The sequence below is a fragment of the Geothermobacter ehrlichii genome, assembly GCF_008124615.1.
GTDB classification, from domain to species: domain Bacteria; phylum Desulfobacterota; class Desulfuromonadia; order Desulfuromonadales; family Geothermobacteraceae; genus Geothermobacter; species Geothermobacter ehrlichii.
This window is the reverse complement of sequence record NZ_VNIB01000004.1, coordinates 1-55,976: the sequence shown is the minus strand read 5'-3', so window position 1 is coordinate 55,976 and position 55,976 is coordinate 1. Positions and strand designations below refer to the sequence as shown.

General features: G+C 63.1%; 51 protein-coding genes, 1 tRNA gene and 1 pseudogene (1 of these 53 running past the window's edge). 26 read left to right on the top strand and 27 right to left on the bottom strand.

The window, feature by feature from the left end:
- Positions 1–2,231, top strand: the 3' portion of a protein-coding gene (locus EDC39_RS05585) for an AAA family ATPase (RefSeq protein WP_148895576.1). Its footprint begins 1,105 nt before the window's first position; the window shows 2,231 of its 3,336 coding nt (coding positions 1,106–3,336); its start codon lies off the left edge, out of view; its stop codon occupies positions 2,229–2,231.
- 85 nt (positions 2,232–2,316) lie between these two features.
- Positions 2,317–2,751: an Hsp20/alpha crystallin family protein gene (locus EDC39_RS05580; protein ID WP_187426657.1), complete on the top strand. Its 435-nt coding sequence runs from the start codon at positions 2,317–2,319 to the stop codon at positions 2,749–2,751.
- A gap of 60 nt (positions 2,752–2,811) precedes the next feature.
- On the opposite strand, the gene EDC39_RS05575 is transcribed toward EDC39_RS05580, so the two are convergent.
- Positions 2,812–3,936, bottom strand: a complete 1,125-nt coding sequence (locus tag EDC39_RS05575; protein ID WP_148895396.1) for a mechanosensitive ion channel family protein — start codon at positions 3,934–3,936, stop codon at positions 2,812–2,814.
- 155 nt (positions 3,937–4,091) lie between these two features.
- Here EDC39_RS05575 and acnA point away from each other — a divergent pair, with 155 nt between their 5' ends.
- The gene (gene acnA, locus EDC39_RS05570) at positions 4,092–6,752 is read left to right on the top strand and encodes an aconitate hydratase AcnA (RefSeq protein ID WP_148895395.1); all 2,661 of its coding nucleotides are present in this window, start codon (positions 4,092–4,094) and stop codon (positions 6,750–6,752) included.
- Between the two features lie 167 nt (positions 6,753–6,919).
- On the top strand, positions 6,920–7,672 hold the full coding sequence (locus EDC39_RS05565; protein ID WP_148895394.1) for an SDR family NAD(P)-dependent oxidoreductase: 753 nt from the start codon (positions 6,920–6,922) through the stop codon (positions 7,670–7,672).
- A 233-nt stretch (positions 7,673–7,905) separates the two neighbouring features.
- Here the strand turns inward: EDC39_RS05565 and EDC39_RS05560 are convergent, their stop codons facing one another.
- The 5 genes from EDC39_RS05560 to EDC39_RS05540 form a co-directional block, all read right to left on the bottom strand.
- Positions 7,906–8,391 carry a thermonuclease family protein gene (locus tag EDC39_RS05560; protein ID WP_148895393.1) on the bottom strand — a complete coding sequence of 162 codons (486 nt, stop codon included), beginning with the start codon at positions 8,389–8,391 and terminating at the stop codon, positions 7,906–7,908.
- Entirely contained in the window at positions 8,388–8,813 is a 426-nt protein-coding gene (locus tag EDC39_RS05555) for a hypothetical protein (RefSeq protein ID WP_148895392.1), read from the bottom strand. Before EDC39_RS05555 ends, EDC39_RS05560 begins: the two co-directional genes overlap by 4 nt.
- 229 nt (positions 8,814–9,042) lie before the next feature.
- On the bottom strand, positions 9,043–9,855 hold the full coding sequence (gene larE, locus EDC39_RS05550) for an ATP-dependent sacrificial sulfur transferase LarE (RefSeq protein ID WP_148895391.1): 813 nt from the start codon (positions 9,853–9,855) through the stop codon (positions 9,043–9,045).
- A gap of 22 nt (positions 9,856–9,877) precedes the next feature.
- A complete protein-coding gene (gene cysK, locus EDC39_RS05545) occupies positions 9,878–10,789 on the bottom strand; it encodes a cysteine synthase A (protein WP_148895390.1) in 912 nt (303 codons plus the stop codon).
- A 16-nt stretch (positions 10,790–10,805) separates the two neighbouring features.
- Positions 10,806–11,273, bottom strand: a complete 468-nt coding sequence (locus EDC39_RS05540; RefSeq protein WP_148895389.1) for an RrF2 family transcriptional regulator — start codon at positions 11,271–11,273, stop codon at positions 10,806–10,808.
- Between the two features lie 357 nt (positions 11,274–11,630).
- Between EDC39_RS05540 and EDC39_RS05535 the strand changes: the two genes are divergently transcribed.
- Complete coding sequence (locus tag EDC39_RS05535) at positions 11,631–11,954, top strand: hypothetical protein (protein WP_148895388.1); 324 nt, start codon at positions 11,631–11,633, stop codon at positions 11,952–11,954.
- Between the two features lie 39 nt (positions 11,955–11,993).
- On the opposite strand, the gene EDC39_RS05530 is transcribed toward EDC39_RS05535, so the two are convergent.
- The 3 genes from EDC39_RS05530 to EDC39_RS05520 form a co-directional block, all read right to left on the bottom strand.
- Positions 11,994–12,404: an NfeD family protein gene (locus EDC39_RS05530; RefSeq protein ID WP_148895387.1), complete on the bottom strand. Its 411-nt coding sequence runs from the start codon at positions 12,402–12,404 to the stop codon at positions 11,994–11,996.
- Between the two features lie 55 nt (positions 12,405–12,459).
- Positions 12,460–13,719 (bottom strand): diaminopimelate decarboxylase, encoded by a 1,260-nt coding sequence (gene lysA, locus EDC39_RS05525; protein ID WP_148895386.1) that lies wholly within the window; start codon positions 13,717–13,719, stop codon positions 12,460–12,462.
- Positions 13,720–13,824: 105 nt separating this feature from the next.
- Positions 13,825–14,292 carry an Lrp/AsnC family transcriptional regulator gene (locus EDC39_RS05520; protein ID WP_148895385.1) on the bottom strand — a complete coding sequence of 156 codons (468 nt, stop codon included), beginning with the start codon at positions 14,290–14,292 and terminating at the stop codon, positions 13,825–13,827.
- 121 nt (positions 14,293–14,413) lie between these two features.
- Here EDC39_RS05520 and EDC39_RS05515 point away from each other — a divergent pair, with 121 nt between their 5' ends.
- Positions 14,414–15,622, top strand: coding sequence for an MFS transporter (locus tag EDC39_RS05515; protein ID WP_222862841.1), 1,209 nt, complete (start codon positions 14,414–14,416; stop codon positions 15,620–15,622).
- An 11-nt stretch (positions 15,623–15,633) separates the two neighbouring features.
- Here the strand turns inward: EDC39_RS05515 and EDC39_RS05510 are convergent, their stop codons facing one another.
- The 6 genes and pseudogenes from EDC39_RS05510 to EDC39_RS05490 all read right to left on the bottom strand — a co-directional run bounded on the left by EDC39_RS05510 (position 15,634) and on the right by EDC39_RS05490 (position 20,765).
- Complete coding sequence (locus tag EDC39_RS05510; RefSeq protein ID WP_148895383.1) at positions 15,634–16,377, bottom strand: DUF1847 domain-containing protein; 744 nt, start codon at positions 16,375–16,377, stop codon at positions 15,634–15,636.
- 16 nt (positions 16,378–16,393) lie between these two features.
- Positions 16,394–17,983: a RuBisCO large subunit C-terminal-like domain-containing protein gene (locus tag EDC39_RS05505; protein WP_148895382.1), complete on the bottom strand. Its 1,590-nt coding sequence runs from the start codon at positions 17,981–17,983 to the stop codon at positions 16,394–16,396.
- Positions 17,984–18,676: 693 nt separating this feature from the next.
- Positions 18,677–19,069, bottom strand: a pseudogene (locus EDC39_RS15440) (redoxin domain-containing protein); the annotation flags it as partial.
- Positions 19,070–19,081: 12 nt separating this feature from the next.
- Positions 19,082–19,330 carry a thioredoxin domain-containing protein gene (locus EDC39_RS15435; RefSeq protein WP_222862840.1) on the bottom strand — a complete coding sequence of 83 codons (249 nt, stop codon included), beginning with the start codon at positions 19,328–19,330 and terminating at the stop codon, positions 19,082–19,084.
- Between the two features lie 103 nt (positions 19,331–19,433).
- Complete coding sequence (gene thiI / locus EDC39_RS05495; RefSeq protein WP_148895380.1) at positions 19,434–20,621, bottom strand: tRNA uracil 4-sulfurtransferase ThiI; 1,188 nt, start codon at positions 20,619–20,621, stop codon at positions 19,434–19,436.
- 67 nt (positions 20,622–20,688) lie between these two features.
- A tRNA-Trp gene (locus EDC39_RS05490) sits at positions 20,689–20,765 on the bottom strand.
- A gap of 152 nt (positions 20,766–20,917) precedes the next feature.
- Between EDC39_RS05490 and EDC39_RS05485 the strand changes: the two genes are divergently transcribed.
- The 10 genes from EDC39_RS05485 to EDC39_RS05440 all read left to right on the top strand — a co-directional run bounded on the left by EDC39_RS05485 (position 20,918) and on the right by EDC39_RS05440 (position 33,969).
- Positions 20,918–21,232, top strand: coding sequence for a YbjQ family protein (locus EDC39_RS05485; RefSeq protein ID WP_148895379.1), 315 nt, complete (start codon positions 20,918–20,920; stop codon positions 21,230–21,232).
- Positions 21,233–21,241: 9 nt separating this feature from the next.
- Positions 21,242–21,718 (top strand): YbjQ family protein, encoded by a 477-nt coding sequence (locus EDC39_RS05480; protein WP_246140186.1) that lies wholly within the window; start codon positions 21,242–21,244, stop codon positions 21,716–21,718.
- A 212-nt stretch (positions 21,719–21,930) separates the two neighbouring features.
- Positions 21,931–22,809, top strand: a complete 879-nt coding sequence (locus tag EDC39_RS05475; RefSeq protein ID WP_148895378.1) for a M48 family metallopeptidase — start codon at positions 21,931–21,933, stop codon at positions 22,807–22,809.
- Between the two features lie 336 nt (positions 22,810–23,145).
- Complete coding sequence (locus EDC39_RS05470) at positions 23,146–25,620, top strand: bacteriohemerythrin (protein WP_148895377.1); 2,475 nt, start codon at positions 23,146–23,148, stop codon at positions 25,618–25,620.
- A gap of 540 nt (positions 25,621–26,160) precedes the next feature.
- Complete coding sequence (locus EDC39_RS05465) at positions 26,161–27,321, top strand: methionine aminotransferase (protein ID WP_148895376.1); 1,161 nt, start codon at positions 26,161–26,163, stop codon at positions 27,319–27,321.
- A gap of 140 nt (positions 27,322–27,461) precedes the next feature.
- Positions 27,462–28,523 carry a carboxysome shell carbonic anhydrase domain-containg protein gene (locus tag EDC39_RS05460; protein ID WP_148895375.1) on the top strand — a complete coding sequence of 354 codons (1,062 nt, stop codon included), beginning with the start codon at positions 27,462–27,464 and terminating at the stop codon, positions 28,521–28,523.
- 234 nt (positions 28,524–28,757) lie between these two features.
- Positions 28,758–29,561, top strand: coding sequence for a substrate-binding domain-containing protein (locus tag EDC39_RS05455; RefSeq protein ID WP_148895374.1), 804 nt, complete (start codon positions 28,758–28,760; stop codon positions 29,559–29,561).
- Positions 29,562–29,570: 9 nt separating this feature from the next.
- The gene (locus tag EDC39_RS05450) at positions 29,571–31,736 is read left to right on the top strand and encodes an ATP-binding protein (RefSeq protein WP_148895373.1); all 2,166 of its coding nucleotides are present in this window, start codon (positions 29,571–29,573) and stop codon (positions 31,734–31,736) included.
- Positions 31,723–32,184: a response regulator gene (locus EDC39_RS05445; RefSeq protein ID WP_148895372.1), complete on the top strand. Its 462-nt coding sequence runs from the start codon at positions 31,723–31,725 to the stop codon at positions 32,182–32,184. Before EDC39_RS05450 ends, EDC39_RS05445 begins: the two co-directional genes overlap by 14 nt.
- The gene (locus EDC39_RS05440) at positions 32,185–33,969 is read left to right on the top strand and encodes a putative bifunctional diguanylate cyclase/phosphodiesterase (RefSeq protein WP_148895371.1); all 1,785 of its coding nucleotides are present in this window, start codon (positions 32,185–32,187) and stop codon (positions 33,967–33,969) included.
- Between the two features lie 122 nt (positions 33,970–34,091).
- On the opposite strand, the gene selD is transcribed toward EDC39_RS05440, so the two are convergent.
- The 3 genes from selD to djlA form a co-directional block, all read right to left on the bottom strand.
- Entirely contained in the window at positions 34,092–35,078 is a 987-nt protein-coding gene (gene selD / locus EDC39_RS05435; RefSeq protein WP_222862843.1) for a selenide, water dikinase SelD, read from the bottom strand.
- A 222-nt stretch (positions 35,079–35,300) separates the two neighbouring features.
- Positions 35,301–36,398 carry an aspartate-semialdehyde dehydrogenase gene (gene asd / locus EDC39_RS05430; RefSeq protein WP_148895369.1) on the bottom strand — a complete coding sequence of 366 codons (1,098 nt, stop codon included), beginning with the start codon at positions 36,396–36,398 and terminating at the stop codon, positions 35,301–35,303.
- A gap of 259 nt (positions 36,399–36,657) precedes the next feature.
- Positions 36,658–37,434, bottom strand: a complete 777-nt coding sequence (djlA, locus tag EDC39_RS05425; protein ID WP_148895368.1) for a co-chaperone DjlA — start codon at positions 37,432–37,434, stop codon at positions 36,658–36,660.
- Positions 37,435–37,541: 107 nt separating this feature from the next.
- On the opposite strand from djlA, the gene EDC39_RS05420 reads away from it, so the two are divergent.
- Positions 37,542–38,774 carry an MFS transporter gene (locus EDC39_RS05420; RefSeq protein WP_148895367.1) on the top strand — a complete coding sequence of 411 codons (1,233 nt, stop codon included), beginning with the start codon at positions 37,542–37,544 and terminating at the stop codon, positions 38,772–38,774.
- 76 nt (positions 38,775–38,850) lie between these two features.
- Here EDC39_RS05420 and EDC39_RS15300 read toward each other — a convergent pair whose 3' ends face one another.
- The 3 genes from EDC39_RS15300 to EDC39_RS05410 form a co-directional block, all read right to left on the bottom strand.
- Positions 38,851–39,003 (bottom strand): hypothetical protein, encoded by a 153-nt coding sequence (locus EDC39_RS15300; protein ID WP_187426656.1) that lies wholly within the window; start codon positions 39,001–39,003, stop codon positions 38,851–38,853.
- A 74-nt stretch (positions 39,004–39,077) separates the two neighbouring features.
- Positions 39,078–40,271: a recombination-associated protein RdgC gene (gene rdgC / locus EDC39_RS05415; RefSeq protein ID WP_148895366.1), complete on the bottom strand. Its 1,194-nt coding sequence runs from the start codon at positions 40,269–40,271 to the stop codon at positions 39,078–39,080.
- 67 nt (positions 40,272–40,338) lie between these two features.
- Positions 40,339–42,198, bottom strand: coding sequence for an ATP-binding cassette domain-containing protein (locus EDC39_RS05410; RefSeq protein ID WP_148895365.1), 1,860 nt, complete (start codon positions 42,196–42,198; stop codon positions 40,339–40,341).
- Between the two features lie 285 nt (positions 42,199–42,483).
- Between EDC39_RS05410 and EDC39_RS05405 the strand changes: the two genes are divergently transcribed.
- Positions 42,484–43,590 carry an AAA family ATPase gene (locus EDC39_RS05405; RefSeq protein WP_148895364.1) on the top strand — a complete coding sequence of 369 codons (1,107 nt, stop codon included), beginning with the start codon at positions 42,484–42,486 and terminating at the stop codon, positions 43,588–43,590.
- A gap of 105 nt (positions 43,591–43,695) precedes the next feature.
- Here EDC39_RS05405 and EDC39_RS05400 read toward each other — a convergent pair whose 3' ends face one another.
- Both EDC39_RS05400 and EDC39_RS05395 read right to left on the bottom strand, forming a co-directional pair.
- Positions 43,696–43,881, bottom strand: a complete 186-nt coding sequence (locus tag EDC39_RS05400) for a hypothetical protein (protein ID WP_148895363.1) — start codon at positions 43,879–43,881, stop codon at positions 43,696–43,698.
- Between the two features lie 116 nt (positions 43,882–43,997).
- The gene (locus EDC39_RS05395; RefSeq protein ID WP_148895362.1) at positions 43,998–45,899 is read right to left on the bottom strand and encodes an AMP-dependent synthetase/ligase; all 1,902 of its coding nucleotides are present in this window, start codon (positions 45,897–45,899) and stop codon (positions 43,998–44,000) included.
- Between the two features lie 545 nt (positions 45,900–46,444).
- Between EDC39_RS05395 and EDC39_RS05390 the strand changes: the two genes are divergently transcribed.
- Both EDC39_RS05390 and EDC39_RS05385 read left to right on the top strand, forming a co-directional pair.
- Positions 46,445–47,482 carry a GMP reductase gene (locus EDC39_RS05390; protein ID WP_148895361.1) on the top strand — a complete coding sequence of 346 codons (1,038 nt, stop codon included), beginning with the start codon at positions 46,445–46,447 and terminating at the stop codon, positions 47,480–47,482.
- Positions 47,483–47,542: 60 nt separating this feature from the next.
- The gene (locus EDC39_RS05385) at positions 47,543–47,932 is read left to right on the top strand and encodes a metallopeptidase family protein (protein WP_148895360.1); all 390 of its coding nucleotides are present in this window, start codon (positions 47,543–47,545) and stop codon (positions 47,930–47,932) included.
- A gap of 25 nt (positions 47,933–47,957) precedes the next feature.
- On the opposite strand, the gene EDC39_RS05380 is transcribed toward EDC39_RS05385, so the two are convergent.
- Both EDC39_RS05380 and EDC39_RS05375 read right to left on the bottom strand, forming a co-directional pair.
- Complete coding sequence (locus EDC39_RS05380) at positions 47,958–48,383, bottom strand: response regulator transcription factor (protein ID WP_148895359.1); 426 nt, start codon at positions 48,381–48,383, stop codon at positions 47,958–47,960.
- A 42-nt stretch (positions 48,384–48,425) separates the two neighbouring features.
- Entirely contained in the window at positions 48,426–48,932 is a 507-nt protein-coding gene (locus EDC39_RS05375; protein ID WP_148895358.1) for an Lrp/AsnC family transcriptional regulator, read from the bottom strand.
- Between the two features lie 131 nt (positions 48,933–49,063).
- Between EDC39_RS05375 and ald the strand changes: the two genes are divergently transcribed.
- Entirely contained in the window at positions 49,064–50,179 is a 1,116-nt protein-coding gene (gene ald, locus EDC39_RS05370) for an alanine dehydrogenase (RefSeq protein WP_148895357.1), read from the top strand.
- 44 nt (positions 50,180–50,223) lie between these two features.
- Here ald and EDC39_RS05365 read toward each other — a convergent pair whose 3' ends face one another.
- Complete coding sequence (locus EDC39_RS05365) at positions 50,224–51,150, bottom strand: tRNA dihydrouridine synthase (protein WP_148895356.1); 927 nt, start codon at positions 51,148–51,150, stop codon at positions 50,224–50,226.
- 339 nt (positions 51,151–51,489) lie between these two features.
- On the opposite strand from EDC39_RS05365, the gene EDC39_RS05360 reads away from it, so the two are divergent.
- Both EDC39_RS05360 and sodC read left to right on the top strand, forming a co-directional pair.
- Entirely contained in the window at positions 51,490–52,494 is a 1,005-nt protein-coding gene (locus EDC39_RS05360) for a 4Fe-4S binding protein (protein ID WP_148895355.1), read from the top strand.
- A 209-nt stretch (positions 52,495–52,703) separates the two neighbouring features.
- Complete coding sequence (sodC, locus tag EDC39_RS05355) at positions 52,704–53,228, top strand: superoxide dismutase family protein (protein ID WP_148895354.1); 525 nt, start codon at positions 52,704–52,706, stop codon at positions 53,226–53,228.
- Positions 53,229–53,390: 162 nt separating this feature from the next.
- Here sodC and EDC39_RS05350 read toward each other — a convergent pair whose 3' ends face one another.
- Positions 53,391–54,311 carry an MBL fold metallo-hydrolase gene (locus EDC39_RS05350; protein ID WP_148895353.1) on the bottom strand — a complete coding sequence of 307 codons (921 nt, stop codon included), beginning with the start codon at positions 54,309–54,311 and terminating at the stop codon, positions 53,391–53,393.
- Positions 54,312–54,531: 220 nt separating this feature from the next.
- Between EDC39_RS05350 and EDC39_RS05345 the strand changes: the two genes are divergently transcribed.
- Genes EDC39_RS05345 through EDC39_RS05335 form a run of 3 tightly spaced genes read left to right on the top strand, consistent with a single transcriptional unit; the run spans position 54,532 to position 55,803 of the window.
- Positions 54,532–54,750: a hypothetical protein gene (locus EDC39_RS05345; RefSeq protein ID WP_148895352.1), complete on the top strand. Its 219-nt coding sequence runs from the start codon at positions 54,532–54,534 to the stop codon at positions 54,748–54,750.
- A 34-nt stretch (positions 54,751–54,784) separates the two neighbouring features.
- Positions 54,785–55,243 (top strand): iron-sulfur cluster-binding oxidoreductase, encoded by a 459-nt coding sequence (locus tag EDC39_RS05340; protein WP_148895351.1) that lies wholly within the window; start codon positions 54,785–54,787, stop codon positions 55,241–55,243.
- A 2-nt stretch (positions 55,244–55,245) separates the two neighbouring features.
- Positions 55,246–55,803, top strand: a complete 558-nt coding sequence (locus EDC39_RS05335) for a hemerythrin domain-containing protein (protein ID WP_148895350.1) — start codon at positions 55,246–55,248, stop codon at positions 55,801–55,803.
- The last annotated feature ends 173 nt before the right edge of the window (positions 55,804–55,976 follow it).

The following is a 55,976-nucleotide window of genomic DNA, read 5'->3' as shown; positions in this document are numbered from 1 at the left end:
AATACTGGCAGACGCCGGAGAACCTGCGGGAAGTGGTGCGCATGGAGCTGCGACGCCACAATTTCACCTTCGGCGAGGAATCGGCGCCGGCCCGGCGTCTGCTGTCGGAGACGGATCTCGACCGGACGGTGGAGCTGCTGGCCCCCATCTTCCGCGGGCGCAGCCTGCGCATGACTCCGGCCTATGTCCGCAGGCTGATCGGTTCGGTGATCAGCCTCAACGGCGGTTTCGAGCCCGAGTACCTCGACGACCAGTTCCTGGTGCGCGACGCGCTGAAGGCGGTGGCGCGCAACGTCCACGGCGCCATCTACAACAAGGTCGTCGGCAAGATGGATCGCTCCGTCAAGTGGTCGGAATACATCGGCCAGATCAAGAACGAGTTCTCCGAGATGGCCAACAACGCCCTCTACTACAATGTCAGCGAGGAGAAGGGCGTGGTGCTGACCGGACCGCCCGGATCGGGCAAGACCTACATGGTGCAGGCCTGGCTCGGCGACAATCTCGAGGTGCAGGATCTGGCCGTGCAGCTGAACGACCTGGTCGATCCGATGACCCCCCTGGAGGGGATGGTCGCCAACCTCGAGCGGGTCTACGACATCGCCAAGATGCTGTCGCCGGCCATGGTCTTCTTCGACGAGGGGGACGCCGTGGCGCCGCGCCGTTCCCCGCAGGGAGGCAGTCCCTACGACAAGGTGACCAACAAGTTCCTCTCCATCATCGACGGCGAGACGCCGCTGAACCGGGTTTTCACCGTGCTGACCACCAACCGGCTCGACATCCTCGATCCGGCGCTGATCCGCTCAAAACGGCTGAAGGTGCTCAACGTCACCGGCCATCTGCGCGACGAGGACGCCCTGCGCATCATCCGCAAGGAGCTGGCCGGCATCCCGCTGGTGGAGGGGCTCGATCACGTCGATCTGGTGCGCACCGCCCGCGGCCTGTGCGAGACGCCGGCCGATTTTACCGCCTTTGCCGAAAAGGTGCGCAGCCTGCGGGCGACCGAGATCGAGGTGCTGCAGAAGCTGCGGCAGGCCGTCGACGGCAGCATGGAGGAGCGGGCGCGCTTCGTCCGCTTCAACTACAAGATTCTGCTTGGACTGCTCGAGGGGGCCGCCGGCGACAGCGCCCTGGCCCTCAAGGCGCGGCAGGGCGAGGAGGAGCTGCTGCGGCATCTCGACCGGATCGCGCAGCGTTTTCTGCACCTGCTCGAGGAGAAGGACTACCCGGTCAGCCTCTGGCACCTGCAGAGCGCCCGGCAGCAGCTGGCGGGAAGTCCGACCCGCAAGGGGAAGCAGGATCTCGACAAGTTTCTCGAAACCGAGCTGTCGGAGGTGCCGCAGGTCGGCTTCGTGGTCGGCGTCGGGGCCAACGACACCAGCGGCGTGCTGCTGCCGATCGCCACCTCCCTGGTCTACCGGGTCTTCGCCGAGAAGATCGTGGTTACCGGCGCCGTGTCGACCACCGCTCCCGGGGCGGCCGAACTCGATCTGGCGGTGCAGATGACCCGGCAGAGCGCCCAGGAGGCCCTGACCCTGGTGGAGAACTACCTGCAGCAGCTCTGCCCCGAGTTCAACGTGTCGCGGGTGCTGGGCGAATATCTCGACGGCTACACCATCCACCACCAGCTGCTGACCGCCTCCTACAGCGTCGGCGGGCCTTCGGCCGGCTTCGCCCTGGCCATCAACACCCTGTCGGTGCTGCTCAACCTGCCGGTGCTCAACGACTTCGGCATTACCGGCGCACCCTGGACCAAGGGGGCGCGGCCCGGCGAGGTCGGCGCGTCGGTCATCATCGGCGGCCACCACAAGAAGGCGGAAAAGGTGCTGCAGTACCTGCCGCGCATGTATGTGCCCCTGGCCAACTACCGCGATTTCGAGCCGGAACTGCTGGAGGCCTACCGGGTCGAGGGGCGCGACATCCAGGGGGTGGCCAGTTTTTCGGCCCTGGTGCCGGAGGTCTTCTTCTTCGGCGACGACAGCCGGCGCCGGCTGCAGGAGCTGGTCGGCGAACGGATCCGGCTCGAACTCGACCGGGCGCACGGCGTGCCCCATCCGCGCTGCGAGGAGCAGCTGCGGCAGGCATTGCGGCAGCTGCGCGACCAGACCGAGGCCGAGATCGCGCGGCGGATGCGGGCCATCCGCGACTACCTCGGCGAGCCGGGCGACAGGGACCTCAGTCTGCATGCCGTCTTCTCCGACATGCGGCAGGACGCCGCCGGCCAGCATCCATGACGTTTGCTGTCGGCTTGGCAAAGGGGGCGAATTGGGCGATAATCGGCCCCTGTCGATCGATTTTTCCGTTGCCGGGAGGATTGCCATGCCGATGGTCAAATGGAACCCGCTGCCCGAGCTGGAGGACATCCGGAGGCGTATGGATCGCCTGCTCGACGCCAGCCGGGAGCAGCTCGAAGACGAGCCGGCCGAGGAGCGTGTCTGGCAGCCGGTGGCTGACATCTGCGAGAACGAGCGGCAGATCGTCATCAACCTCGAGCTGCCGGGTGTCACCCAGGACGCCATCGACGTCAGGATAGAGGGCCACAACCTGGTCGTCTCCGGTGAGCGGCCTTTCGTGCAGACCGAGGGCTACCAGCGCATCGAGGGCAACTACGGCCCCTTCGAGCGCTCTTTCATCCTGCCGTCGGGTATCGACGAGTCGGGCATCTCCGCCCGCTGCGAACTGGGCGTGCTGCGGGTGGTTCTGCCCAAGCAGCCACCGGGGGAGGCGAAACAGATCACGGTCGAGGCGGATTGAGGACAAAGGGGCGAAGCCGGCAACGCGGTTTCGCCCCTTTCGCTTTTCCGGCGGGGAAGGTCAGCGACCCCTTTCCTCTGCCGTCGCCGGCTCCATGTCGCCCTCCTTGTGCTGCAGGTAGATTGTGCGGCTGGGGAAGGCGATCTCCAGCCCCATCTCCTCCAGCAGTTCCATGATCTTCAAGCAGAGGTCCTGGCGGGCGTCGAGGTATTCGCCCCAGACGGTGGTTCTGGTGAAGCAGTAGACCATGATGTCGAGGGACGACGGGCCGAAGTCGGTGAAGTTGACCAGCCAGAAATCCTGGTCGATGGCCGGATGGGTGCGCAGCAGCTCGCGGATGCCCTCGACCGCCTGCCGCATCCGCTCCGGGCCGGTGTCGTAGGTCAGGCCGACGGTCAGCTTGATCCGCCTTTTCGGCATGCGCGAGTAGTTGTTGATCGCCTGGTTGGCGATCACCGAGTTGGGAACCGAAATCAGGGTCTTGGCGAAGGTGCGGATCTTGGTCGAGCGGAAGCCGACCTCCTCCACCGTCCCCTCCAGGTCGCCGGTTTTGATCCAGTCGCCCAGGCGGAAGGGGCGGTCGAGCAGGATCATGATCGAGCCGAAGACGTTGGCCAGAGTGTCCCTGGCGGCCAGGGCGACGGCGAGGCCGCCGATGCCGAGGGAGGCGAGCAGGCCGGAGATGGAATAGCCGAGGTTCTGGATGACCATCAGCACCGCCATGGCGACGATGAACACCCGCAGCGCCTTGCGGATGAAGGGGGCGAGCTGGTCGTCGAGGTCGGTCTCGGTCTTGCCCGACCAGCTCCTGAGCAGCAGATCGATGACGTCGACCAGATTGAACAGCGCCCAGGCGATGCTGAAGGTAACCAGGATCCTGACCAGCGCCTCGCCGCCGAAGGCGAGGTTGACCGGCTCGGTCGGCAGACGCAGCAGCTCGAAGGCCAGAGCGAGGCCACCGATGAAGACGAGCAGTTCCGCCGGCTTGCGCAGGGCGGCCAGGGCCCGGTTGTCGTAATCTCCGCGGGTGCGTCCGGCCAGCGGGAAGAGGACGCGGATGAAGAACTGGCCGACCAGTTTCTTGGCCAGCAGGCCGACGAACAGCATGCCCATGGCCATGGCGAAGCGGCTTAAGGGGATGCCGAGAAAGGTTTCGGTGAAGATCTGCCGGATGGTTTCGAGCATCTGTTCCCTCCGCGTCTATGGCGTTGAAAACACTCCTGGCGCCTGTGCAATATCCTGCTAAGCTTGCAGGAAATTCCGCTGAAAGACAAGCGCTGGCTCCCGTCCACGTCTGGTAAAATGAAAAGAAAAACAGCCCACTGTCCAGGAGAGAAGCCATGAGCCGACAGACCTTCAATGCCTGCCGCACCCTTACGGTCGGCGGCGAGGATTACCGATACTACGCCCTGGCGGTGGTCGCCGAGGCCGGTCTTGCCAGCATCGACCGCCTCCCCTTCACTCTCAAGATCCTGCTGGAGAACCTGCTGCGCTTCGAGGATGGCGAAACGGTCACCCGTGCCGACATCGAGGCCCTGGTCGCCTGGCAGCGGCAGCGGCGCAGCGATCACGAAATCGCCTATCGGCCGGCGCGGGTGCTGATGCAGGACTTCACCGGGGTGCCGGCGGTGGTCGACCTGGCCGCCATGCGCGACGCGGTCAGGCGCGCCGGCGGCGATCCGAAGCGGATCAATCCGCGCATCCCCGTCGACCTGGTCATCGACCACTCGGTGATGGTCGACAAGTACGCCATACCCGAGGCCTTCGCCTACAACGTCGAGCGGGAGATGGAGCGCAACCACGAGCGTTACGCGTTTTTGCGCTGGGGACAGCTCGCCTTCGACAACTTCCGGGTGGTGCCGCCCGGCACCGGCATCTGCCACCAGGTCAACCTCGAGTATCTGGCCCGCACCGTCTGGAGCGAGCAGGACGGGAACAGCCGCCTGGCCTATCCCGACACCCTGGTCGGCACCGATTCGCACACCACCATGATCAACGGCCTGGCCGTTCTCGGTTGGGGCGTCGGCGGCATCGAGGCCGAGGCCGCCATGCTCGGCCAGCCGATCTCGATGCTGATTCCGGAAGTGGTCGGTTTCCGTTTCACCGGCGCTCTCGGGGAGGGCGTCACCGCCACCGACCTGGTGCTGACCGTCACCGAGCTGCTGCGAGATTTCGGTGTGGTCGGCAAGTTCGTCGAATTCTTCGGCGAGGGTCTGTCGCGCCTGTCGCTGGCCGACAGGGCCACCATCGCCAACATGGCGCCCGAGTATGGTGCCACCTGCGGCTTCTTCCCGGTTGACCAGGTGACCCTCGACTACCTGAAACTGACCGGCCGCCCGGAGGCGACAGTCGCTCTGGTCGAGGCCTACGCCAGGGCGCAGGGGATGTGGCGCGACGACGACGTGCCGGACCCGCTGTACACCGATGTGCTCGAACTCGACCTTTCCACCGTCCGGCCGAGTCTCGCCGGCCCCAGGCGGCCCCAGGACCGGGTCTGGCTCGGCGACCTGAAGACGGCGACGGACGATGCCATTCCCGGGGATGCGCGGGAAAAGACGGTGACGGTGGCCGGCAGCGATTACGAGCTGAAGCAGGGAGACGTGGTGATCGCCGCCATCACCTCCTGCACCAACACCTCCAATCCGGCGGTGATGATGGGGGCGGGACTGCTGGCGAAAAAGGCGGTGGAAAAGGGCCTGCGGCAAAAGCCCTGGGTGAAGACCTCGCTGGCGCCCGGTTCCAAAGTGGTGACCGACTATCTGGAGAAGGCCGGCCTGCAGCGCTATCTCGACCAGCTCGGCTTCAACGTCGTCGGCTACGGCTGCACCACCTGCATCGGCAATTCCGGACCGCTGGCCGACCCTGTCGCCGACGCCATCGCCGAAGGCGACCTGACCGTCTGTTCGGTGCTCTCCGGCAACCGCAACTTTGAAGGGCGGGTCCATGCCCAGACCCGCGCCAACTGGCTCGCCTCGCCGCCTCTGGTGGTCGCCTTCGCACTGGCCGGGACCACCCGCATCGACCTGACCCGCGAGCCTCTGGGCGAGGATGCCGATGGCAACCCGGTCTACCTGAAGGACATCTGGCCGAGCGATGCCGAGATCGCCGAGCTGGTCAGCCTGGTCTCCGCCGACATGTTCCGCGAGAAATATGCCGATGTCTTCACCGGCGAGCCGAGCTGGCGCCAGCTGCCAGTGCCGGAAGGGGAAACCTACGACTGGGCGCCCGATTCCACCTATGTCCGCGAGCCCTCTTTCTTCGAAATCCGGCAGGATTCGCCGCAGGGCCTGCCCGGCTTCGCCGGCGCGCGCATGCTCGCCATGCTGGGCGATTCGATCACCACCGACCACATCTCGCCCGCCGGGGCGATCCTCGCTTCCTCGCCGGCCGGCGTCTACCTGCGCGAGCACGGAGTGGAGCCGGCGGAATTCAACTCCTACGGCTCGCGGCGCGGCAATCACGAGGTGATGGTGCGTGGCACCTTCGCCAACATCCGGCTGCGCAACGAACTGGCTCCGGGGGTTGAAGGGGGCTACACCCGCGGACTCGACGGCAAGGTGACCACCATCTTCGAGGCGGCCATGGCCTACCGGAAGGCCGGCATCCCCCTCATCATCATCGCCGGCCGCGAGTACGGCACCGGGTCGAGCCGCGACTGGGCGGCCAAGGGGACCCTGCTGCTCGGCGTGAAGGCGGTCATCGCCGAAAGCTACGAACGCATTCACCGCTCCAATCTGATCGGCATGGGGATCCTGCCCCTGCAGTTTCCACCGGGCGTCGACCGCAAGACCCTGCAGCTCGACGGCAGCGAGACCTTCGACCTGGCCGCCTGCCCGGGGCCGGTCGAGTCGGGCCAGACGATCCCCCTGCGCATCAACCGCACCGACGGCGGCAGCGACGAGGTCGAGGTCATCTGCCGACTCGATACCCATAACGAGATCCGCTATTATCAGGCTGGCGGAATTCTCAACTACGTGCTGCGGCGGATCGTGAAGGAGTGATTCGCGAATACATCATATCTCGCACAGAGACACAGAGAAAACCCTGGTCGAGAATTTTTGGGAAGGGCAAGAGCCAAGCGCTTTCTGTGGCTCTGCGTCTTGAGTGAGCGGCAGCGAACGGGCGTGAGCCAGATTTTCTGAATGAAACCCATAAAGGAGGTCTCGTCATGCGAACCATCTTCATCACCGGCGCCTCGGCCGGTTTCGGCGCCGCCTGCGCCCGGCGTTTTGCGGCGGCCGGCGATCGCCTGGTTCTGGCGGCCAGGCGCCTGGAGAAGCTCGAGCGGCTGCGCGAAGAGCTGGGCGATGTGCCGGTGCACCTGGTTATGCTGGACGTGCGTGACAACGCGGCGGTCCGGGCGGCGATCGAAGGTCTGCCGGCCGAATTCGCCGGGGTCGACATCCTGGTCAACAACGCCGGCCTCGCCCTCGGGCTGGAGCCGGCCTGGCAGGTCGACCTGGAGGACTGGGAGCGGATGATCGACACCAACATCAAGGGGCTGGTCTACTGCACCCACGCCCTGCTGGGCGGCATGGTCGCGCGTCGCCGCGGGCATGTCATCAACATCGGCTCCATCGCCGGTTCCTGGCCCTACGCCGGCGGCAACGTCTACGGGGCGACCAAGGCCTTCGTCCTGCAGTTCACCCGCAATCTGCGCACCGACCTGCACGGCACCGGCGTGCGCGCCACCTGTATTGCGCCGGGGATGGCGGAGACCGAGTTTTCGCAGGTGCGCTTCAAGGGGGACGAGGCGCGGGCGGCGGCCGTCTACCGGGGCGCGCGGGCTTTGAGCGCCGAGGATATCGCCGAATGTGTCTTCTGGTGCGCCTCGCTTCCGGAGCATGTCAACATCAACCAGCTCGAGGTGATGCCGACCGACCAGAGCTGGGGCGCGACGATGGTGCACCGGGAGGAGTGAAAGGTTCCGCTGGCGGCCGCTTCTATTGCTGGTGCCGATGCTGTTGCCGGCGGGCTGCTCTGCCGACGGCTGGACGCGGCTGGGGTACGAAACGCCCAAGAGCTGGCGGCAGCGGCAATGCGCCGTGTATGCGCAGACCGGGCCGGAGTGGCCCGAATGCGTACGACGGCACAGTTGTGAGAACCATCAGCGGCAACGGTATGCACCGTGACAAGGTCAGGAGGGCGATATTTTCAGGGGCGGGCCCAGAGGCCGACGCCCCTTTGTCTTGCGTTCTGTTCCAGCCGCAGGAACTCCTGCTTGCGGGCGAACTCAAAGCGGCGAAAGACGCTGGCGTAGCCCTTTTGCAGCAGTACCCGGTTCAGCATGCGGCCGTCGGGCAGAAAGACATAGGCGAGGGTGCGGCCGTACCTGTCCCGCATTTCGCGGTCGAAACGCAGGGTAACGATTTTTCCCTTCACGGTCCGGATCTGGAAGCGCAGATTCTCGGTCGCGATCCGGCGCAGCCTTGCCGGGGCGATTCCCCAGCGACGGTAGAAGCGGTCACGGTCTGAATCCTCGTGTTCGGGGGCGTCGATGCCGAGCAGGCGGACCTTGCCGACGCCGGCCACCTTCAGGGTGTCGCCGTCGTAGATCCAGGTCACCTTGCCGTATGTTGCGGCCGCAGCCGGCGTGGCCAGCAGCAGAAGCGCCAGCCACAGGTGGAGCAGGGATCTCATCCCCGGCCCCAGAACGCGCGGGTGAAGATGCCGGTGAACAGGCCCCAGATGGCGTTGAGGATGATCACCACCAGCGGGGTGAGCGGTCCCAGCCCGAGGCCGAACATGCCGTGCGGGGTGTTGTTGGGAAAGATGATGAAGAGCTGGACGGCGCTCGGCAGCAGGCTGACCCAGATTCCCTTGCGCACCCAGTGCCGGCGGGTGCGGGGACGGCCGATGGTGAAGAAGTAGGCCAGGCCCCAGATGCCGCCCCAGACCAGCCGGGGATAGAGCCACTGGGCGGTCAGCGGGGGATGCAGGTTGACGCCGAGCATGGCGGTCAGCCCCCAGGCCCCGGCGTAATGGGCGGCGAGGCTGTTGATCAGCCCTCCGAGCAGCCCGGCGGTGAAGGTGGTCGCGAAAAGGGCGGCGCTCCGGTTCATGTTTCCTCCTGTGGCCTCGCGGATCCTTCTCCCCCCGCCCACCATGCGGTGACCTGCGCGGACCCGCCGCGGCTTTCTATTCGAATACTCGTGTCATCATGCAGCCCCTGTCCATTCAAGGCAGCGAACCAAACGGCTCGGACAGGCAAAAATCAAATCCTTGCAGCTTCCGATGAGGCAACCCGGCTGTTTGTGCCTTCGGCTTGCCGCTTCCGCCCGGTAAAAGGAATCAGACCTCGTTCATGCTGCCGGTGCGGTATCCTTGCAGGTCGAGGGCGACATAGGTGAATCCGGCGGCCCTGAATTCAGCGGTCACCGCCTGGCGCAGGGCCTCGTCGAAGAAGTGGCCGATTTCATCCGCAGCCACCTCGATGCGGGCGACGCTGTCGTGGTAGCGCACCCGGTAGTTGCGAAAGCCCTTTTCACGCAGAAAGGTTTCACAGCGGTCGACCTGCCGCAGCCGTTCGGCGGTGATTTCGGTGCCGTAGGGAAAGCGGGACGAAAGACAGGCGAAGGCCTGCTTGTCGGCGGTCGGCAATCCCAGCCGGCGGCTCAGGGTACGGATATCCTCCTTGCCGAGGCCGGCTTCGAGCAGCGGCGAGCGCACCTCAAGTTCGGCGGCGGCGTCCCGCCCGGGGCGGTGGTCGTTCAGGTCGTCCCGGTTGGAGCCGTCGAGGACGGCCCTGTAGCCGAGCTGCCGCGCCTTGTCGCGGCAGATGGAAAAGAGCTCGTGCTTGCAGTGGTAGCAGCGCCGGCGGTGATTCTGCGCGAAGCCGGGAATCTCCAGTTCGTTGCTTTCGACCACCAGCTGGCGGGCGCCGAAATCGGCGGCCAGCCGGCAGGCCTGTTCGAATTCGAACTGCGGATAGGTGGGCGAGGTGGCGGTCAGCGCCAGCACCCTGTCGGTTCCGAGGGTGTCGATGGCGACCTTGAGCAGAAAGGTCGAATCGACGCCGCCGGAAAAGGCGATGACCACCGATCCGAGTTCTTCGAGAATCGACTTCAGCCGGTCGAATTTGCTGTTGAGAGTTGTGTCGTTCACGTTGTACGTCCTTGGTCCGGCGTCAGTCGTAGATGCCGGTGGAAAGATAGCGTTCGCCGGTGTCGCAGAGAAAGGTGACCACGTTGTTGCCTGGGCCGAGCCGGCGGGCGACGGCTGCGGCGGCGACCAGGTTGGCGCCGGAGGAGATGCCGACAAACAGGCCGCACCGGCGGGCAAGCCGCCGGGTCATGGCGATCGCCTCGGCACCGTCGACGGTGATCACTTCGCTGTAGATGCCGGTGTCGAGAACCTCGGGCACGAAGCCGGCGCCGATGCCCTGGATCTTGTGCGGCCCCGGCAGGCCGCCGGAAAGGACCGGCGAATCGGCCGGCTCGACGGCGACGATCAGGGGATCGAGTCCGTGTTCCTTCAGCGCCCGGCCGACGCCGGTGATGGTGCCGCCGGTGCCGACGCCGGTCACCAGGGCGTCGATATGACCCTCCAGTGCCCGGATGATTTCGGGCCCGGTCGTCTGGCGATGGACTTCCGGGTTGGCCGGGTTGCTGAACTGCTGCGGCATGAAGGCCTTGTGTTCCCGTGCGATCTCCTCGGCCCGGTCGATGGCGCCGCGCATGCCCAGTTCGCCGGGTGTCAGCACCAGCTCGGCGCCGAAGGCGCCCAGCAGGCGCCGCCGTTCCAGGCTCATGGAGTCGGGCATGGTCAGGATCACGCGGTAGCCCCGGGCGGCTGCCACCAGCGACAGGCCGATGCCGGTGTTGCCGCTGGTCGGTTCGACGATGGTGGCGCCGGGGCGCAGACAACCGTCTTCCTCGGCCTTGCGGATCATGGCCAGGGCGATGCGGTCCTTGACACTGCCGCCGGGGTTGGCGGCCTCGAGTTTGCCCCAGATGGCGGCGTGGCTGTCGTCCACCAGACCGTCGATGCGAATCAGGGGGGTATTGCCGATCTGTTCGAGCAGGGTTCGGGTTGCCATGGGTCTTTTCGCCGTTTCAGATGAAATACATGTAGCGATGGTCGAGTTCCTTTTCGATGCCCATCTCGCGCGCCATGTCGCACATGTCCTTCAGCGAAACCGAGGAAAAATACGTGTTCAGCCTCTTGTTGGCCTCTTCCCAGATTTTCTGCGTGACGCAGTTTTGGTCGAATTCACAGTTGGCGGCACAACTCTTCTCCCGGGCGGTGCAGGCGACGAGAAAAACCTCGCCTTCGGCGGCCTCGATGACATCCTTGACGGTGATGTCGGCCGGGTCGCGGGCCAGGGTGTAGCCCCCCTGGGGGCCGCGGCGGCTCTTGAGCAGTCCCGCCCGTTTCAGGTCCTGGAAGATCTGCTCCAGGTAGCGGGGGGATATGTTCTGCCGCCGTGAGATGTCCTTGATCTGGGCGGGAAAGTTGCCCGAGTGGTAGGCCATGTCGAAGATCGCCCGCAAGCCGTAGCGGCTCTTGGTGGAAAGTTTCATCGGCTAATATCTCCTTAATTCGGATAAAGCGATTCTGCTAAAATACAGAAAAATTGTCAAGAATCTTCCCCGCCTCAGGCCCACCGCCTGTTTTGCGGGCCGAGGGGGCCGGTACAGGTCAAGCCGCGAAGCGCCCGGCCGATTCGGGTGCAAGCGTGGCAACAGCCATGTCGAGCACCAGATCGACGTTGGCAACGTGGCAGATGGAACTGCAACGGCTATCGAATCCGTTGATCTGGGTCGCTTGCCAAACAGCGGAAAAATGGTTCAATGAAGGACATGGATCTCGATCGTGTTCGACTGAAGCCGTCCCGGCCTGTCGGCAGTCTCCGATCCTCCCTCGCGGAGGGAGCGGGAATGTTCAGGGTAATCTGGTACGGGCTGGTCTGTGACGACAGGCCGGTGATGACCCTTGGCCTGAGGGAAGGGCCGGAAACGGTTCGGCGGCTCAGGCCGGGAGAACCCCTCATTTTTCGCCTGTCCGGGACCGGGGGGGAACCCTGTCCCGTCGTTGAGCTAGTCGGTGAAATGTCCGAGATGCGTGACTGGTTCGGTCGGACCCTGCTGCGGATGCGCCTGATGCACGCCCTGGTCGGCGGTCGCAGGCTGAATGATGGACAGTTGCATGAATTCTGCTGCCTGGGCGGCTGGCGGCGCTGGCTGGAAGCCGGTTCCGGCTGAGCATCGGACTGTCGACAACAAGCGGGGCCGACTACGTTTTCAGCGGCTTGAGTCTTCCTTCCGTTCCACCTGCAGCATCATCCCTTCCCGCGCCAGAATCCGCACCTGCTCTCCGGTACCGATCCGTCCGCCATCGCGGCAGCGGGCCTGCCACAGCTCGCCTCCGACCCTGACCGTGCCTTCCGGATCCAGGGGAACGATGACTTCGGCGGTGCGGCCGACAGGCGGTTCCGCCCCGGCTGTTTCCGATTGATAGGATCGCCAGGTCAGGGGGAAGAGAACAGCTTCCTTGGCCAGCCAGAGCAGCAGGATGCCCCAGAACCAGGATGACGGCAATGGTGTGAAGCGGTCGATGACCAGCAGGACCAGCACCAGCAGCAGGGTGCCGGGGATCTGCAGCAGCGCGTATTTGACAAAGGTCTGACGGCGGCAGCCGGCCAGTCGCTTCATGGTTCGGTTCGGGGCCGGCCCGGTGGTGCCGGGCCGGCCCCGCTCCTTTCGGATCTCAGAGAGCCAGGGTTCTGGGCTCGAAGGTCTGGGTGGCGAGATAGTCGTCGAGGGTTTCCGCCCGCCGAATCAGCTCGACCCGGCCGTCGGCGCGCAGCAGCAGCTCCTGCGGCCGCAGGCGGCCGTTGTACTGGAAACCCATGGCGTGGCCGTGGGCGCCGGTGTCGTGGATCACCAGCAGGTCGCCCTCCTCGATGCGTGGCAGTTCCCGCTGGACGGCGAACTTGTCGTTGTTCTCGCACAGCGAGCCGACCACGTCGACCACCTCGGTCGGCCGGCCTTCGGCGCCGGGAACGTCGATGTGATGATAGGCGCCGTAGATGGCCGGCCGCATCAGACTCGACATGCAGGCGTCGACGCCGATATAGCGGCGGTAGGTGTCCTTGTGGTTGATGGCCCGGGTCACCAGCACCCCGTGCGGACCGGTCATCCAGCGGCCCGACTCCATGACCATTCGTGGCGCCTGGCCGTGCCGGGCCCGGAAGTCGTCGAACAGGGCGGTGATCTCCCGGCTCATCCGCGCCAGGTCGAGGGGGCTGTCGTCGGGGCGGTAGGGGATGCCGAAGCCGCCGCCGATGTTGACGAACTCGAAGCGGATGCCGAGCTCGTTCATCACCAGTTCGGCCACCTCGAGAATCATGCGGGCCGTTTCGACCATGTAGGTGTAGTCGAGCTCGTTGGAGGCGACCATTGTGTGCAGGCCGAAGCGCTTCGCGCCCCGCTCGCGGGCCTGCCGGTAGGCGTCGACCACCTGGTTGTGGGTGACGCCGTACTTGGCCTCGACCGGGTTGCCGATGATCACGTTGCCGGTGCGGCGGGGGCCCGGATTGTAGCGGAAGCAGATCAGCTCCGGAAAGGGCTCGGGCACCTTGGCGATCAGGGAGATGTCGTCGAGGTTGAGAATGCAGCCGCCGTCCGCCGCCGCGGCGGTGAACTCGTGCGGCGCGGTGTTGTTGGAGGTGAACATGATCTCCATCGGTCCGGCGCCGACCCGTCGGGCCATGACCAGCTCGGGAATGGAGCTGCAGTCGAAGCCGAAGCCCATCCGCTTCATCAGTTCCAGGATCTTCAGGTTGGGCAGCGCCTTGACGGCGTAGTATTCCTGAAAGCCCTCGATGCCGGCGAAGGCCTCTTTCAGCCGGGCGCCGGTATCGAGGATGCCGGCCTCGTCATAGATGTGGAACGGCGTGCCGAAGTGCTCGGCGATCCGCTCCAGCTCGGGAAAGAGCCGCTGCTTGAAAGCGTCTGACATGGGCATGGGTGTAAATGTCTCCTTTGAAAGTCGTTTGGGAATTCAGGGGGCAGAATTCAGGAGAAATCTGTTGAAGCGATTCTGGCTCCTGACTTCTGGATTCCCGGTTTTTCATCCCAGGTCGATGCGCCGGGTTTCCTTCACCGTGTTCAGCACGATCTGGGTGCGGCTACTCCTGACGCCGGGGATGGTCAGCAGCCGGTCACGCAGCACCTGTCCCAGCTGGCGGGCGTTGGCCGCCCGGATCTTCAGCAGGTAGCCGTCGCCGCCGGCGACCTGGTGCAGCTCCTGGACGCCGGGCAATTCGGCCAGTCGGGTTTCCAGGTCGCCGTTGGCCGTCGCCGGGTCGATCTCGACCTGGACGAAGGCGGCCAGTCCCTGCCCGAAGGGCTCCGGGTTGAGGCGCACCTCGTAGCCTTCGATGATGCCCCGTTCTTCCAGCTTGCGGATGCGCTCCAGCACCGCCGAAGGGGCCATGCCGACCTGTCGGGCGACCTCGGCGTTCGGAATCCGGGCCTTTTTTTGAAGAATGTTTAGAATCTGAAAGTCGATGTCGTCGATTGTTCGCTTGATATCCATATGCTTCGAATGATATTCATTGGTGACTGGCGGTGTCAACAATAAATGTCCGTCGCCGGCGCAATGACGCGCCGGCCCCCTTTTGCCGCGTGGAAGGGGGAGGATGACGGCGGGGACGTGAATGATGTTCTACCTGCGACTCTTTCTGCCTTTCGGTTTCGGCTACTTTCTTTCCTATCTCTACCGGACGGTCAATGCCGTCATCGCCCCCGACCTGGCGCGCGACCTGGTGCTTTTGCCGGCGAGTCTCGGCTTTCTCACCTCGGCCTACTTTCTCACCTTCGCCCTGTCTCAGCTGCCGCTGGGGATTCTGCTCGACCGCTTCGGGCCGCGCCGGGTGGAAAGCCTGCTGCTGCTGGTCGCCGCCCTGGGTGCCCTGGTTTTCGCCCGCGCCCAGAGCCTGGAATGGCTGGTGGTTGGCCGCGGCCTGATCGGCATCGGCGTTTCGGCCTGCCTGATGGCCGCGTTCAAGGCTTTTGTCCTCTGGTTTCCCGCCGAGAGGCTGCCGCTGGCCAACGGGGTGCAGATGGTTTCCGGCGGTCTGGGGGCCTTGGCGGCGACGGTGCCGGTGGAGATGGCGCTGGGGATGACCGACTGGCGGGGGGTCTTTCTGCTGCTGGCCGGCCTGACCCTGCTGGCGGCGGTCATCCTCTGGCTGGTGATTCCCGAGGTGAAGCGGCCGGCCCGCTCCGACACTCTGGCCGGCCAGCTGCGGGGACTGGGACAGGTGTTTACCAGTGCCGCCTTCTGGCGGCTGACCCCCTGGACGGTCGCCGGCCAGGCGGCCTATCTCTCCCTCTACGGTCTCTGGTCCGGTCCCTGGCTGCGTGATGTCGGTCTGTTCGACCGGGCGGGTGTCGCCCGCGTTCTGCTGCTGGTGGCGGTGATGATGGTGCTCGGCTACTTCACGTTCGGCGTGCTTGCCGAGCGGCTGGCGCGGCGGGGAATCGGACCGCAGACGACAGCGGCTGCCGGGATGTCCGGCTTCGCCCTGGTGCAGTTCGGCCTGCTGTTCGCCGGTCCGGCGAGCGCCGTCTGGCTCTGGCTGCTGTTCGGCTTTTTCGGCACGACCTGCATCCTGCCCTACGCCGTTCTGGGGCAGAGCTTTCCGCCGTCTCTTTCCGGCCGGGCGACCACCGCCCTCAACCTGCTGGTCTTCGTCGGCGCCTTCGCCGCCCAGTGGGCGGTTGGCTGGATGGTCGGACTGTGGCCGGTGACGGCGACCGGCGGCTATCGGCCGGCCGGATACCGGCTGGGGTTCGGGGTGCTGCTCGGCCTGCAGCTGCTGGCCGCCCTCTGGTTTCTGGCGGCCGGCCGCCGACGGGGCTGAATCGGGCCGCTTCAGTCCTCCGTTTCCAGGTCTTCGTCGCGCAGAACCGGCTGCTTCTGCAGCCGCTTGTAGTAGAAGTTCTGGCCGTAGAGCACGCTGACCGGATTGTGGCCGGTGACCCGGTCCTTGACCACCAGGGTGGTGACGGGCGCCTCGGAGTACTTGCTGAACAACATGTCGTGGCCGACGCACAGCCCCATGATGATGTTCATGTCGGTCCCTTCACTGTTGAAGATCCGCGCCTGGGCGATGGGGTTGCAGGCCGGCTCGAAGGTGCCGGGACGGACCTTGTCCTCCTCCTTCAGATCCAGGTCGAGCTTGTCGATGCTGCCCGCCTTGCAGCAGGCCGAGCAGGGCTCCAGCCCCTGGGCGGTGAGGATGTCGGACAGGCGGCGGGTTTCTTCCAGCATGCCGATGCAGGTGGCGATGCCGATCTTTCTGAATCCCATCAGCTTGCACAGGGCGATGGTGTCCTCGACGCGGGTCCAGCGGGCGTTGACCGCGTCCGAGCCGGGAACCGGCTGGTAGCAGAGCCCCTCGACTATGGCCGCGACCCGTGCCAGGCGGGCGTCGAAATCGTCCCCCCGGTAACGGTCGAAGGCCTCGGCGATGGCCTCGGCATGGGGTTCGGAAGGGCAGTAGGCCGGTCTGGCCGGGCCCTGCCCCGGCTCGCTCCAGCAGTTGGTCGCGCCCTGTTTCTGAAAGATGGCGCTGCAGTTGGCACAGGATGGGGTGAGATTTTTCTTCTCGCTCATGGTCTGCTCCTTTGGGTCATGCCGGCTGGGGCCGGTCGCGCTTGTGATCGACGATGCAATAAAAACCGAAGGGTTCGTCACCAGGATTGCGCAGCTGATGTACCTCGAGGGGCGCGATATAGGCGACGTCGTTGATGCCGATGGGGATCTCCTTCGTTTGCTTGCAGAGCAGCCCTCGGCCACGGACGCCGATGATGACATGTTCGTGCACGTGTTTTTCCCGGCTTGACCAGCCGCCGGGCTCGATCTCGAAATAGCGCAGATCGAAGGCGGTTCGTTCACCGAACTTGCCGGTCAGTTCCTGCCGGCTGACTCCCTTGAAATCGGCTTCGTCTTCCGCCTTGTAGGCCTGGCGCCGGCGATCGCTCCAGGTATAGCCGGCAAAGCGCAGAATCTCCTCCACCCGACCGGCCGGACCGGCTCCGGACCGCCATTCGCAGGCTCCGGCCGGACCGGATTCCGGGGGAGACAGTTCCTCCTGCCCGCACTGGCGCAACCGGTCCATGAACCGGCCCACTGCGCCGGCAATATCCCGCTGGCGCAGAATGTCGCCGCCGATGAGCAGGATGACGTCCGGTCCGTAGAAATCGATCAGCTCCGGCACCCGGTCGAGGGTCATGCCGCCGGCAGGGCAGGGGAAGGCGGGCTGCAGCCGGCCTTCGGGCCGGCGCAGGGCATCGGCCAGCTCGCGGCATTCCTCCGCGGTCAGGTGAAAGCGGCCGCCGGCGTGGGGATAGATGGAAATGTCGGCACCGGCCAGGCGAAAGAGGGTGCCCAGAAGCACCGCCGGGGTTATGCCGTGGCTGCGGTCGTGGAAACAGGTTCCGGTCAGGGCCGGATGGGCCATGACCGCCAGACCGTATTCGCGGGCGATGTGGCGGACCGAATCGAGCCCGATCAGCATGGGGCCGACCATGACGCCGCGAACCCCCTCGCGGGCGGCGAAGGCCAGCTGTTTTTCGAGGCGGTCGTAGCCGCCGGACACCATGGGAAAGTAGAGACAGCGGCGACCGGTCTGGGCGTTGACCCTTTCGATGGCTTCCTGGCAGCGGGCGACCCTTTCTTCGAAGGGGTGAAAGGGCTGGTCGGCGAGGCCGTGGTCATCCTTGATCAGGTCGGCGCCGCCGCGGGCGAATTCGGTGGCGATGCGGACGAAGTCTCCGATCGGCAGCCCCATGGGTTTGATGGCCGTGCAGGCCAGGGCTCGGCCATGAACGCCCAGCAGCCGGCGCAATCCGGAGATGCCGAAACGGGGCCCGGGCAGATGTTCGAGCAGTCCCTCCGGATATTGCAGGCCGCTGACCAGGATGTTGTTTTTCAGCGAAATGTTGCCGAAGAGGACATTGAGCAGTTGCGGCAGGGAAAAGCCCGTCACGTCAAGCCGGTAACTGATCCGGACCTGCCAGACGTTGGCGCGGTCGACCACCGGTCGACAGGATTCGACCCTGCCGATCAGGCCCAGTTCACCATGGGTATCGGGGATGACCTCCGGCGGCACTTCCACCGTCTGTTCGATGCAGATGTCGCGGGCGTGATCCTCGATGGAGCGTCCGTCGCGGACGGTGATCCTGTAATCGACCCAAAAGCGGTCCGAAGCTGTGGTCATGGTCGGCTCTCTCCCTGATGTCGCCGCAGGAATGTAGCATCCATGGCCGCCTGGCGGCAAGTCGGACGAGGGAAGTCACGACCTGATGTGACCTTTTGACCCGCGAGCTGGAAAAAATGCCGCAAGGTTCTGTTTTGTCTGTCATAACAGGAGGTTGGGGTGAAAAGTTTGAAAAGCCGGAGAGGTCGTCAACGTCGGATGTCAAATGGGTTTTGGTCCGCAACATGCTGAAATGGCGGAAGAATTTTTTGACAGGATCTTGTTTTGCTGAAGTGAACGGAAGTTGGAAAAGGGCGTTTTGAAAATCCTTTTGAATCTCGATATGTTATGGCTCGATTTTGGCATGTGCGCCGGGCAGGACCAACACTGCGAAAGGAGGAAGGACCATGTTGGAAAGCTTCGCGCTGCATCTGACCGCCTACATTTCCATCTTCGTTGTGGCCCAGGCCGTTGGACTGATTTTGAAAAAGCGCTGATTCTGTTTCCGGATCAGTTCTTTTTCAATCAGTCCCAAGGGGCGGTCCGGCCTGAAGGACGAACCGTCCCTTGGACAAATCTCCACCTGTCTGGCGGCGTTCGCGCCGCCCATTTTTTCAGCCTGCTGACGCAGGTAGGGGCGGGGACAGCTCCTTTTGGAAGCTGTCCCCGCTTTTTAACCATCGATAATTCCATTTTTTTTGTATTGCCGGCGAGTCAGTCGGTCTTTCTTCGCCGTAGCTGCTGCAGCGTCTCTTCCGGCTCCGGGCGTTCGGTGTAGTCGGCATTGACCTGGGCGGCGAGAATGGTTCCATCCGTGTCGATGACGTAGCGCGCCGGCATCGCCAGGGTCCAGTCCGGGGTGCCGTTGAAGCGTTCCAGGTCGATGCCGAAGCCCCGGTAGACCTCGCGCAGCTCCTCCGGCAGGGTGAACACCAGGCCGAAGTCGGCGGCGACCCTGTTGCCGGCGTCGAGCAGCAGGGGAAAGGCGAGCTGCAGGTCGGAGACAGTCTTTCTGGCGTGATGGGCGACCATGGGCGAGATGGCGACCATGTTGGCGCCGGTCGCCCGAATGTCGGCGTAGACGGCTTGCAGAGCTTCCAGCTCCGCGACGCAGTAGGGTCACCAGCCGCCGCGGAAGAAGACCAGAACGACCGGCCCCCGGGTGAGCATGGCCTGCAGGTCGTGGACGTTGCCTGAGGTGTCGGGCAGCGAAAAGGCCGGTGCCCTGTCGCCGGCTTTTCTGGCCTTGCCGGCCAGACCGGATTCTTCGAGCCGTTGCCGGGCACGCTGGATGACCTGCAGGGCTTCGGGCGGCATTTTCTGCACCGCCGCGGTTTTCAGGGCGGCGAGTTTTTCCTTGAGAGACATGGGAACCTCCGCTCAGGCTGCTTCGGCCTGACTGTTGCTTGTAGCGGGTTGACGGGTCTTCTTCTACCCTACCACCGCGGAGGGTGCTGACAAGAGGGGTAAATTAATCTCCCCCGTCGCCGGCGTCGTCCTCGCGCGGACTGAACAGGCGCAGTTCGGCCTGCTCCAGGCACTGTCGCAGCAGTTCGTCAAGCTGCGGCATGTTGGCCTCGTAGCGTTCGATCTCCTCTAGGTTGGCCCGGGTTTCCGGGTGCGGAGCGATCATGAACGAGCAGCAGTCGGGATAGGGCTGGATCGAATCCTCGTAGGTGCCGACCTGCTCGGCGATGGCGATGATCTCGTCCTTGTTCAGGCCGACCAGGGGGGCGAGGACCGGCCGCTCGGAGGCCGCCTGGATGCAGCGCATGTTGTCCAGGGTCTGGGAGGCGACCTGGCCGAGGGAATCGCCGGTGACGATGGCGCCGGCGCCTTCCTGCTCGGCCAGCATGTTGAGCAGGCGCATCATGCAGCGGCGGTAGACGATCATCCGTTCCTTGGCGGGAACGAAGGCGATGATATGGCGCTGGATGTCGCCGAAGGGAAAGATGTAGAGCTTGGCCCGGCGCTGACTGCGGGCCAGGGTCGAGACCAGGTTCTCGATCTTGCTCACCGCCGCCCCGGCGAACTGGGTCTCGTTGCGGATGTGGCCGAAGATGATCTCGCAGCCGCGTTTCATCATCATCCAGGCCGCCACCGGGCTGTCGATGCCGCCCGACAGGGAGGCGACCACCTTGCCGCTGACGCCGACGGGCAGGCCGCCCGGACCGGGGATCTTTTCGCTGTAGAGCAGGGTTTCCCGGTGGGTCAGCTCGATGAAGAGCCAGAGGTCGGGCCTGGTCAGGTTGACCTTCTTGTCGAGGGTGGCGGCAAGGTACCCTCCCACCTGCCGGCTGATCTCGTTGGAGTTGACCGGAAAGGTCTTGTCCGATCGGTTGGTGCGCACGCCGAAGGTGGCGAATTCGGACTGCCGCAGCAGCTCCGCCGCCTTTTCCTTGATCGCCTCCACATCCTTCGGCGCGGCGACCCCCATGGAAAAGTGGGCGATGCCCGGCACCCGCTTCAGGTTGTCGCGCAGGCGCTGCGGATCGGCATGATCGTGGGGGACGCAGACGATGCGGCCGTAACGCTTGTAGACCTGGGCCTGACCGCCGACCGCCTGCCTGATCCGTTTGACCAGGGCGTTTTCGAAATAGGCCCGGTTCTTACCCTTGGTAGCGATTTCGCTGTAATGGATGATGATGCGCGCGTCCATCGGTCCTGCTCCCGTGTTGAGGGCGACAACGGAAAAGGGAGCGGGTTCCCGCTCCCTTTGTGATTATTGGCAGGCCAGGAGGGACTCGAACCCCCAACCCCCGGTTTTGGAGACCGGTGCACTAGCCAATTGTGCTACTGGCCTAGAGGCGGCCCATGGTAACCGAAACACGCCCGGCTGGCAAGGGGGAAGGGGGGCAAAGGGGGGCCTTTCCCGTTTTTTATGGCCGGGACAAAATGGACAATCTATAATGGCTGGCATCGTCCGATTCCATTCCCGTCACAGGAGGGCGTGACATGATTCTCACCAACGTCAACACCGTTCCCGGCAAGAAGATCGTGGAGCATTTCGGCCTGGTGCAGGGCAGCACCGTGCGCGCCAAGCATCTCGGCCGCGACCTGATGGCCGGGCTGAAGAATCTGGTCGGCGGCGAACTGAAGGGCTACACCGAGCTGCTGCAGGAAGCCAGGGAAGAGGCGACCAGGCGTATGGCGGAGCAGGCCCGGCTGCTCGGAGCCAACGCGGTGGTCAACATCCGTTTCGCCACTTCGAGCGTGGCCCAGGGCGCGGCGGAGCTTTTCGCCTACGGCACCGCGGTGCGGGTCGAATAGGAGCCGGTCGTGCTGGAGCTGTTCGTCCGCTATCCCGACCTGTTCTCCTTACTCCTGCTGCTGACTCTGGGCTATACCGCGGGAACCATCGCCGAAAAGCGCCACTACCGTTCCATCCGCAGGCGCGAAGCCGAGCTGGTGCGGATGTCGGTGGTGACCGCCGAAGGTTCCTTTCCGCCGGGCAAGGTGCGCCGTTCATTTCTGGTCAGCGGCAGCGCGGTGATTTCCATCGACTATTTCAAGCGCCTGCTGGCGATTCTGCGCAACATCTTCGGTGGCCGGGTCAAATCCTACGAATCGCTGGTCGACCGTGCCCGGCGCGAGGCGGTGCTGCGCATGAAAGAGGAAGCCCGCAAGAAGGGCGCCGGGATGATCATCAACATGCGTCTGGAAACCGCCGTCATCGGTCGCAACGCCAACCGCAAGAAAAGCATCGGCAGCGTCGAGGCCATCGCCTACGGTACGGCGATCGTCTTCAACCGGTGAAGCTCTGCTGCGGTCGAAAGACCTGGAAGATTCTTTTTAACGCAGAGGCGCAGAGAAGGAGAGGCCGCAGAGCCAAGCCGAAAAAGCGATTTTTAAAATCTGAAAAAATAGTGCTTTTTCTTTCTGCCTCTGCCCCTCAGGCGTCTCCGCGTTGAATACATTCTCTTTCCGGATGGCGTATCGTTCCTCTCTGATGATTGCTGACCAGGCGGATGAAATTCACCCCCAGACTCCCCGCTGAAAACGTCAACGTCTCGAAAACCCACCCGCTGGTCGAGTTCGCCTGGCTGGTCGGCGGGCTGGTGCTGCTCTGCCTGCTGGTTTTCGGCGGCCTCGGGCTGGCCGTCGACCTGGTGGTGGATCATGTCTCTCTGCCGGTGCAGAAACAGCTGGGGGATATGGTCCTGAAGAGGATGCCGACGAAGGACGAGGCGGCCCTGCAAAAGCGCCTCGACGCCTTGCTGGCGGCCCTGCCGGCCGATTCCCCCCTCCGGCGGCAGTCTTTCCGGGTGCTGCTGGCCGAGATTCCCGAAGTCAACGCCGTGGCTTTGCCGGGCAACACCATTGTCGTTTTTGCCGGTCTTTTGCGCGAGGTCACCTCGGAGAACGAGCTGGCCATGGTGCTGGCCCATGAACTGGGGCACTTCGCTCACCGGGATCACCTGCGGCGGCTGGGGCGCGGCCTGGCGGTAACCGTTCTGGCGGTGATGCTCTTCGGCGAGAATTCGGATATCACCGACCTGGTCTCCAGCCTCTTTCTTCCCTGGCAGGCCGGCTATTCGCGCCGGCAGGAGTCGGCGGCCGACCGGTTCGCCCTCGAGCTGCTGGTGGCGCGCTATGGCCACGCTGCCGGTGCCACTGACCTGTTCGCGCGGCTGGTGCGTCAGGGGGGCCGGCGACCGCCGCGCCTGCTGGCGTCGCACCCCTGGCCGGAACAACGGATCGGTCAGATCGAAGTCTGGATCGCCACTGAGCAGCTGCCGACCGGTTTCCGGCAGCCTCTGGGCGCCGACCTGCGGCGACTCGCCGCCGCCGTGAGCCTTGAACCTGAATCCGTGAGCTCATCACTGGCGGATGGCACACGTCATTGACCTGTCTGAGCTTTCCAAAAATCACCGGTGAACCTATGGGTGCACCTTGCGATTTTTGAAAAACTCTTGCAGGTCAGGCGCTTGCACCCTCCATCCTGCATAAACTCACGGATTCAGGTTGAAGGTTCGCAGCCCGGCGGCAAGCGGCCGGCCGCCGGAGGCTTTGGTTTCTGGCTTGCCGACGTTTTTGCGTGACGGCCGTCGATCGTCGCGTCTCGTACTGTTCAATTCCTCCTAAACTTCCCTGAAACTCCTCCCGATATGATCCCCTGAAGCCACAACCCGTGTACGCTACCTGCGAATTCCGGCCTTCAGCAACGCCCAGGGAGGAGAAACATGAAACTGTTTGGCAAGCTGCTCACTTCGTTCGCCGGTATTGCCCTGATCTGCGCCCTGGTCGGCGGCGTCGGCTGGTATGGGATTCACCATACCCGTGATCGATTGCGGGAGGTCAGCGACATCCGGCTTCCCGCCGCGCAGAACCTGGGCCTGCTGATGGAGGCGATGAATGCCCTGAAGGCCAGCGAGCGAACCATGGTCAACGCATCGCTGACTGCCGCCGAGCGCCGGTTCGAGCTGGAGAACCTGCAGAAGGTGAGGCGGAAAGTGCAACAGATTGTCGGCCGCGTTGACGCCCTGCCCAGAAGCCCCGAAGAAGAGAAGCTCTGGGGAGAGATCAAGACCGCACTTGCCACCTGGGACGGTGAACGGCGGAAGCTCGAGAACCTGATCGACAAGATCCAGCTCGACGATGTGAAGGGACTGGAGGCGCTGCTGGTCGCCCGGCAGCTCGATCATGTCAGCTGGGTCCGTACGCTGGAAGAGGCGGTCATGAGCGGCAGGCCCTTCACCGGCCAGCTCGATCCGCGCCTGTGTGGCCTCGGTCGCTGGCTTGGCAGCTACATGACCGATGATGCAGAGTTCGAGCGTCTTCTGTCCGCCTTCACCAAGCCGCACCGGATGCTGCACGGTTTTGGTGAAACCATCAATGACCTGATACGGCAGGGCAAGCGTGACGAGGCCAGGCAAGTGCTCGAAACCAAGGTCAAGCCGACCCTGGCCGGTATCGAAGACATTTTTTCCGGGGTTCTGACCTATGTGCGCAAGGACCTTGGCGAGATGAACCAGGCGATCAAGCTCGCTTTTGGCAGCGAGCGGGTGGCGTTCGAGGCCGTCATGAAACCGCTCGACGAGCTGCTGACCCTGAACCGGAAACTGACGGTCGCCAGCCGGGATGCCGCCGAGGCGGCGGCCCGCACCAGCCAGATGCTGGCGATCAGCGCCGTGATTGCCGGGATTCTGGGGGCGCTGCTGCTCGGCGCACTGATGGCCCGCAGTCTGGCCCGACCGATGAAAAGACTGGTGGAGATGATCCGCAATCTCGAGAATGGCCATCTCCATACCCGGCTCAACCTGACCCGGCATGACGAGATCGGCGAGGTCGGCCGGGCGATGGACGCCTTCGCCGACAGCCTGCAGAACGAGATTGTCGGCAACCTGGAGAAGCTGGCGCGGGGCAATCTCGATTTCGATATCCAGCCGCGCGACGGCCAGGACGTGGTGCGCGGCGCCCTGAAGCGGCTGAACGAGAGCCTCAACGCCATGCTGGTGCAGATCCAGGTCACCGGCGACCAGATTGCGGCGAGCGCAGAGCAGATCGCCGACACCAGCCAGTCCCTCTCCCAGGGGGCGACCGAGCAGGCGAGCAGCCTCGAGGAAATGGCCGTCTCGATGAACGAGATGGCTTCCCAGGTGAAGCAGAGTTCGGTCCGCATCAGTCGCGCCAACACCCTTTCCGACGAGGCGCAGAAGGTCGCCGAGAAGGGGAACGCGCAGATGCAGGAGATGATCGCCTCGATGCGCGAAATCAACGAGGCCGGCGAGAGCATCTCGAAGATCATCAAGGTGATCGACGAGATCGCCTTCCAGACCAACCTGCTGGCGCTCAATGCCGCAGTCGAGGCGGCCCGCGCCGGCCAGCACGGCAAAGGCTTCGCCGTGGTCGCCGAAGAGGTGCGCAACCTGGCGGCGCGCAGCGCCAAGGCGGCCCGGGAGACGGCGGAGCTGATCGAGGGGGCGGTGGAAAAGACGGAGCGCGGCACCCGGATCGCCAACCAGACCGCCGAGGCCCTGAACGAAATCGTCACCCGGATCACAGAGGTGTCGAACCTGCTCGACGAGGTGAGCTGCGCCAGCAACGAGCAGGCCGAGGGCATCGTCCAGGTCAACGAAGGGCTGAACCAGATCGACAAGGTGACCCAGATCAACACCGCCAGCGCCGAGCAGAGCGCGGCGACCAGCGAAGAACTCGCGAGTCAGGCCGCGCACCTGCGACAGATGCTCAGCCAGTTCACCCTCAAGTCTTTCGAGTCGTCAGCGACAGGTGATGACGGAAAGAGGAGGGAGCTGATCAAGTGGAGTGAGGATTACAGCACCGGCATCAGCATGGTCGACGAGCAGCACAAGCGTCTGCTCGATCTGATCAACCAGCTCTTCGTATCGATGAAAAACGGTGGCGACAAGGCGACGGTCAGAAACGCCATCGAAGGCCTTGCCGACTACACTCGCAGCCACTTCTCCGACGAAGAGGATCTGATGCGACGGTACGGCTATCCGGACCTGGATGCGCACATCAAGCTGCACCAGAAGTTCGTCGACGCCGTGCAGGACTACCAGCGTCGGCTCGCCAACGACGAACGCCTGGCGCCGGCCGAGGTCTTCAATTTCCTCAAGGGCTGGCTGATCTACCACATCCAGGAGAAGGACCGCGACGGGTATGCGCCTTACCTGCACGAGCGCGGCGTACACTGAGGGGGGAAGCAGGGGCGGTTCTTTACCGCCGGTTTTTGCTTTTTGCCCTTCGGCCGGGATTGCGCCCCCGGACGGCGCCTTACTCTTTGGCGCTCCAAAGAGTAAGCAGAAAGAGCTTCGCCCGCGGCGGGCATTGCTGTTGCACTGGTTTGGTGGGGCGTGGCAATGCCGTATCAACAAGAAACGGCGGCTCTTCGCCTCGGCAGAAAAGGCATCCCAACGAGCGGCAGGCCGCTCGATGGGCCAGGCCGCACCGCCGCAGCCCCAACGGAACAGTTCCCGTTACGAACAGCCGTCCCCGTCGAGGCCCCTCCGAACAATCTGGCCCGCGTGAGCGCAGCGAGCCCGGGATCAGGTCTTGAATCGTCAGATCTGGATGCAAAGTGGCCAGGTTTGCGAATGGGAAGATTGTTCATTTGCCAAGCCTGAGTCTTTTGTTTCTTCGACGGGCTGTTGCTCGTGCCGGTAGGCCTGACGTCCGAACGGTGCTAGAATGCAATGCCCTGCCCGGACTCAGCCCAGGTTGTACGGAGGAATGCCATGCGTTACGCGGCCCGGCGGGTGGCACAGATGCCGCCGACCATCTTCGCCGAAATGACGGCCCTGGCCCAGCGCCACCAGGCGATCAATCTCGGCCAGGGTTTTCCCGATTTTTCAGCGCCCGACGACATCAAGCAGGCGGCGATGCGGGCGATTGCCGCCGATTGCAACCAGTACGCGCCGGGAGCGGGGGTGTCGGCCCTGCGCCAGGCCCTGGCCGGGTACTACCGGCGGCATTACCGGCTCGATTTCGACCCGGAAAGCGAGATTCTGGCCTGCGTCGGCGCCACCGAGGCGATCTTCGCCGCCATGCTCGGCCTGCTCGATCCCGGCGACGAGGTCATTCTCTTCGATCCGGCCTATGATTCCTACCGGCCCGCCATTGCCTTTGCCGGTGGTATCGCCCGCAGCCTCGTTCTGCGTCCTCCCGACTGGCGTCTTGCTCCCGAACGGCTCGAAGCCCTGGTGACGCCTCGCACCCGGATGCTGCTGCTCAACAGCCCGCACAACCCGACCGGCAAGGTCTTCAGCCGCGAGGAACTGGAGCTGCTCGCCGCTTTCTGCCGCCGCTACGATCTGCTGGTGGTGACCGACGAGGTCTACGAGCACCTCTGCTACGACGGAGCCCGGCACCTCCCCCTCGCCAGCCTGCCGGGTATGGCAGAACGGGTGCTGACCGTTTCCAGTCTCGGCAAGAGCTTCAGCGTCACCGGCTGGAAGGTCGGCTGGGCTGTCGGCCCGGCGCCGCTGGTCGACGCCGTGCACAAGGCGAAGCAGTTCGCCACCTTCTGCGGTGCGACGCCGCTGCAGACGGCGGCGGCCGAGGCCCTCGCCGTCGAGGACGACTACTACCGGCAATTGGCCGAGGATTACCGGCGTCGGCGGGACTTTCTCTGCCAGGCGCTGGCGGCGGCCGGCCTGAAGCCGTTCGTTCCGGCCGGCACCTACTTCGTCATGGCGGATATCTCCGCCAGCGGTTTTATCGACGACCGGGATTTCTGCCGTGCCCTGCCGGAGAAGGCCGGAGTGGCCGCCATTCCGGCCAGCCCCTTCTATGCCGACCCCGAAGCGGGGCGGCGGCTGGTTCGTTTCACCTTCTGCAAATCCTGGCCCCTGCTCGAAGAGGCCGCGACGCGCCTGCGTAGGTATTTTGCCGCCTGAACGGACGGTTCCAGGTTCCCGCCCGTTCAGGAGCTCCGTGGCCGCGCGGGAGGGCGAGGCAGGTCTGTTTTGTCCTGGAAAATTATAGAACACTGGTCTACTCTATAGAACGGCCGTCCCTCTCGCAAAAGGAGGATGCCATGGCTGTTCATCACGGTCCCATCGAAGAGCGCATCAACTGGCTCCTGGATCTCGCCCACCGTCACACCGCGGAATTCCGCAGCCCCGACGCCTGTCTGGCCCGGGAACATTATCAGGCCAGGCATCCCACGGCGATCGTTGTCCTGAAGTGCATGGACGGTCGCATCGATGTCCCCGTGGTCACCCAGACACCGCCGGGCATCATCCAGCCCTTCCGCAATCTGGGGGGCATGTTCGATCTCGGATGGCCATATCTGGGGGAAGTGCTGGCCAATCATATCCACCGTCAGATCGCCGCCGGAAAAAGGGTGCTGCTCCTGATCACCTACCATTTTTCGCGGGGCAGTGAAAAAAGGGGCTGTGCCGGATTCGGCTACAACACGCAAGCGGCCATTGACTTTACCGGGCGGATCAAGGAACAGGCCGAGAGGATTTTCGGTGCCAGCCACGCGACGGTCTATCCGATCATCTGCGGCTTAGAGACCGACGAGGACGCCCTGCTGATCCACGGACGAGACGGCCGGGTTCTGGACCTGTCGAGGATCGATTCCGGAGCGGCAGGCCATTTGCGGAGTCGGGTCGAAGAGCTTTTTCCCGACATGAACGGGCAGATGCAGAAGGATCTGACCCGTCTGTTGCAGGGCAATCTGAACTGGATGGCCAAGGTGCGTCAGAGGGGGCGGACCCTCGAGATCGAACATCGGGAATGGATGATCTGTCTGGGGCGGGGCTTCGATTTTCTCCACACCCCGAACCTGGCATTGATCATCGGCCCTTACAGCCCGGATCTGGCGGATCCGATCCGAAAGGCGGCCGGAATCATCGAAAACAACATGAAGGCAGGCAGAATACCCGATGACGGCTTTCTGCTTTTTGCCTCGGTCCCTTATGAGGATATAGGTCCCGACCAGGCCCGGGCCGAGCTCAAGTCCCGTTTTCTGGCCGATTTCGCTTCGCAAGTGATTCGGACCCACCATCCCCACCTCGCCGAACGGATGCACCGGCTGACAGCCGTCCTCTCCTGGCGCTCCCGCGCCCTCAGTCTGCTTCCTGAGGCCTGAAAAACGGCAGCAAAAAGAGGGACGGTTACCTGCCGGAGCCGTGTTCTTCTCTTTTATTCGCTGCCTGCAGAAGCTCAGACCAATCTGAGGCCGGCCTATTTCACCTCAACGGCCCTCGCTGCAGATGCTTCACCGGTCATCTTCTTCCGGGTAAAGCCCAGCAAGCCTTTCGTCGATAAGATACCTACAAAAATGATTTTGTTTTTTACCAACTTTCACGAGGAGTGACTCATCATGCGATTTCTGTTCTTTTTGGTCTGTCTTGTTCTTGTTCTCGATCCGATGGCATCGATGGCGACGGAAACGGTTACCGTAGCCGGTACCGGGGACAGCCAGGAACTGCTGCGGCGGTTGGCCGCGGCCTATCAGCAGAAAATGCCCGGCGTAAGGGTCGAGGTGCCGGACAGTATCGGCAGCAGCGGCGGGGTCAAGGCCACGGCCAGGGGAGACTGCGACCTCGGTCGTGTCGCCCGGCCGCTCAAGGAGAAGGAGAAGGCCTATGGGCTCCATTACCGGGTTTTTGCCTACTCCCCCGTCGTTTTTGTCGTTCATCGCAGCGTGACTGGCATCGACAACCTGACGACCGAGCAGATTCTCGCCATCTACTCGGGGAAAATACAGAACTGGAAAGAGCTGGGCGGTCCGGACGCCAGGATTCTGGTCGCCAATCGGGAAAAAGGTGATTCTTCGCGTTCGGTTCTGGAAAAAAAGATTCCCGGGTTCAGAGACCTGACTTTCGTGGGAGAGACAGTCTACAGTACGCCGGAAGCCGTGGAGATCCTCTCCTCCCATGAAAACACCATCGGCTATCTGCCGCTGGCCATGGCCATTCATTCGAATCTGAAGGTGCTGAAATTCAACGGTATCGCTCCGGAAGCGGGTGCTGTTCTCAGTGGCCAGTACCCTTTGGCCAGCCCCTTCGGCATCATCTGGAAAGACGGCGTCAAACAGTCGGCCCTGGGTTTCATGAGCTATCTTTTCACCCCCGAGGCCCGCAGACTGATGCAGCATTTTGGAGTGATCGCGACGATCGACTGACCGGCTACGATGTTGCAGTCGATACGTTCCAGGCTGTTCGCCTCTCACGTCCTCGCTTTGCTGCTGCTGGCAGTGGTCCTGCTCGCGGTCTGGTACCTTCAGGTCAGTTCGTTCCTGCTCAGGCAGGAACAGGACGAGTTGGACATCGACACCCGTCAGATTGTCCGCACGATCTTTGAGAGTCTCAGGGAGCACGGACAGACGCTGTCCCAGATCGGCAGGGGACGGCCTGTTCTCGACTTTCACAAGACCTATCGTGAACTGGCGCTGATCGACTATCTGGACGACTTCAGCGTCACATTTCCGCAGCTTTCCTTCCTCGACGACCACGGCGTCGAGGTATTGCGGGTTGTTCATGGACAGAAGGACGAAGCAGCCGGCGGGTTCGGCGATACGGCCCTGTTCCGGGCGGCCCGGCAGCATCCGGGCAAGGTCCAGGTCGGCATCCACTTGCCCGATCAAGGTCGGGAAGACCCGCAGGTACTGATGATCCTGGGGATCTACCAGTACTTTACTGACCGCTTCAACGGCGCTCTTATGGCGGGATTTCCGATCCGCGAGCTGTTGCCCGGGATCGAAGAATATGCCGACGCGACCGGACGGTTTGTCGGGCTTTTCGACTACGGCGGCAGGCTGCTCCACCTGGAGCTCCCAGAGGGCTTCAAAAGTGCCGTCGACCGGAGCATGCAGCTCCCGGAACCAATGCGTCCGGATCGGAAACGGGCGAGCCGGTCGGGCAAGATCAGATTGTTCGGAGCGGAGGGATGCTTCGCCACGGTGTATCTTCAATCTCTGGATATTTCGCTGCTGGTCTTTGCGCCGCTCGACAAATACCGGGAGCAGCTTGCTGGTCTGGTGAAAAGCAGCCTGCAGGTCTGCGCCCTTGCTCTGGCCGTGATCGTGGTCATAGTAAGGTCTTTTGCCGGCAAGTTGGCCCAGCCGATTGACGAGCTCAGCAAGGCCGCAGCCAGGGTGGCCGGCGGCGATTTGACGGTGCGGGTGGAGTCTCGCGTAAGCGGGGAAGTCGGGCAATTGATTCACTCTTTCAACCAGATGGTAGAGAGTCTTGGAAAGACGACTGTATCGCGCCGTTTGATGAAGAACATTATCGATTCGATGCACGAGTCGTTGCTGGTGGTCGACCCGCGGGGGACCGTTCTGCGCGCCAACAGCGCAGCGGCGATGACTTTCGGCATGGATAGCGAAACCCTGAAGGGAGAGTCCGTGGAAAACCTGCTCGGTGAGGCGGGAGGGAAATTGTTGACCGAAACCTGTGGCGACACCCGACATGTAGCCCGTGAAATAGAGGTCACCACCCCGTCGGGCGAGTCGCTGCCCGTTCTCTTTTCCTGCGCCCCGCTGCCTGGTCAGGGGTTCGTTCTGGTCGGACAGGATATTTCGCAGCAGAAAAAGGTGGAAATGGAACTGCGCGAATTTGCCCACAGGCTGGAAGAGAGCAACCGGGAGCTGGAGGAGTTCGCCTATGTCGCCTCCCACGATTTGCAGGAACCCCTGCGCAAAATAAGCGCCTTTGGCGACCGGCTGGTTTCGAAATACGCCGACAGGCTTGACGAAACCGGGCGCGACTATCTGGCGCGCATGCAGAATGCCTCGGTGCGCATGCAGACGTTGATTTCCGACCTGCTCAGTTTCTCAAGGGTCACGACCAAGGCGCGTCCCTTCGAGGTGGTGGACCTGAATCGGGTTGTTGGCGAGGTTATCTCGGATATCGAGGTTCGGGCCACCGAGCTGAACGCGACCATCGAGGTAGGAGAGCTTCCAACCATCGATGCGGAACCCTTGCAGATGCGCCAGCTGTTCCAGAACCTGCTCGGCAACGCGCTGAAGTTTCACCGCCAGGGGGTTGCGCCGGAGATACGCGTCGCAGGTGAGGAATTCCTGCGCGGGTATGAACGCTGGTGCTGTTTGACCGTCAGCGATAACGGTATCGGTTTTGAGGAGAAGTATCTCGACCGGATTTTCGGTGTTTTTCAACGCCTGCACGGCCGCTCCGACTACGAGGGCTCGGGTATCGGTCTGGCCATCTGCCAGAAGATCGTCCGGCGACATGCCGGTACCATTACCGCTTCAAGCCGTGTCGGCATTGGTACCACCTTTATCGTCGAGTTGCCCGTTCGCCAGGACAAGGAGACCTTGCAGCATGACCAAGCATAAAGAATCCATCATCATTCTGGTGGCAGACGATGACCCGGATGATCGCCTGATGGCCAAGGAGGCCCTGGAAGAGGCGCGTCTGAAAAATGAGATCCGTTTCGTCGAAGATGGCGAGGAGCTTCTTGATTATCTCTACCGCCGCAATGCCTACCGGGAACCGGGGGCGGCGCCACGTCCCGGGCTCATTTTGCTCGACCTGAACATGCCGCGCAAAAGCGGGCGTGAGGCGCTGGCCGAAATCAAGGCCGATTCCGACCTGAGACGCATTCCCATTGTCGTACTGACCACCAGCAAGGCCGAGGAGGATATCCTGCGCAGCTACGATCTCGGTGTCAATTCGTTCATCTCCAAGCCGGTATCGTTCGATGGCCTTGTGGAAGTGATGCGCAGCCTCTCCCGTTACTGGTTCGAAATCGTTGCCCTGCCGACCGGTTCGCAAGGAGTATGAATGGGTGAACAGCTGCTCAGCATTTTGATCATCGATGACGACGAGGACGATGTTCTGATCGCTCGCGACCTGCTTGGCGACATCGTTGGGACATCCTATCGCGTCGACTGGTCGTATGACTATCAGGAGGCGCTCGGCAAGCTCTTGAGCAATGAAGCCGATGCCTGCCTGCTCGATTACCGTCTCGGCTCCCGGACGGGACTGGAACTGCTGCGCGAGGCCGTTGCCGGCGGCTGCGAGATTCCGATCATCTTTCTGACAGGCCAGAGTGACCGGGAAATCGACCTCGAAGCCATGGAGGCCGGTGCGTCCGACTACCTGGTCAAAAGCCAGCTCAATGCTCCGCTGCTTGAACGGTCGATCCGCTATGCCATCGAACGGGCCCGCTCCGAACGACGGTTGGCCCACCTCGCCCAGTACGACCACCTGACCGGACTGCCGAACCGAAGCCTGCTGCAGGACAGGCTTAGCCAGTCGCTGGCCCTGGCCATGCGGCAAAAACAGTCTCTTGCCGTGCTCTTTTTGGATCTCGACCGGTTCAAGATCATCAACGACACCCTTGGGCATTCGGCCGGAGACACGTTGCTCAAGTCGGTCGCGGAACGCCTCAGTTACTGTCTCGACATGAACGAAACCGGTCTTGCTCAGGGGGGAGGGTACCTCAGGGAGATTGCCGACCGGCTCAGCAACAATCTGCGGCGCAGCGATACGGTCGCGCGTCTCGGTGGTGACGAGTTCGTGGTCGTACTTTCCTCTATCGCCAGGGAGGAGGATGCCGCACTGGTGGCCAGGCGTATCCTCGGCGAGATTCGCAGACCGATTCGGCTTGGTGACCGGGAAATCTATATGACCGCGAGTATTGGCATCTCGTTGGCACCAACAGATGGCACCAGTGTTGAAGACCTCATCCGTCATGCCGATGTCGCCATGTATCAGGCCAAGGAACATGGCGGCAATACCTACCAGTTCTTTTCCAAGGAGATGAATGAACGGGCCCTCGATCGCCTGAATTTCGAAAGCAGATTGCTGCGCGGCCTTGAAAACCGGGAATTTCATCTCCATTACCAGCCCAAGTTTTCGGTCAGGACGGGCCAGATCAGCGGAATGGAAGCCTTGCTGCGCTGGACGCCTGAGGATGGACCGCCCGTTTCGCCGGCGAAGTTCATTCCCATCCTCGAAGAAATCGGGATGATTGAGACCGTTGGGACATGGGTTCTGAGCCAGGCCTGCCGTGACCTGCATGCCTGGATGGCGTCAGGTTGCCCGGCCATTCCCGTTGCAGTGAACATCTCCGGGGCCCAGATGAAAAAGAAGGATTTCGTCGATACGGTTGCCGGCGTGCTGAGGGAGACGCTCATCGAGCCGGAACTTCTCGAACTCGAACTGACCGAAAGTATCCTGATGCACAACGTCGACGAAACGGTCAGGACGCTGAAACAACTCACCAGGCTGGGGGTCAGCGTATCGATCGATGATTTTGGTACCGGATATTCGTCGCTCAGCTACCTGAAGAACTTTCCGGTGAAGAAACTCAAGATTGACAGTTCGTTCATACGCAACATCGGCAAGGACAAGGGGGATGAGGCCATCGCCAAATCGATTGTCGACCTCGCCAAGCATCTGGGTATGTCGGTTGTGGCGGAAGGGATCGAAACCCTTGAGCAACTCGACTTTGTTAGGCGCCTGCAATGCGAGGAGGCACAGGGATTCCACCTGGGCAAACCGGCGCCACTGGAGCAGCTTTTAAGCATTTGCCGGGAGGTGAAGGACAGCAGATCCGGCTGATTCGTGGGCGGGGACATGGGAGGACTTCCGGGCCCAGACTTCAAAAACTGTTCGATCCAGGAAAAGAGGGGGGCGGTTCCCTGCTGGAGCCGTCCCCCTCTTTGTCTGCTGTCTGCGGAATTTCAGACCACCCTGACGCCGGCGGTTTCCGCCTTGACGGCCTGGCCGATGATGCGGGAGGTGGTGACGCCTGCGGCACGCAGGTCGCCGACCAGGGCGTCGGCCTGGCCGGCCGGCAGGGCGAGAAGCAGGCCGCCGGAGGTTTGCGGATCGAAAAGAAGCTCCTGCTGGGGGCCGGTGAGCCGCGCCTCCAGCTCCAGCCAGCCGGCGGTCAGCTTGCGGTTGGGCTTGTTGCTGCCGGTGGTCTCGCCTTTGGCGTACATCTCCAGCACGTTGGGATGAATCGGCAGGGCGGCATATTCCAGTTCGATCAGCAGCCCGGAACCTCTGGCCATCTCGAGGCTGTGCCCGGCGAGTCCGAAACCGGTGACATCGGTGCAGGCATGGATGTCGTACTTCAGGGCGATCTCCATGGCCGGGCCGTTGAGGGCGGCGATCTGCGGCAGTATCGGATCGAGTTCCTGCCGGGGAAGTCTTCTCGACCGGCAGGCGTTGAAGAGTACACCTGTCCCCAGGGGCTTTGTCAGCACCAGCGCGTCCCCCGGTCTGGCACCGCAGTTGGTCAGAATCCGCTGCGGAGAGATCACACCGGTGACGGCCAGTCCGTAGACCGGCTCCTCGTTGTCCGTCGAATGACCTCCGGCCAAGACCGCTCCGGCCTCGGACACCTTTTCCAGACCGCCGCGGAGGATTTCGCGCAGAACCTCCGGGCCGAGTTTTTTCTCCGGAAACATGACCAGGTTCAGAGCGATGACCGGCCTGCCCCCCATGGCGAAGACGTCCGAAAGGGCGTTGGCGGCGGCGATGCGGCCGAACCAGACCGGGTCGTCCACCGGCGGGGTGATGTAGTCCACCGTGCTGACCAGGGCCAGTTCGTCGTTGAGCCGATAGACCGCCGCGTCGTCGCTCGATTCGAAGCCGACCAGGAGGTTGGGGTCATCGGGAAGCGGCAGACCGCCTAAGGCGTCCGACAGGACCGTCGGACCGATCTTGGCGGCTCAACCGCAGGTTCGGGCCAACCCGGTCAGGGTTTTCTTTCTGCCGAAAAAGCGCATGCAGTCTCCTGATTCGTGATTGCGGTTCCGGCCCCATGCCGGAACCGTTCTCCAATCTAGGCCAGGAGATGAAACAAGTCAAAGAAAAGGGGACGTGCCCCCGTGGAGCCTGTCCCCTTTGAGTACGCAGTCTCGTGCATTCGCTTCCGGCCGACGTTATTTTTCCACCAGAATCCTCACCATTCGCCGCAACGGTTCGGCGGCGCCCCACAACAGCTGGTCGCCGCAGGTGAAGGCGGAAAGGTACCGTGGGCCCATCTTCATCTTGCGCACCCGGCCGACGGGGGTCTTCAGGGTGCCGGAGACGGCGGCCGGAGTCAGTCGCGAAAGGGTCGCCTCCCTGGTGTTGGGTACCAGTTCGGCCCATTCGTTGTCGTTGGCGAGCAGATCTTCGATGTCGGCGATCGGCACATCCCTGGTCAGCTTGATGGTCAGGGCCTGGCTGTGGCAGCGCATGGCGCCGACCCGCACGCAGATGCCGTCAATGGGGATTGGTGTTTCGCTGCGCAGGATCTTGTTGGTCTCGGCGTAGCCCTTCCACTCCTCCCGGCTCTGGCCGTCCTCGACTTCACGGTCGATCCAGGGCAGCAGGCTGCCGGCCAGGGGAAAGCCGAAATGGTCGGTCGGGATGGCGTCTCCCTGCAGTTCGGCGGTCACCTTGCGGTCGATCTCCAGAATGGCCGAGGCCGGGTCTTTCAGCTCGTCGGCGACGCTGGCGTGCAGGTGACCCATCTGCGCCAGCAGTTCGCGCATGTTCGGCGCCCCGGCGCCGGAGGCGGCCTGGTAGGTCATGGAAGTGAGCCATTCGACCAGCCCGGCGCGGAACAGGCCGCCCAGGGCCATCAGCATCAGGCTGACGGTGCAGTTGCCGCCGATGAAATCCTTCTGCCCGGCGGAAAGGGCGGCGTCTATGACATCCCGGTTGACCGGGTCGAGAATGATGACGGCGTTTTCTTCCATGCGCAGGGCGCTGGCGGCGTCGATCCAGTAGCCGTTCCAGCCGGCAGCGCGCAATCGCGGGTGGATTTCCTTGGTGTAGTCGCCGCCCTGGCAGGTGACGATGACGTCGAGTTTTTTCAGCTCGTCGACATCTTTCGCGTCGAGCAGCTTGCCGGCATCGAAGGGAGCTTCCTGGCCGACCTGGGAGGTGGAGAAGAAGACCGGATTGATTCCGGCGAAATCGTTTTCTTCCTGCATGCGCTGCATGAGCACCGATCCGACCATGCCGCGCCAACCGATAAATCCGACGTTCATTGTCCGCTCCTTGAGATGGTTTCTTGGCGGTTCCTGTCCGGGCCGCCGGTCAACGTAAAACGGCCACGGATCGCGATGATCCGTGGCCGTCGGTTTGTTGCGCGTCGAATGTGCGTCTACGCAATCCCCTGGTCACAGACCATCGCCCGCCCCGGCCTGGTTTTCCGGGTAGTGGTCTTGGTCCGTTTGCTGGTCAGGGATTCGGTCAGCATGGGGCGAGTCTGCCGAAAAGAGAGCCCGTTTGTCAAGCCCTTATCGGTCAGATCCCCCGCGCCTTGCGGATGGCCTCGTAGGCGGTGTTGATCTCGGCCAGCCGGTCGTTGGCGAACTTGATGAATTCCGACGGCAATCCCTTGCCGGCGATGCGGTCGGGATGGTATTCGGCGACCTTCTGCCGGTAGATCTTTTTCAGTTCGCTGTCGCTGATGTCGGGGGAGACGCCCAGCACTTCGTAGTGGGCGGCCAGTCCGAGTTCACTGACCGCCTGGTGGCCGACATGGCGCTGGTAAAGGGATTGGTAGACGGCGTCGGACAGTCGGAAGGCGGCCTTGGCCTCGAGCAGCATGCGCTCCTCTTCCGGGTGCAGCCGGCCGTCGGCCATGGCGACCTCAAACAGAAACTGCATCATGAACCGGCACATCTCCGGCTGCTGCCAGAAGAGCTCGCCGAACTGGCGGGCATAGTCGCCGAAGCTTTGCGGGCTGTGCTTGCTCTGGTTCATCACCTCGATGGCGAAGCGGCGAGTGGCGTCGTCCAGTCCCATCACCTCGTTGGCTACCCGGCGGATGGCGGCGATCTCGTCTTCGCAGACCCGGCCGTCGGCCTTGGCCAGCTTGCCGACCATGGAGAAGGCGGCGGTGAAGAATAGCATCTGCTGCCGGGCTTGATCGTAGTCGCCGCGCTGACTGTCTTCAATCTGCGGCGTCTGGTTTCTGTTGCTCATGGAAGCGCCGATGGCGGCACCGATGATGGCGCCGAACGGCCCGGCGACTACGGCGCCGATGCCGCTGCCGATGATGGTTCCCAGCCAGCCCATGTTTCCTGTCCTCCCCGTTCGGAATTGACGAAAGGCCTTTTATAGCACGCTGGAGCCGCTGCGAAAAGCGTGCTAGGATGCCGGTGTGCCCAGCGAGGAGGTCTAGCATGTCACGCCGAACACCGCGTTTTTCAGCCCATTACGGCTGGACCATCGTTCTGGCCGGCTATCTCACGCTTTTCGCCTGTCTCGGTCTGGCCCGTTTCGCCTACGGCATGCTGCTGCCGGGCATGCGGGCCGATCTCGGTTTCGGCTATGACCGCATGGGGTTGATCAGTACCGGCAATTTTGTCGGTTACCTGGTGTCCGTCGCCCTGGTCCCCAGGCTTCTGCATCAGTTCCGTCCCCGGATCACCATTACCGCCGGCCTGGCGCTCATCGCCGCCTGCATGCTGGCCGTGGGCGCGAGTCGTGATTTCGCGGTGATTCTCTGCCTTTACGCCCTGGTCGGATTCGGCAGCGGACTGGCCAACATTCCGGCCATGGTGCTGGTTTCGCACTGGTTCCGCCGATCACACCGTGGTCGCGCGGCCGGGCTGATGATCGCCGGCAACGGTTCGGCCATCATCCTGACCGGGTTTCTGGTTCCTCTGCTCAACCGGGCCTTCGGCGCCGCCGGATGGCGGGTGGGGTGGCTGGTTCTCGGCGGGATCGCCGCCCTGATCGCGCTACTGGCCGCCTGGCTGTTGCGCAACACACCGTCAGAACTGGGACTGGAGCCGGTAGGGCGCCCCGAGCCCGCTGGTGCGGGCCGACCGGCGGCTGAAAAGGCCGGCGGTGGCCTGCTGCTGCTGAAGCTGGGAGGGCTCTACCTGGTCTTCGGTGCCACCTACATGGTCTACGGCACCTTCATCGTCAGCAGTATGGTGGAGGAATACGGACTGAGCGAAACGAAGGCGGGATTTTTCTGGTCGTGGGTCGGGCTGCTCAGCATCTTTTCCGGCATTCTGTTCGGCGTTCTTTCCGACCGGATCGGCCGGCGGGCAGGACTGGCGGCGGTCTTTCTCGTCCAGAGCTGCGCCTACCTGCTGGCAGGCAGCGGTCTCGGCACGCCGGCGCTCTTTCTTTCCGTTCTGCTCTATGGTCTGGCGGCCTTTGCCATTCCGACCATCATGGCGGCGGCGGTGGGGGACTATTTCGGACTGCAGCGGGCGGCGAAGGTCTTTTCGCTGGTGACCTTCTTCTTTGCCGCCGGGCAGACGGTCGGTCCCGGCAGCGCAGGCGTCCTGGCCGACCATCTGGGATCTTTTGCGCCGGCCTACCTCGCTTCGGCCGGTCTGACCGGGCTGGCGATGGTTCTCTGCCGGCTTTTGCCGGCGGCCAGGAAGACAGTCGGCTGACCTGTCGCTGCGAGCTTCGGCCGGTGCGTGCCGGCTGCCGGATGAAGAAGAGGCCCAGCCGGCGGCAGCGGTTCTGTCACCACTGGCCGCCGACCTGGTGGATGGGATGGCGGTATTTGGTGCGGTTGGCGGTCTCCTGGCTTTTCACCACCCTGTAGATACCGAAGAAGATGGCCGCCAGCACCGCCAGGATGACCAGCAGTTTGCAGATGTCCTTCAGGTGGCTCATGCGCCCTCCCTGTCAGGGTCCTGCTTTTCTTTTCGACGCTGGCGGCAGGCCGCTTTAGCCGGAAGTTGAAAAAACTAGTGCGGTTGGCGCGATGCCGGCTCGTTCGCCTGCTGCAGCCGCTGCATGATCGCCTTCTGGCTCTCCGGCCATTCGGGGGCGAGGCGCTGCTCGAGAAAATGCGCCAGCAGGCTGTCAAAGAGCTGCAGGCCGCTCTGCAGCAGGTGCATGCGCTCAAAGAAGAGGGCCTCGCGCTCGAGGTCGGGGTCGGTCAGGTCGTCCTTTTCCAGCTGCACCCCTGGAGCGCGCAGACCGGCGAAATGGAAGGCGGGCGCCTTGAGGCTGAGCTTCCAGACGTCTTCGCCTTTCTCCAGGTAGATGACCGCCTCCTGCAGGGTCTTTCCCGCCAGCAGGGCGGTACAGGCTTCGCTGAACCGGTCCTGCGGTCCGGAAAGAACCAGCTTCTGCACGCCGCTTTCCGAGGCGCCGCTGATCACAAGCCGGTCGTTGAGGTAGGCGACGAACCCTTCTCCTTCGACCGCCGGGCCGGGCCGGCTGACGGCGAACTCGCCGCTGGCGTGCAGGGTCTGGTCGAGCAGCCAGAGCAGAAAATCCTCGCCCAGCCAGGCGTTCTTTTCCATCAGGTCGGAGACGGTATCGGTTTCCGCCCGGTTGGCCGTCTCCAGGGCCGGCCGAAGTTGGTCGGGAATCACGGCGCCGGCGCGGGCGTAGGGATGAAAGGCGACCAGTCGCAGCCCTTCGAAGGTTTGCTTGAACAGGTCGCAGAAGAGTTCGATCTGTTTGCTTCCCAGGCTGGTGAAGCTGACCAGTCCGCTTTCGGTGTCCCAGACGGCATCGTAGACCGCCGGTGTCGGCAGGGTGCGGGCGAGCAGGGAGGCCTTCACCGCCTCGCGCAGTTCTTCTTTTTTCTGCTTCGGCACCCGCTTCAGGCCCGGATTGTTCTGCAGGAATTCGGCTTCGGCCCGCTCGTAGTGTTCCTTGAGCAGGCGGGCGGGAACCTTGCGCTGGTCGCGGCGCAGCGAAAAGCAGAGCCAGTGGTCGCGGCGATAGCTGTTCGGACGTTCAAAACCGGCCTGCTGCGGGTCGTCCAGCTGCACCCAGCCGACGGAGAGCTCTTCGCTTCCCCGGTCGATCGACTGAAAGCGGTTGGCGGCCAGCCGTTCGCCGGCCCAGTCGAACAGGTCGCCGGACGGCTTTTCGCCGACGACGCGAAACTGGCAGAGACTGACGGTATTGGCGAGAATGCCCATGGGGTATGACTCCTGTGGATTAAAAGGTTCAAGGGCTCTTTCCGTGTTCATCCACGGCTGAAAATTCTCAGCCGCCGATCGCCTCCAGCTCCTGCCAGCGTTCGTAGGCCTTTTCCAGCTCTTCTTCCAGCTCTTTCAGTCGCTGCTGGCAGGTGCCGACCTCGGGACCGGCGCTGCGATAGAAATCGGGGTCGGCGAGTTTTTCGTGCAGTCCGGCCTGTTCGGCTTCGAGCTGTTCGATGCGTGCCGGCAGCTCTTCGAGCTCCTTTTTCTCCCGGAAGCTGAGCCGGCGGGGGCGCTCCTTTTTCGGCCGTTTCTTCGGCTCTTTCCTTTTCTCCGGTTCTTCCACCACCGGCCGCTGCCGCAGCCAGTCGCTGTAGCCGCCGACGTACTCGACGACGCGTCCTTCCCCCTCGAAGACGATGCAGCTGGTCACGGTACGGTCGAGAAATTCGCGGTCGTGGCTGACCAGAAAGAGTGTGCCCTGGTAGGCGGCCAGCAGTTCTTCCAGCAGATCGAGGGTTTCCAGATCGAGGTCGTTGGTCGGTTCGTCGAGCACCAGCAGGTTGGCCGGCCGGGTGAAGAGGCGGGCGAGCAGCAGCCGGCAGCGTTCGCCTCCCGACAGGTAGCGGACCGGGGTGCGGGCGCGGTCGGGCGTGAAGAGAAAATCCTTCAGGTAGCCGTAGACGTGCCGCGGCCGGTCGCCGACCAGCACCGTGTCCTGGTTACCGCAGAGGTTCTGTTGCACGGTCAGGTCGGGATCGAGCTGATCGCGCTGCTGGTCGAAATAGACCACGTTCAGCCGGGTGCCGTGGCGGACGCTTCCGGCCTGCGGCTGGATCTTGCCGAGCAGCAGCTTCAGCAGGGTGGTCTTGCCGGCGCCGTTGGGGCCGATGAATCCGACGCGGTCGCCGCGCAGGATGGTGGTGGAAAAACCGTCGATCAGAGGCCGGTTGCCGTAGCCGAAGGTCAGGTTTTCGGCCTCGATGACCAGCTTGCCGCTTTGCCCGGCTTCTTGCAGCTGCAGCCGGACCTGTCCCGTGCGCTGCCGCCGCTGCCGCCGCTGCCGCCGCATCTCTTCCAGCGCCCGTACCCGGCCCTCGTTGCGGGTACGGCGGGCCTTGATCCCCTTGCGGATCCAGATCTCTTCCTCGCTCAGCTTGCGGTCGAACCGCCGCCATTCTTCGTCCTCGGCGTGCAGGCGTTCTTCGCGGCGGCGCAGGTAGTTGGCGTAGTCGCCGGGATAGTCGTACAGCCGGCCGCGGTCGAGTTCGACGATGCGGTTGGCGACCCGGCGCAGAAAGGCGCGGTCGTGGGTGACGAAGACCAGGGTGAGGCCGGAGGCGAGCAGATGGTCTTCCAGCCAGGCGATGGTGGCGATGTCGAGGTGGTTGGTCGGCTCGTCGAGCAGCAGAATGTCCGGATCGCCGGCCAGGGCTCTGGCCAGCAGCGCCCGCCGGCGCTGGCCGCCGGAGAGTTCGGCCAGTTTGCGTCCGGGGATCAGGCCGAGGCGTTCGATGAACTGTTCGATGCGCTGCAGCTTTTCCCAGCCCTGCTCCGCCTCGATCGCCTGCTGCAGCTCGATCAGCTCCTGTTCGTGCCCCGGCGTGCCTTCCAGCTGCTGGTAGCGGATCAGCCGCTCTCCCGTGGCTCCGGCGCCGCGGGCGACGGTGGCGAAAACGGTGGCGTCTCGGGCTTCGGGCACATCCTGCGGCAGTTCGGTGATGACGATCCCCTGCCTCCGGTCGATGTCGCCGGCGTCGGGGCGGATCCGTCCCTGAATCAGGCCGAGCAGGGTCGATTTGCCGGCGCCGTTGCGGCCGAGAAGGCCGATGCGGTCGCCCTTGGCGATCTGCAGCCCGGCTTGGTCGAGCAGGGGCGCCTGGCCGTAGGCGTGGCTGATCTGTCGCAGCGAAACCAGAATCATGGCTGGCGGATTATGCCAGAGAAGAGGCCGTCTGCAAAGGGGCGCGGCCCTTCTTGTCTGAAGCGGCCGGCGAACTGTGGTATTCTGCACCTGAATCAGTGAGCTCATTGCCGGCAGATGGCACACATCAACTGGCCTGCCTGCGTTCTCCAAAAATCGCCGGCGAACCTATGGGTGCGCCTCAGATTTTTGGAAAACCCATTCAGGCCAGGCACGTGCACTCTCTATCCTGCATGAACTCACTGATTCAGGTTGCAACTCCCCCACCCCAGGAGAGGTTGGCTCATGGCCCGCAGGATTTTCGTCGCCGCCACCGGCCAGAACATCGGCAAGACCACGGTCTGCCTGTCGCTGTTGCATCTGGCGCGCAAAAAATACGCCCGGGTCGGTTTTATCAAGCCGCTCGGGCCCAAGCCCACTGATGTCGGCGGGATTGTCGTCGACAAGGATGCCGCCCTGATGGCCGGGGTCTTCGGTATGGAGGCGCATTTGCGCTACCTGTCGCCGGTGGTGGTGCCGCCGGGCATGACGCGGGATGTCATCGACGGTCGGGTTTCCACCGCCATGCTGCGCGAGCGGCTGCTGCAGGCTTTCGAGGTGCTTGACCGGGACTGTGATTTTCTGGTGATCGAGGGCTCGGGGCATCCCGGCGTCGGTTCGGTGCTCGGCCTGTCCAACGCCCGCATCGCTGCAATGCTCGGCGCTTCGGTGCTGATGGTGACCGGCGGCGGTGTCGGCAACGTGGTCGACGGGGTGGCGGCCCAGAGTGCCCTGTTCGAAAAGGAAGGGGTCGCGGTGCGGGCGATTCTGGTCAACAAGCTGGTGGCGGAAAAGCGGGAGCGCACCCTCGACTACCTGCGCCGCGCCTTCAGCGACGTCCCGCTGCAGGTGCTGGGCGGCTTCAACTACCAACCGATTCTGGCCAACCCGACCTTGCGGCGCATCGCCAAGGTGCTCGACCTGCCGCTGCACGGCTGCCACGACGATCTGGGGCGCATCATTCACCACGTGCAGATCGGCGCCGCCTCGACCCACCGGGTGGCCGAGCTGCTCAGGAAGGATTCCCTGCTCATCGTCACCAGCAGCCGCGACGAACTGCTGGTGACCATCGCCAATCTCTACACCATTCCCGAATACCGGGAAAAGATCGTCGGGTTGGTCATCCCCGGCCGGCAGCCGGTCGACCGCATCACCCAGCTCATCCTCGACCGCAGCGGCATCCCCTACTTTCGCACCACCCGAACCACCACCGCCGAGCTCTACCAGCTGATCACCGACGACGTCTCCAAGCTGACGCCCGAGGATACGGAAAAACTCGACCTGCTGCGCGAACTGGCCGAGATGCGGCTCGATTTCGACCAGATCGACCAGCTGGTGGCGTCGTCCCGCTGATACCTGAATCTGTGCGCTCTCCATCCAGCATGAGCTCACGGATTCAGGTGAAAAAACCCCGCATCGGTTCGATGCGGGGGCTGGATGAAGCAGGATTCGGGACTGTCAGTCCTCGAGCTGCTTGCAGTCATGGCTCGGCCAGACTTCTGAGCCGTCGCCGACGTGCACGTTGAAGTAGCCGTGGCCGCAGAGGTAGACCTCGCCCTTGTCCCCAGTCTCGGTGTTCATCACCATCGGACGCTTGCCCGACTTCAGGCTTTCGCAAATGTGCTCATAGGTGTAGACATCCATGGATGTCCTCCTTTCCGTCCGGTAAATACAGGCCGGACCAGTGTCTACTCCTATTATAACAGGGAGCGCAGTCCTGTTGCACGGCCGGACAGGTCTTTTCCGGCCCCGCCCCGGATTCATTTCAGCAGGCGTTTGACCAGGTCCTGGTACTTGCGCTCGATGACGTGGCGTTTCTTTTTCAGGGTGTTGGTCAGCTCTTCGCCGACCTTGAATTCATCCTCGAGAAAACTGATGTTGCGCAGCTTTTCGTAGGGCTTGAAGCCTCTTTTCGGCTGCAGCAGGCGGTTGATCTCCTGCCGGATGCGCTCGACCACCCGCTTGTCGTGCAGAAAATCCTCGGTTTCGCTCAGTACTTTGGAAATCTTGCTGGCGACGAACTCCTTCAGTTTTTCCCGGTCGGGAACGATCAAGGCGCCCAGCCCCTTCTGATCCTGTCCGACCAGCACCGCGTCACTGACGAAGGGGAGCATGGTGATGGTCGCCTCGATGTTGGTCGGGTCGATGTTCTCGCCGCTGGCCAGAACGATGATCTCCTTGGAGCGGCCGGTCAGCACCAGCTCGCCGCCCAGGGTCAGCTTGCCCAGGTCGCCGGTGTTGAAGAAGCCGTCCTCGGTGAAGGACTTGCGGTTTTCCTCGTCGTTGTTGTAGTAGCCCGGCATCACCTGCGGCCCGCGCACCTGCACCTCGCCTTCCCGGCCGGGCGGAACTTCGTTTCCATCCTCGTCGACGATGCGGATTTCGGTGCCCGGGAAGGGCGGCCCCAGGGTACCGAAGATTTCGCAATGCAGGCCGCGGCCGGCGATCCCCGGTGCGCATTCGGTCATGCCGTAGGCGTTGGCGATGCGGATGCCGATGGCGTCGAGCCATTGGTCGAGATACGGAGGGAGGGCACCGCCGCCACTGATGGCGATGCGCAGCCGGCCGCCGAATTTTTCCTGCACCAGGCTCAGCTTGCGCTGGGCCAGGCGGTAGAGGGGCCAGAGCAGTGCGCAGTTGCCGAGGGCCGCCAGCTTGCGCCAGATGCGCACCGGAAGGGGCACCGGCGCAAAGCGCGGCAGGTGGCCGCGTAATTCACGGGCGCAGCGGCGGTAGCGGGCCGATACGGCGACCAGTCCCAGGAACAGGCGCGCTTTGCTCGGGCTCTGTTTTTCCAGGGCGTTGTTGACCTTGGTGTAGAGGGATTCCCACAGCCGCGGCACCGAGGCGACCAGAGTTGGCCGGTAGCGGGTCAAATCGTCGGAGAAGGTCTTCAGCGACGAGTAGACGGTACAGCTGCCGGCGGCAATGGCGATGTACTCGACCGCCCGTTCAAAGATGTGCCAGGTGGGTAGAATCGACAGCCAGCGGTCCTCGTGGGTGAGATTGATCAGCTTCGGCAACTCCTCGACCTGGTAGAGCAGGTTGCGGTGCAGCAGCTGCACTCCCTTGGGGGTGCCGGTAGTGCCCGAGGTGTAGACCAGGGTCACCAGGTCGTCACGGCCAAGCTGGTCGGCCAGCCCTTTGAACCAGGCGACATCCTCGTCGGTGATGGTGCGGTCCTCGAGCAGGTCCTGGTAGGCGTAGACCGGCCGCAGAAACTTGTGGCGCTTTTCCGAGGCGATGATGAAGCGGATCTTCAGATCCGGGAGCTGGTCGATGACTTCCTGATGCTTCTTGAGCAGTTCGTCGGTTTCGCAGATCAAAAATTCGCAGCCGGAATGGCGCATGATGAAATCGAGTTCCTGACTGGGGACTTCGCTGCCGCGCGGCACGCTGACCGCTCCCAGGGCCATCAGTGCCATGTCGGTTACGATCCAGCCGTAGCGGTTGTCCGATAGCAGCAGCACCCGTGTGCCTTTACGGATATGTTTTTCGGCGAAAGCCCGGGTCAGCAGCAGGACGTCCTCGAAGAACTTGCGGTAGCTGACCTGAAATTCCTGGCCGTCGGCCCGGTAGATGAAGGCGGCGCGGTCGGCGTGTTTCTCGCAGGTGTTGAGAAAGACGTGGAAGAGGGTTTCGTAGCGAAAGGTCTGCGGCATGGTTCGGCTCCGACAGGTTGTTCTTTTGACCTGAATCCACAAGTATCATGCCGAATGGAGAGTGCAAGTGCCTGGCCTGAATGGGTATTCAAAAATCCTGGGCGTGCCCGAAGGTTCGCCGGTGATTTTTGAGAAGCTCAGGCAGGTTGATGGCTTGTCCTGTCCGTCGGTGATGAGCTCACGGATTCGGATCCAATTCAACTTCTACCGGCAGAAAGCCCAAGATACAAGCGGAAAATGCCCGGCCGGCGGATAAGGCAATTCTTGGTGCGCACATCCGCCATTTGCTGCGAAAACTGGTAAAATTCAGACTGTAACCTGAATCAGTGAATTCATACCGGCTGGAGAGTGCATGTGCCTGGCCTGAATGTGTTTTTCAAAAATCTTAGGCGCACCCCATAGGTTCGCCGGTGATTTTTGGGAAACGCAGACAGGTCAATTGAGGTGAGCTGTCCACTGGTAATGAGCTGACCGATTCAGGTGCAATGGATGTCCGGCCGTCCCTCCCGCGGTAGGCCGGCAACGAAAAAGAGGGAGAGGCTGCCATGCGCGTCGAAACCGATGTCAAGCTGGGATTCAAGGATGTTCTCATCCGCCCCAAGCGTTCGACCCTGAAAAGCCGGTCCGAGGTGGTCCTGGAGCGGGAATTCACCTTTCTGCACAGCCGGCGGCGCTGGAAGGGCGTCCCCATCATCGCCTCCAACATGGACACCGTCGGCACCTTCGAGGCGGCGACGGTGCTGGCCCGGCACGGGCTGCTGACCGCCATCCACAAGCACTACGGCCTGGACGCCTGGCGGGCCTTTCTGCAAGACCGCGACGAGGCGATCGGCGAGCGGGTGATGGTCAGCACCGGCACCCGGGACGAGGACTACACCCAGCTGCGTTCCATTCTGCAGGAATTTCCGCAGCTACATTTCATCTGCATCGATGTTGCCAACGGCTACGCCGAGGCTTTTGTCGAATTTGTCGCCCGCGTGCGGCAGGAGTATCCCGACAGGACCATCGTCGCCGGCAACGTGGTGACCGGCGAGATGGTCGAGGAGCTGCTGCTGACCGGCGCTGACATCGTCAAGGTGGGCATCGGTCCCGGTTCGGTCTGCACCACCCGGGTGAAGACCGGGGTCGGCTATCCGCAACTTTCGGCGGTGATCGAATGCGCCGACGCCGCCCATGGCCTGGGAGGACGCATCATCTCCGACGGCGGCTGCACCTGCGCCGGCGATGTCGCCAAGGCCTTTGGCGGCGGCGCCGATTTCGTCATGCTTGGCGGCATGCTGGCCGGTCACGACGAGAGCGGCGGCGAGCTGGTGCAGCGCAGCGGCCGGCAGTACAAGCTCTTTTACGGCATGAGTTCGGCGACGGCGATGGAAAAATACGCCGGCGGCGTCGCCGACTACCGCTCATCCGAAGGGAAGGTAGTCGAAGTGCCCTATCGCGGTCCGATCGAGTCGACGGTGCTTGACATTCTCGGCGGTCTGCGTTCGGCCTGCACCTATGTCGGGGCCGGGGCGCTGCGGGAGCTGTCGAAGCGAACGACGTTTATTCGGGTGATGGAGCAGGAAAGCCGGGTTTTCGGCTGACGAGGGGCGAGAGAGCATGATTCCCCTGTCGGTTCACGGCAGAATGGAAAGGATGGACGGATGAGGCGGGCGGATTTCGAACGGCTGGTGGAACGGACCCTTGCCGCCCTGCCTTCGCCCTATGCCGAGCGGCTGCTCAACCTTGTCATCCTGGTCGAGGACCGGGCCGATGCCGAAACTCTGGCCGAAGTCGGCTATGACGATCCCGCCGAGCTGCTTGGCTATTTTCGCGGCACGCCGCTGACGCTTAGGACGCACGACCAGATCGATCTCGGTCCGGACATGATCTTTCTCTATCAGGAGGCGATCGAGGACGAGGCGCGTTGCACGGGGCTGTCGGTCCGTCAGGTGGTGCGCGAAACCCTGTGGCACGAAATCGCCCACTATTTCGGTTTCAGTGAGGAGGAGATGGACTGCATCGAGGCACTGTGGGCAGAGGAGGAGGGCTGAGCACGTCGTCCGGCATGAGAACACTTCAGACCCGCTGCTTGTTTTTGTCGGCGGCGCGTTTGCCGGTCGGTGTTTTTCCGCCGCCGGTCTGCATCGAGGCCAGCACCATGCGCAGCACCTGGCGCTGTCTTGCCTCGTGCTTGTTCAGCACCGCCAGGCAGGTTCCCATGGGAAAGATGCGATGCAAATCTTCGGCGTCGCAGCCGGACAGGACTATGATCCGGCTCTTGTCGACCCCGCGATGCTTGGCATAGTGCAGCAGCTTGCTGCCGTCCATTCCAGGCATTTCGAGATCGATCAGAAGCAGGTCGATATCGGGGCCGATGTCGCGCAGACCGGCGACGGGGTTGCTGTGGGTGATGACCTCGAGGGCCGGGAAATCCTGGTTGATGCTTTTCCGGAGAGTGTCGAGGAAGAGCGGGTCGTCATCGATAATCAGTATGCGCCGCATGTACTGGTTCCCTTTGTTTCTGTTGGTTTTCCTGTTTTCATTCTACCCGTTTCCGGCCCCGTTTGCAGGTTGCGGGGAGGACTCGTCGAGCGGCAGTTCCGTGGTGCGGTGCACGGTACGCAGGGCGAATGAGCTTTGCACCCGCAGCACGCCGGGCAGGCTGGTCAGCTTTTCGTGGATCCGCATGTAGTCGTTGGCGCTGCTGACGCAGATGCGCAGCAGGTAATCGAAGTCGCCGCTGATCAGGTAGCATTCCATCACCTCGGACACCTGACGCACTGCGGTTTCGAAGGCGGCCAGGCGTTCCGCCTGCTGGCCGTCGAGGGTGATGCGGACAAAGACGGTGCCGTCGCGGTCGATCGCCTGCGGATTGACCAGCATGACGTAACGGTCGATGACGCCCGTTTCCTCGAGCTGGCGCACCCGGCGCAGGCAGGCCGATTCCGACAGGCCGACCTGTTCGGCGAGCTGGACGTTGCTGAGACGGCCGTTGCGTTGCAGCGCCCGCAGGATTGCCCGATCTATGGAGTCGAGTTCGATTTCTGACATGAAATTGCTCAATATTTACTTTGTATAAAAGATTATTGCGTCACACTGGGTTGGCGTCAAGGAAAACGCAAGAACATTTGTGCATTTTCCTGGTAAACTTTTTGATAAAAACAGACAGGGGGGAGGCGGCGATGATTGTCGGCATTCTCAGGGAAATCAAGGCGAACGAAAACCGTGTCTGCATGACGCCGGCCGGCGTCGAGACGCTGCGCGAAGGTGGGCACCAGGTGCTGGTCGAAAAGGATGCCGGTTTGGCGTCGGGCTTTCCGGACAGCGCCTATGTCGAGGCCGGGGCGGAGATTGTGGCCGAAGCGGCGGAGATCTACGCCCGGGCCGAGATGGTAATGCACGTCAAGGAACCGCAGCCGTCGGAATATCCGCTGATCCGGCCGGGGCAGATCGTTTTCACCTATTTTCATTTCGCCGCCAGCGAGGAGCTGACGCGGGCGATGATGGAGCGCAGGGCGGTCTGCATCGCCTACGAAACGGTGACCGATGCGCACGGTGGCCTGCCGCTGCTGATACCGATGAGCGAGGTGGCGGGACGCATGGCGGCCCAGGAAGCGGCCAAGTACCTGGAGCGGGCGCAGGGCGGGCGTGGGCTGCTGCTCGGCGGCGTAGCGGGCGTGCCGCCGGCGACCATCCTGGTCATCGGTGGCGGTACCGTCGGCACCCAGGCGGCGCTGATGGCCTGCGGCCTTGGGGCCAAGGTCTATCTACTCGACGCCAGCCTGCCCCGGTTGCGCCACCTGGACGAAGTGATGCCGAAAAATTGCTTTCCCATCATGTCGTCGCCGGCCACCATCCGCGAGCTGGTGCGGGAAGCCGACGCTGTTATCGGAGCGGTGCTGCTGCGCGGCGCCAAGGCGCCCAAGCTGATCACCCGCGACATGCTCAAGACCATGAAAAAGGGGGCCGTGCTGGTCGATGTGGCCATCGACCAGGGAGGCTGTTTCGAGACATCCCGGCCGACAACCCATCAGGATCCCATCTACGAGGTCGACGGCATCATCCACTACTGCGTGGCCAACATGCCGGGCGGAGTGCCGCTGACCTCGACTCTGGCCCTGACCAACGCCACCCTCCCCTACGCCAGGAAACTGGCCGACAAGGGCTGGCAACGCGCCGTACGGGAGGATGGGGGCCTCAGGGCCGGTCTCAATATCATCGACGGGCAGGTTGTCTGCGCCGGGGTGGCTGAAGCTTTCGGCCTGCCCCTGGCCGAGGTCAATTCCTTTCTCGGATGAGGTTCCGTCCAATCCCGCAGATTTTCCAGGCGGTCGATCCCGTGTCAACCGGCCGGCTGAAAGCTTTCCAGTCGCTCGAGAAAAGCCGGCAGCTGCCGGCTTTTTTTCAATTGTTTGACCAGCGGCGCAAGCTCCGGGTCCTCGATGAAAACGAGGACATTCTTGATCTTGTCCAGGACCTGTTTCTCACCGCAGAACCGCTGCTGATAGAGGGGCAGCAGTTCCATCAAAAAACTCTTCAGCTCCTGCAGCCGGGTTTCCGGAGTCCTTTCGGCGGGCAGCGTTCCCCGCAGGCGGCTGAAAATGAGGGGATCGGCTATGGCCGCCCGTCCGATCATCAGCCCGACGGCGCCGGTCAGCTTCAGGACCCGTTCGGCGTCGTCCTTTCCCCGGATGTCGCCGTTGGCGATGACGGGCAGGCGGGTGCGGCGGACCACCTCCGCCGTGATGGCGTGATCGGCGGCGCCGGCGTATTTCTGGACCACCGTGCGCGGGTGCAGAATCAGCCAGTCGACGCCGGCATCCTCGATCAGGGGGAGGAGCCCGAAAATCTGCCCCGGGTCGTTGTAGCCGCAGCGGATTTTGACCGACAGGTCGCCGTCGACGGCCCGGCGCAGGGCCGGCAGCAGTTCCGCCAGCTCTTCAGGTTTGGCCAGCAGGGCGCCACCGGTGGCGGCGGTGGTCATGCGGCCGTAGGGACAGCCGAGGTTGAGATTGAGATGCCTGGCTCCGGCGTCCTGGGCGATACGCGCGGCCTCGATCAGGGGGCCGATTCCGTGCCCGACCAGCTGCACCACCAGCGGCACGCCTTCCTGCATCGCCGCTAGCTCTTTCTGGTCGCGGCGGGAAAAACGTTTGCGGCTGACGGGACTGACGCGCAGGAATTCGGTGAAGACCACGTCCGGGCGGCTCTGGCGGATGATCACCGAGCGCAGGGCCGGGTTGGTCAGCCCCTGCATGGGCGCCAGCATCAGCGGTGTGGTTTTTGGCTGCCAGGGTAGGGGACGCGGTGAACTCTGCGCGCTGTTCATGGCGCAGGAGCATAACCGATTCGAAGATTCGGGTCCAGAGGCGGTGCCGGAGGCATCACCCCGCCGGCAATCAGAACGCCGGCAAAGGGCGAAAATCGGCGGCTGAAAAAAATAACCGCAGCCGCCCAGGGGGCGGATCAAGAATGAGTGACGGTCGGTTCGGATGAAGTCATCTGCTGCTCCACTGGGCCCAGTTACGGCAGGACACACCTCTTCGGTCGGCCGGATTTTTGATGTGGGTCAAGTTATCCGGCCTGTCGTTGAGGTAGACTTACCTCTATGGAAATCAGGATTTTAAAAAAAACCACCGTTTTGCGTCCGCTGGTTCAGTGGCTGTTTCTCGCCTGGTGCCTGTTTCTCGGCGTCCAGTTCAGCCTGTTCGTGCATCACTACCGCAGTTTCGGCCAGACGCCCGATTACTGGCGGCCGCCCGGCGTCGAGGGCTTTCTGCCCATTGGTGCCCTGGTGAGTCTCAAGCACTGGCTGGTGAATGGCGAATTCGACACCGTCCACCCGGCTGCGCTGGTGCTGCTGCTGACCTTTTTCGCCATGGCGCTGCTGGCGAAAAAGTCCTTCTGTTCCTGGCTCTGCCCGGTTGGAACCCTGGAGGAGGCGCTCTGGAAGCTGGGGAGAAAACTCTGCGGGCGTAATCTTGTTATCTGGCGCTGGCTCGATATCCCTCTGCGGACCCTGAAATACGCCCTGCTGCTGTTTTTCTTCAAGCTGATCATCATCGACATGCCGGCGGCGGTTTTGCGGGGATTTCTGGCTTCCCCCTACTGGGCGGTGGCCGATGTGCGCATGCTCGATTTTTTCATCAGGCCCTCCGGGCTGAGTCTGGCGATTATCCTGGGACTGGCCGTCCTGTCGGTTTTCTACCGGAATTTCTGGTGCCGCTATCTCTGTCCCTACGGGGCTCTGCTCGGTCTGCTGAGCATGCTCAGCCCGCTCAAGATCCGCCGCAGTGAACTGCACTGCATCGACTGCGGCGCCTGCAGCCGGGCCTGCCCGGCGCAGCTTCCGGTACAGCACAGGCAGGTGATTCGCTCCCCGGAATGTACCGCCTGCCTGAACTGCGTTTCTGTCTGCCCGCAGCCCGGGGCCCTGGCTGTCCGTCTGTCTTTCTGGCAGCGTTCGCTGCCCGGCTGGGGATTCGCCCTGGTTGTTCTGCTGTTGTTTGCCGCAGGCGTGTCCACCGGGATGCTCAGCGGACACTGGCACAGCAGTCTGACTCCGCAGGACTTTCAGCGGCTGATTCCGCTGGCCGATCGGTTTGGGCATTGACATAAGCTGTAAGAAATTCCCTCCTGGCGCCCGGTGTTCAGCATTCCGTGCTCCTTCTACAATTCTACCGCTCCCTTCGTGCGCCGGAACCGTTATCGGGGTAGAATGGCAGCAGAGGCTGCGTTTTTACCTGAATCGGCGATGAACTCACTGCTTCGGGCTTTGCCGCCGGAACGCAAGTCGGATCAGTTCCGGCCGGAGGACTGGTTATGCGGACAAAACTTGTGATCATGCTGGCAGGTGCCTTCCTGGCTGTTGCCGGTAGTGCTTTTGCCGGGGTCATCATTTCGATGAACCTGGTTGATGCCGGCGGGATAGGTCAGGCAGTTGGAACCGTAACCGCCGAGCAGACAGCCTATGGTGTGGTTTTCACTCCGCGGCTGCACGGCCTGGAACCCGGGAAGCATGGTCTTCATGTCCACCGGAATCCGAGCTGTGAGCCGAAGGAAAAAGACGGCCGGATGGTTCCGGCTCTTGCTGCCGGCGGTCATTATGATCCGGCCGGAACTGGTCACCACGGCCCTCCCTGGGGGGATGGCCATCTTGGCGATCTGCCGGTTCTGACTGTTGACAGCAATGGCCGGGCAGGCACCCCGGTACTCGCTCCCCGGCTCAGGCTGGAGGATCTGCAGGGGCGTTCGCTGATGATTCATGCCGGCGGTGACAACTACTCCGACCAGCCGGAGAAACTTGGCGGCGGCGGGGCACGCATGGCGTGCGGGGTGGTGAAGTAGGGAGAGAGGGCGTTTTTCTCCCCGCCTTACGGACTCACGTTCTTGCAGTTCGGGCAGCCCGCTTTGCGGGTTGCAGATCGAGTGGGGGGCAAGTGGGGCGCATGCTTTTACCGGGCCCTTGCCGTCGCAGACATGCAGCCCCAGGGTGAACTCCACATCCAGTCATGTGGCGGCCAGCAGCGCCTGTCGCTCGGTTTCGCTGAGGCCGGCGACGTAGTCGCGCATGCCGCGAAAGCTGTTGCCGATGAATTCCCGTTCGCGCTGCAGCAGATCCTCGTCGAGCTGGTCGATATTACGGAAAATCTCGTCCCGCTCCAGCAGCCAGTCGATGAAAGCGGCGGTATCGTTCTGTCCGCCGGCGGCGACGGCGGCCGCTCCCCTGACCCAGAGTTGCAACTGGCGGTGACCGATACGCAGATGGGTGAGCGCGTCATCGACCAGGCCGTAATGGGCGAAGACCATCCGCCGCGGTTGCAGATCGATCATCCGCTGAACCGAATCGAGGGCGACCTTCAGGATGAAGCGCGGCGGAGTTGCCGGACGCATGTAGATTCCCTCCGCGACTTCGCTGCGTACCCCGGCAACCTCGCCGGCGAACAGCAGGTCGCCGGCCAGGTAGCAGCAGTGGTGCGGGGCGTGTCCGGGAGTGAGGTGAACCTCGATCCCGGTGGTCCCGACCTTCCCGGTAAAACCGATATTTTCGGCCGGAACCGGCTGGATCTCACCGTAGGCCTCGGCGGTCCTGCCGAGGACTTTCAGTGACCCTTCCCAGAGTTTTTGCGGGGCGACCATGTGCCGCACCCCGTCCGGGTGGCAGATCACCTGCGCTCCGGGGAATTCCCGAAGCAGGGCGCCGGTGCCGCCGGCGTGATCGATATGGATATGGGTCAGCAGAATGTAGTCGACCCGCTCGATGCCGCGTCGGCGCAGTTCCGTGACCAGATGCGGGATGGTCGAGAGCGGGCCGGGATCGACCACCAGGGTCTTGCCGTTCGTCTGAAGGCACCAGGCGCTGATGAACTTGCGAAAGCCACGCAGGGCGGGTTGGTCGAGGTCGATGCAGAAGAGGTTGTCGAGGTGCATGGATGGTTCCTTTTCGGCAGATTCGTGGTGGGGCAATTGTCGTGCAGGTCGGGGAAGGAGGTCAAGGGGGCAACTTTGCCGAAATTGGCGGGGGGCGTCCGCATCCGGGCGGCCGGATATAAAACTTGACAAAAAAACTCAGTTATTTGACCCAGATCATGTTTTTTGGCTGGCAGGACGGCTAGATTGGAGCCAACCTCATCGAAGGAGAACAAAAGCCATGAAGCTGAAAGACAGTCTCGGCGAAGAGCAAATCCAGAACGTGGTCAGGCAGCATCCGCAGATCGGCGAGATTCTCAACCGCTACGAAATCGGCTGCGTCGACTGCGGCGTCGGCATCTGCCTGCTCAAGGATGTGGTTGCGATTCACGCGCTGGGCGACGAGGTCGAAGCGCGGATCGAACGGGAAATCAACGCCTACCTCGATTCTTTGGCCTGAACCTGAAACAAGAAAGAAAAAAGGAGTATCGATCATGAGCAAACTTCCCTGTGGCTGCCCCGGATCCCAGGTCCGGACCGTTGAAGCGAAAGAAATCTCCAACTCCGAGTCGACCGGCCGTCTGCAGTCCGAACTTCGCCAGTGGCCGACCCAGCTGCACCTGGTGCCGCCGAGCGCCCCCTGGCTGCAGAACGCCGACCTGCTGATCGCCGCCGACTGCGTGCCCTTTGCCTACGCTGAATTCCACCGCGATTTCATCAAAGGCAAGGTGCTGGTCAACGCCTGTCCGAAGCTGGACGACACCAGCCCCTACATCGAAAAGCTGACCGCCATGCTCAAACAGAACGATATCCGTTCGCTGACCGTGACCATCATGGAAGTCCCCTGTTGCCGCGGACTGGCGATGATGGCGCAGCAGGCGCTGCAGGCCTCCGGCAAGGACATTCCGCTCGAGGTGGTGGTGATCGGCGTGGACGGCGAGAGGAGGAACTGAGCATGAAAGCCGACGTCACGACCGTCATGGTCGAGGAGCACAAGCTGATTCTGCGGATGATCGACCTGGTGGAGAAGAACACCCGGCTGCTGGAGCAGGGACGCTTTGACGACTGGCGGTTCTACCTGGACGCGGTCGACTTCATTCGTAATTATGCCGACCGTTTTCATCACGCCAAGGAAGAGGCGACCCTGTTCACCGCCCTGGTCGCCAACGGGATGCCGGAGCAGAATTCACCGGTCGCCGCCATGCTGATGGAACACGACCAGGGGCGGGCTTTCGTGCGCGGCATGGAAGCGGCGGCGCAGAAGGCGCTGGACGGGGCGACCGACCAGGTGGCCGTGCTGGCCGAGAACGCCTACGGCTATGTCGAACTGCTGCGCAGGCATATCGAGAAAGAGGATACGATTCTCTATCCGCTGGCCGAACGGGTGCTGCCGGCCGAAGTGCGGCCGGCCATGCTCGAGGCCTACCACCGGGCCGAAGCCGAAGTCGCCGAAGATTTCAGCGAGCGTTACCGCCGGATGGTGGAGGATTACGAGGTCCGTTCGGCGGCCTGATTCAGGGTAAGTAGGTTCGGGGTGCGGGGCGAGAGGTCCAATGCTGCCGCATGGCTGCTGAAATGACCTTTTGTCCTTTGACCTTCCCCCGAAATTGTGGACAGTCCGAAAAGCTGCTACAACAGCGTCAGGAGGACTGGCATGGTTTCGAAGAGAAGGAAGTACACTCGTGA

Coding starts and splice junctions, on each gene's coding strand:
- EDC39_RS05580 (WP_187426657.1), top strand. CDS start 2,317: ATGCCGATGGTCAAATGGAACCCGCTGCCCGAGCTGGAGGACATCCGG.
- EDC39_RS05575 (WP_148895396.1), bottom strand. CDS start 3,936: ATGCTCGAAACCATCCGGCAGATCTTCACCGAAACCTTTCTCGGCATC.
- acnA (WP_148895395.1), top strand. CDS start 4,092: ATGAGCCGACAGACCTTCAATGCCTGCCGCACCCTTACGGTCGGCGGC.
- EDC39_RS05565 (WP_148895394.1), top strand. CDS start 6,920: ATGCGAACCATCTTCATCACCGGCGCCTCGGCCGGTTTCGGCGCCGCC.
- EDC39_RS05560 (WP_148895393.1), bottom strand. CDS start 8,391: ATGAGATCCCTGCTCCACCTGTGGCTGGCGCTTCTGCTGCTGGCCACG.
- EDC39_RS05555 (WP_148895392.1), bottom strand. CDS start 8,813: ATGAACCGGAGCGCCGCCCTTTTCGCGACCACCTTCACCGCCGGGCTG.
- cysK (WP_148895390.1), bottom strand. CDS start 10,789: ATGGCAACCCGAACCCTGCTCGAACAGATCGGCAATACCCCCCTGATT.
- EDC39_RS05540 (WP_148895389.1), bottom strand. CDS start 11,273: ATGAAACTTTCCACCAAGAGCCGCTACGGCTTGCGGGCGATCTTCGAC.
- EDC39_RS05535 (WP_148895388.1), top strand. CDS start 11,631: ATGTTCAGGGTAATCTGGTACGGGCTGGTCTGTGACGACAGGCCGGTG.
- EDC39_RS05530 (WP_148895387.1), bottom strand. CDS start 12,404: ATGAAGCGACTGGCCGGCTGCCGCCGTCAGACCTTTGTCAAATACGCG.
- lysA (WP_148895386.1), bottom strand. CDS start 13,719: ATGCCCATGTCAGACGCTTTCAAGCAGCGGCTCTTTCCCGAGCTGGAG.
- EDC39_RS05520 (WP_148895385.1), bottom strand. CDS start 14,292: ATGGATATCAAGCGAACAATCGACGACATCGACTTTCAGATTCTAAAC.
- EDC39_RS05515 (WP_222862841.1), top strand. CDS start 14,414: ATGATGTTCTACCTGCGACTCTTTCTGCCTTTCGGTTTCGGCTACTTT.
- EDC39_RS05510 (WP_148895383.1), bottom strand. CDS start 16,377: ATGAGCGAGAAGAAAAATCTCACCCCATCCTGTGCCAACTGCAGCGCC.
- EDC39_RS05505 (WP_148895382.1), bottom strand. CDS start 17,983: ATGACCACAGCTTCGGACCGCTTTTGGGTCGATTACAGGATCACCGTC.
- EDC39_RS15435 (WP_222862840.1), bottom strand. CDS start 19,330: ATGTCTCTCAAGGAAAAACTCGCCGCCCTGAAAACCGCGGCGGTGCAG.
- thiI (WP_148895380.1), bottom strand. CDS start 20,621: ATGGACGCGCGCATCATCATCCATTACAGCGAAATCGCTACCAAGGGT.
- EDC39_RS05485 (WP_148895379.1), top strand. CDS start 20,918: ATGATTCTCACCAACGTCAACACCGTTCCCGGCAAGAAGATCGTGGAG.
- EDC39_RS05475 (WP_148895378.1), top strand. CDS start 21,931: ATGAAATTCACCCCCAGACTCCCCGCTGAAAACGTCAACGTCTCGAAA.
- EDC39_RS05470 (WP_148895377.1), top strand. CDS start 23,146: ATGAAACTGTTTGGCAAGCTGCTCACTTCGTTCGCCGGTATTGCCCTG.
- EDC39_RS05465 (WP_148895376.1), top strand. CDS start 26,161: ATGCGTTACGCGGCCCGGCGGGTGGCACAGATGCCGCCGACCATCTTC.
- EDC39_RS05460 (WP_148895375.1), top strand. CDS start 27,462: ATGGCTGTTCATCACGGTCCCATCGAAGAGCGCATCAACTGGCTCCTG.
- EDC39_RS05455 (WP_148895374.1), top strand. CDS start 28,758: ATGCGATTTCTGTTCTTTTTGGTCTGTCTTGTTCTTGTTCTCGATCCG.
- EDC39_RS05450 (WP_148895373.1), top strand. CDS start 29,571: ATGTTGCAGTCGATACGTTCCAGGCTGTTCGCCTCTCACGTCCTCGCT.
- EDC39_RS05445 (WP_148895372.1), top strand. CDS start 31,723: ATGACCAAGCATAAAGAATCCATCATCATTCTGGTGGCAGACGATGAC.
- EDC39_RS05440 (WP_148895371.1), top strand. CDS start 32,185: ATGGGTGAACAGCTGCTCAGCATTTTGATCATCGATGACGACGAGGAC.
- asd (WP_148895369.1), bottom strand. CDS start 36,398: ATGAACGTCGGATTTATCGGTTGGCGCGGCATGGTCGGATCGGTGCTC.
- djlA (WP_148895368.1), bottom strand. CDS start 37,434: ATGGGCTGGCTGGGAACCATCATCGGCAGCGGCATCGGCGCCGTAGTC.
- EDC39_RS05420 (WP_148895367.1), top strand. CDS start 37,542: ATGTCACGCCGAACACCGCGTTTTTCAGCCCATTACGGCTGGACCATC.
- EDC39_RS15300 (WP_187426656.1), bottom strand. CDS start 39,003: ATGAGCCACCTGAAGGACATCTGCAAACTGCTGGTCATCCTGGCGGTG.
- rdgC (WP_148895366.1), bottom strand. CDS start 40,271: ATGGGCATTCTCGCCAATACCGTCAGTCTCTGCCAGTTTCGCGTCGTC.
- EDC39_RS05410 (WP_148895365.1), bottom strand. CDS start 42,198: ATGATTCTGGTTTCGCTGCGACAGATCAGCCACGCCTACGGCCAGGCG.
- EDC39_RS05405 (WP_148895364.1), top strand. CDS start 42,484: ATGGCCCGCAGGATTTTCGTCGCCGCCACCGGCCAGAACATCGGCAAG.
- EDC39_RS05400 (WP_148895363.1), bottom strand. CDS start 43,881: ATGGATGTCTACACCTATGAGCACATTTGCGAAAGCCTGAAGTCGGGC.
- EDC39_RS05395 (WP_148895362.1), bottom strand. CDS start 45,899: ATGCCGCAGACCTTTCGCTACGAAACCCTCTTCCACGTCTTTCTCAAC.
- EDC39_RS05390 (WP_148895361.1), top strand. CDS start 46,445: ATGCGCGTCGAAACCGATGTCAAGCTGGGATTCAAGGATGTTCTCATC.
- EDC39_RS05385 (WP_148895360.1), top strand. CDS start 47,543: ATGAGGCGGGCGGATTTCGAACGGCTGGTGGAACGGACCCTTGCCGCC.
- EDC39_RS05380 (WP_148895359.1), bottom strand. CDS start 48,383: ATGCGGCGCATACTGATTATCGATGACGACCCGCTCTTCCTCGACACT.
- EDC39_RS05375 (WP_148895358.1), bottom strand. CDS start 48,932: ATGTCAGAAATCGAACTCGACTCCATAGATCGGGCAATCCTGCGGGCG.
- ald (WP_148895357.1), top strand. CDS start 49,064: ATGATTGTCGGCATTCTCAGGGAAATCAAGGCGAACGAAAACCGTGTC.
- EDC39_RS05365 (WP_148895356.1), bottom strand. CDS start 51,150: ATGCTGGCGCCCATGCAGGGGCTGACCAACCCGGCCCTGCGCTCGGTG.
- EDC39_RS05360 (WP_148895355.1), top strand. CDS start 51,490: ATGGAAATCAGGATTTTAAAAAAAACCACCGTTTTGCGTCCGCTGGTT.
- sodC (WP_148895354.1), top strand. CDS start 52,704: ATGCGGACAAAACTTGTGATCATGCTGGCAGGTGCCTTCCTGGCTGTT.
- EDC39_RS05350 (WP_148895353.1), bottom strand. CDS start 54,311: ATGCACCTCGACAACCTCTTCTGCATCGACCTCGACCAACCCGCCCTG.
- EDC39_RS05345 (WP_148895352.1), top strand. CDS start 54,532: ATGAAGCTGAAAGACAGTCTCGGCGAAGAGCAAATCCAGAACGTGGTC.
- EDC39_RS05340 (WP_148895351.1), top strand. CDS start 54,785: ATGAGCAAACTTCCCTGTGGCTGCCCCGGATCCCAGGTCCGGACCGTT.
- EDC39_RS05335 (WP_148895350.1), top strand. CDS start 55,246: ATGAAAGCCGACGTCACGACCGTCATGGTCGAGGAGCACAAGCTGATT.